This is a genomic window from Micromonospora sp. NPDC006766 (assembly GCF_040636055.1).
Taxonomy (GTDB): domain Bacteria; phylum Actinomycetota; class Actinomycetes; order Mycobacteriales; family Micromonosporaceae; genus Micromonospora.
In genome coordinates this window covers 1-57,671 of sequence record NZ_JBEYIX010000013.1, presented here as the reverse complement: position 1 = coordinate 57,671, position 57,671 = coordinate 1, and the positions used below count along the sequence as shown (strand labels likewise).

Here is a 57,671-nt window from a genome sequence, read left to right as displayed (position 1 = left end):
CACCACCACGCAGTTCGCCGACTCGTCCAGCCCCACCTCGTACGCGGCGCAGAACGCGGCCGTGTCGGCCAGCTCAGCGTCGATCGGGGCGACCAGCACGTCGTCGACGTCGACACGCGCCCCGCCGGGCCACCGCTGCATCGCGGCGGCGACCGGCGGTGCCAGCAGGTCCAGGCGGGTACGGGCAGGTTCGGTCTTCAGCGTCCCCATCACGGGTGCGATCCTCGCACCTCGGCAACCGATCCCGCCCACCCGCCGCGCGTCGACCCTGCGCCGACCGCCCACCGACCCCCGCGTCGACCGTCCGGCCGGACGTCAGCTGCCGGTGAGGAAGGCGTTGTCGCGGGCGAAGGTCCGATCCTCGTAGGTCGCGAGCTGCTCGGCCCGGGCCAGTTGGGCGCGGTGCGCCTCGACGTCCTCAATGCCGTGCCGCACACCGATCCGGATCACGCCGTAGAGGAAGACGAAGCCGAACACGTAGAGAATCACCGTGGTGACGAAAACCAGCATGCGGTCACGGTAAAGCGAATGTGAGTCGCTGAAACCTTCATCTTCGGGCGGTTCCCCCGTACGTGTTCCTCATCGGCCGGACGAAACGGCCGGGCGTACCACCACCCGGCCGGAGAGCAGCACGCCAACCAGCCCGCAGCCGGCCGCCACGGCCAGGGTCACGGCGTAGCTCGCCGGACCGGGTGCCGATCCCGCCGCCAGCACAGCCCCGGTCAGCGCCAGCACGGTGGCGGCGGCGAGCGAGTCGCCCAGTTGCAGCGCCGAACTGTTGCGGCCCTGCTCGGCCGGCGCGGAGAGGGCCAGGGTGAGCACCGACAGCGACGGATAGAGCAACCCCATGCCGAGGCCGGCCACGGCCCACGCGAACACCACCAGGGCCACCGGAACGTCCGGCAGCACGGCCAACGCCACGCCGGCCGTACCGGCGGTGATGCAGATCAGCCCGGCCCGGGGAAGGGTGGCGGCGGAGCGCGGCGCGGCCAGCCGGCCTTGAATCCACGAACCCCCCGACCAGGTGAGCGCGCCGACGGTCAGCACCAGGCCGGCGGCGGTCGGCGAGAGACCGCGTTCCCGGGAGAGCATCAACGGGATCACCACCTCCGCTCCGGCGAACGCCGCCGAGGCGAGGCCGCGCAGGCCGACCACCGTGGGCAGCCCTCGCCCGGCCCGCAGGAAACCGGCCGGCAGCAGGCGCGGCGCGCAGGCCAGCAGCCCGGCCAGCGCCACCGCCACCAGCACGGCGGCGAGCACGCCGCGCTGCTGCCCCCCGTGGTGCAGCAGTGCGGCGCTCGCCCCCGCCCCGCAGGCCCAGCCGACCCGGGCCAACGCACCGGCTGGCGGTCGGGTCGACACCGCCGCGCCCAGCGCCCGCAGCCCGGGCTGGATCAACAGCACCGCCGGCACCGCGACCACCGGCACTGCCAGGAACACCCAGCGCCAACCCAGGTGCTCGACGATCAGACCGGCCAGCGCCGGACCGACCAGCGACGGTACGACCCAGGCCGCCGCGAACGCGGCGAAGACCTTCCGCCGCAACTCCTCGGGGTACGCCTGCCCCACGATCACGTACAGCGCGACGGAGAGCAGACCCGACCCGAAGCCCTGCACCACCCGGCCGGCGACCAGCACGCCCATCGTCGGGGCGGCCCCCGCGACAGCCAGTCCCACCACGAACCAGGCGACCCCGTGCCACATCGACGGACGCGGTCCCCGCGCGTCGCACCAGATGCCGGAGGCGACCATGCCCACCACGCCGGCGGCGAACGGACCGCCGAAGGCGAGCGCATACAGGGTCAGCCCGTCCAGGCTGCGGGCAACCGTGGGCATCGCGGTGCCCACGGCGAGAGCCTCGAACGCCAGCAGCGAGACCAGGGCGACGCTGCCCACGGTCATCGCGCGCAGGCGCGGCGAGTACAGCTTCGCGGATGAAGCCGCCGGCGCGGCGGTGGCGGTCACCGGCGGCCCGGCGTACGTGCGACCAACATGGGCCTTAGCCTGGGACCTGAACCCGTATTGAGGTCAACGGTGAGCTTCGTCTCGTCACGCCGACTGCAGCGCCTCGCCCAAGCCCCGGACCACGCCGGAGAGGTGCTGGTCGGCCAGCAGGTGCCCGGCGGTGATCGCCAGGGCCAGCGGCCACTCGATCACCTGGAACGCGGCGAGCAGGCCCAACCCCGCGTAGTAGGCCAGCTTGTCCGGCGGGGGCACCGCCACCTCGCCCAACACCGGGACCTCCACCCGCCGGCCGTACGTCCTGATCATCTCGTGCGCTCCGCTGAGTTGCCGCGTCAGCGTGCTCATGCCGCCCTCCCCGGGTTTCGGTGATATCCCTCCGAGGCGCGCATTCCACCGCCGACCCCGTCCATGCCGCCGGCGGCGCGGAAACTTCCCCCGCCCGGAGGGCATAACGGACGCGACGCCGGGAAGTCGCCGCCGAGACGAACCGGGGGAGGCGAAATGGCGTACGGCGACTGGGGCACCGGGGAGCGGGGCCGGCGGCTCGGCCGTACCCCTCGATGACCTCGCTGGGCCGGTACGCCGGCCTCCTGCTGGCGCCGGTGGTGGTGCCAACCGCCGTCGCACGGGTAGCCCGTACCGTCGTCACCGCGGTGCCCGGCGCAGCCCGGGCGGGCCTCGGTGACGCCGTGAAGGGCACGGTGCCGCACAGCGTCACCGAAGCCGCCGAGACCGTGGGTACGGCGGCGACCCGGCTGGCCCGGTTCGTCGGGCTGACCCGACGCCGGGTCTGGACCTTGGACGGCCGGCACCACATCGAGGTGCACGGCGTCTGCCAGGACGGCGGGGACCGGCTGGCCCGGCAGGTCGAGGAGGCGCTGGAACGGCTGCCCGGGGTGGCCTGGGCCCGGTCCAACGCACCCTCCGGCCGGGTGGTCGTGGCGGTCGAGGAACCCAGGCCGAAACTGCGCGACCTGATCGCCACCATCGCGCGGGTCGAGCGGGTGTGCCCGTACGAGCCGGATTCGGATATCCCGCCGCCGCACCCGCCCGAGGATGGCCCGCGCACGCCCCGGACCCTGGGCGCGCTGGCCTCCGACGCGCTCGGCCTGACCATCTCGGCAGCCACCCGGGTCCTGCCGTTCGCTCCGGTCCCCGGTGAGGTGTCCGGCTTCCTCGCCGCGATCGACCTGCACCCGAAGCTGCACGCGCTGGCCGACCGGGGAATTCGCGCGGACCCCCGCGCCGACCTGTTCTTCCCGCTCGCCGAGGCGGTCGTGCAGGGCCTGACCGGCGGCTGGGCCGGGATAGTCCTGGACGGCGCACAGCGGGTGGTGCAGTGGGGCGAAGCCCGCGCCCAGCTTTCCGCCTGGACCAAGGCGGAGCCGCGGCTGACCGGGGACCCGGACCGCGCGGTGGCCCGCGTACCGAAGGGGCAACGCCCGTGCCCGGTGCCGGACGGTCCGGCGGAGCGCTACGTGACCCGGGTGCTCGCCGCCGGGGCGGCGGCCGGTGCCGGCGCGCTGCCGGTGGCCGGGGGCAAACGGGCTGCGGCGCTGGCCATCTCCTCGCTGCCGAAGGCACCGGGAAGCGGGCGGGAGGGGTACGCCGCACAGCTCGGCCGGATGCTGGCCCGGCGCGGCGTCATCGCGATGGACCGCAGCGTGCTGCGGCAGTTGGACCGGATCGACACGGTGGTGCTGGACAGCGCCATCCTCGGCTCCGACCGGGGCGTGCTGGCCGACCTGGCACCCCTACCCGGGGCGGACACCGCACAGGTCGCCGCCCGGGCCTTCGCACTCTTCGACCCGGCCGCCCCCAACGCGCTGCACGAGGCGGACGGCTGGCGGCTCGGGCCGCTGGACCGGATCGACGCCGACAATCCCGGAGACACCCCGGACAGCCGCCGCCTCCGGGAAAGCGGAAGTCCGCTGCTCGGCCTCGCGGCCGGCGACGCCCTGGCCGCCGTGCTCCGGGTCGAGCCGGAGCCAGCACCCGGCATGGACCTCCTGCCCACCGCCGCCCGCCAGGCCGGCCTGCGGCTCGTGATCGCGAGCGACGACGACGACGAGCGGCACGGCTTCGCCGACCTCGTGCTGCCCGCCGGTCCCCGCCTCGCCGAGTCGGTACGCGCCCTACAACGCGACGGTGCGGTCGTCATGCTCGTCTCCGGTGACCGCGCCGCGCTCGGCGCCGCCGACTGCGGGCTCGGCGTGGCCGCCCCGGACGACCTTCCGCCCTGGGGCGCGCACCTGCTGGTCGGCGACGATCTGCGGATACCCGCCCTGCTGATCGATGCCACCGGAGTGGCCCGCCGGATGACCCGGCAGAACATCCGGATCGCGATGGCCGGCAGCGGCCTGGGGGCGTTGAACGCGTTCACCGCCGCCCCCGAGCAGCTGCCCGGTCGGACCCTCGCTGCGGTGAACGGCGCCGGTGCGATCGCCTTCGCGCACGGCGTGTGGCGGGCCCGCCGGCTGCCGGACCGGACCCGCTCGCCGGTGCCCGCACTGACCGCCTGGCACCTGATGCCGGTGGCGACCGTGTTGGACCAGCTCGCCACCGACCCGGCCGGGTTGACCAGCGAGGAGGTGCGACGCCGTCGCCGGGCCGTGACCGGCGACGGCGGCGGCCCGGCCGGGCTGCTGCGCGTGTTCGTGGACGAGCTGGCGAACCCGCTGACCCCGGTGCTCGCCGCCGGGGCGGTGCTCTCCGCCGCGTTCGGCTCGCTGGTCGACGCGGCCCTGGTCGGCGGGGTGGTCGGCGGTTCGGCCCTGGTCGGCGCGGTGCACCAGCGCAACACCGAACGGTCCCTGGCCGAGCTGCTGTCCCGCTCGGCGGTGACCGCCCGGGTGCTCCGCGACGGCGCCGAACAGGTGGTGCCCGCCGAGGATCTGGTGCGGGGGGACGTCGTCGCGGTGGGTCCCGGCGACGCGATCCCGGCCGACTGCCGGGTGCTCACCGCCGACGGGTTGGAGGCCGACGAGTCGTCGCTGACCGGCGAGTCCCTGCCGGTGCGCAAGAGCCCCGAACCGGTGGTGGCGGCGGCCGTCGCCGAACGACACTCGATGCTGTACGAGGGCACCACCGTCGCCGCCGGTCACGGCACCGGCGTCGTGGTGGCGACCGGCGAGGAGACCGAGGCGGGACGAAGCCTGGCCATGGCCCGGCAGGCCCCACCGGCCAGCGGCGTGGAGGCGCGGCTCGGGAAGTTGACCAGCTCCGCCGTACCGCTGGCGGCCGGCTCGGCGATCGCGGTGGCCGGGGCGGGCCTGCTCCGGGGCGTACCCCTGGCGGAGACGGCGGCGACCGCCGCGAACCTGGCCGTCGCCTCGGTGCCGGAAGGTCTGCCGTTCCTGGTCAGCGCCGCACAGCTGGCGGCGGCGCGGCGATTGGCCGAGCACGGGGCGCTGGTCCGCAACCCGCGCACCATCGAGGCGCTGGGCCGGGTGGACGTGCTCTGCTTCGACAAGACCGGCACCCTCACCGAGGGCAAGCTGCTGCTGGCCGGGGTAGGCGACGGCGGCGACCATTACGCCCCGCCGGAGCAACTGGACGAGTCACTACGGCTGACCCTGGCTGCGGCGCTGCGCGCCACCCCGGCGGCGGCCGACCCGGAGGAACTGCCCCAGCAGACCGACCGGGCGGTACGCCGGGGTGCGGGGACCGCCGAGGTGACAGAGCAGATCGGCACCGCGGAGTGGGTGGCGGTGGGTGGGCTGCCGTTCGAGCCGTCCCGCGGCTACCACGCCACCGTCGGGCGGACCGCCGACGGGCTGCTACTCAGCGTGAAGGGCGCGCCCGAGTCGGTGCTGCCCCGCTGCACGACCCTCCGGTGCCGGCGTGATGAGCCGCTCGACGAGGCGGGCCGGAACGCCCTGCACGCGATGCTGGCCGAGCGGGCCCGGGCCGGACACCGGATCCTCGCCGTCGCCGAGCGCCGCGTACCCGAGGAGACGGTGACCGACGACCAGGTCAACGGCCTGGTCTTCATCGGCTTCCTGGCCCTCGCCGACGGGGTACGGGAGAGCGCCCGACCCGCCGTGCGCCGGATCCGGCAGGCCGGTGTGCACACCATCATGATCACCGGAGACCACCCGGCCACCGCCGAGGCGATCGCCGCGACGATCAGTCCCGACCACGGGGAGCAGCGGGTAGCCACCGCGACCGACCTGGACCTGCTCGACGACGAGGCGCTGGCCGAGCGGCTCATGACGACCGACGTGGTGGCCCGCTGCACCCCGGCCCACAAGGTCCGCATCATCCAGGCGCTGCAACGGCTCGGACGCACGGTGGCGATGACCGGGGACGGTGCCAACGACGCCCCGGCGATCCGGCTGGCCGACGTGGGCATCGCGCTCGGCCAGCGCGGCACCCCGGCCGCCCGCGCCGCCGCCGACCTGGTGGTCACCGACGACCGGCTGGAGACGATCATCGCCACCCTGGTCGAGGGACGGGCGATGTGGTCGTCGGTCCGCCACGCGCTGAGCATCCTGGTCGGCGGCAACCTCGGCGAGATCGCGTTCAGCGTGCTGACCGCCGCAGCCACCGGCCGGTCCGCGCTGACCGGCCGACAGTTGCTGCTGGTCAACCTGCTCACCGACCTGGCGCCGGCGCTGGCCATCGCGGTCCGCCCGCCCGCCTCCGACCGGGCCGACCACCTGCTGGGCGAAGGGCCGAACACCCTCGGCGGAACGATGACCCGGGAGATCGCCCTGCGGGCGGGCGCCACCACGCTGGGCGCCACCGCCGGCTGGACGATGGCCCGCTGGACCGGTAGGGAACGCCGGGCCGGGACGGTCGCGCTCGCCTCGCTGGTCGGCACCCAGCTCGGCCAGACCGTGCTGGCCGGCGGCACCAGCCCCACCGTGCTCGCCTCCACCGCCGCCTCGATCGGCGTACTGGTCGGCGTGGTGCAGACGCCGGGGCTCAGTCAGTTCTTCGGCTGCACGCCACTCGGCCCGGTGGGCTGGACGATCGCCGCCGGCTCCGCACTCGGCGCGACCTTCGCCAACGGCGCGCTCACCCGACTGGTCGACCGCCTCCCCCACCGCTAGACCCGAACTTCCTGCATCGCGGCCAGCGGGCGTACCTCGGCAAGGGGCTCTGGTCAAAGCGCAGCACCGACCCGGCACTCACCATTCCGGAGCTGCCCGCGCTGGACGCGGTGATCCTGTCCCACCTGCACGGCGACCACTTCGACCGGGTGGCCCGCCGGGGCCTGGGCCGGGAACTGCCGATCGTGACCACGCCGCAGGCGGAACAGAAGCTGTGCCGGTGGGGTTTCCAGGCGGCAGCGGGGCTGCCCACCTGGCGGTCGTACGAGCTGCACCAGGGCGACGAAACGCTGCGGTTGACCGCGCTGCCCGGCCAGCACGGTCCCGGTGTGCTCGACCGGCTGCTACCCGATGTGATGGGCACGCTTGTCGACCTGAAACGCGCCGGCCGCCGCGAGTTCCGTCTCTACATCACCGGGGACACCCTGAGCCGCCCACAGCTGGCGCAGATCCCCCAGCGGTACCCGGACATCGACGCCATGCTGATCCACCTCGGCGGCACCAGGATCGCCGGCATCCTGCTCACCATGGACGCGAGGCAGGGCGCCGATGTGGTCGAACTGATCCGGCCGAAGTTGACCGTGCCGGTCCACTACGACGACTACCCGGTGTTCCGCTCGCCGCTGCGCCACTTCGTCGAGGAAGCCCGACGGCGCGGCTTCCTCCGCCAGGTGCGCACCATCCATCGCGGCGAGACTGTCCCGCTAAGCCCGGTGGCGCCCTGACCGGTAGCGATTCCGCGACATGGACCCTTCCTGAGCTGGAGATCATCCACCGGCAGATGTGATTGGGCGGCGAGCTGAACCTGTGACGATCAATGCCAGGTCGCGGCAGCCCGCCGCAACCGGTCGTTGATCGCTCGCCCCACCCCGACGTCCGGAACCGGCTCGGCGACGATCTCGGTCACCCCGGCCGCGTCGAGCCGGTGCAAGGCGTCGAACAGCCGCGCGGCCGCAGCGGTCAGGTCGCCCTCTGGCGACAGCACCTCCACGGCCGCCCAAGCACCGGCCGCCGGGCACTCCCGGAAGGCCAGGAACCCTCGCCGGCCACCGTCGCCGGGCGCCGACTCCGCCGCCCCCACCCGCAACGGGGTACGCGGGGCGTAGTGCGCGGCCAGCGCGCCGGGCGCCACGGGCTGGCCGGAGCTGCCCGGTCGTACGTCGACCGGCCCGACCGCCTCGACCAGCGCCTCCACCGGCAACGCGCCCAGCCGGAGCACCACCGGCCGTTCGCCCCGCGCGTCCACGATGGTCGACTCGATGCCGCACCGGGTCGGGCCGCCGTCGAGCACCACGTCCACCGCGCCGCCCAGCCCGGCCACCACATGCTCGGCCCGAGTCGGGCTGAGCTGCCCGAACCGGTTGGCGCTGGGGGCGGCCACCGGCACCCCGGCGGCGGCGATCAGCGCCCGGGCAGACGGCTCGTCCGGCACCCGGACCGCCATGGTGTCCAGGCCGGAAGTGACGATCGACGGGATCGCCGCCGGCCGGTCCACGATCAGCGTGAGCGGGCCGGGCCAGAAACGCTCGACCAGCGCGGCGACCGCGGGCGGCACCGCGCCGACCAGGCGGGTCAGGTCGGCGGCGTCGGCGAGGTGGGTGATCAGCGGGTCGAAGCTGGGCCGGGCCTTCGCCTCGAAGATTCGAGCCGCGGCCCGGGCGTCGAGCGCGTTCGCGCCCAGCCCGTAGACCGTCTCGGTGGGGAAGGCGACCAGCCCACCGGTACGCAGGACGGCCGCTGCCTCGGCGATGCCGCTGACCGCCGGCAGGACGCGCGGGGATCCGGAACTCACGCCTCGACGCTAGCCTGCCGCCGTACGACCGGTACGGAGGGGCGACGTTGTAGACGTCGCGGCGAACGATCGGCCGTCCTGGGGACAACCAGTAGTTGTTGATGTTGGCTAGTCTCGATCAGACATCCGTTGATCAACGGTCCTTTGTCTGCAGCAGACGTTGCCTATCGGGGGAAAACGCATGCGCAAAGCTATCCTGGCAGCACTGACGAGCGTCGCGATCGCCGCCACCACCGTCGTCGCGACCGCCACGCCGGCTAACGCCGCCAACGACTACTACCTGGCCATGACCGAACAGTCCAGCAACCGGATCCTGGTATGGAACCGCAACGTCAGCTGGACCGACGCGAACCTGCGCTGGCAGTTCAACCCCGGTGCCAAGACCGGGGCGTGGGCCAACGTGTCCGATGTGAAGTTCCGGGACACCGCCTCGCACGGCACGGTCGCACTGGTCGCCGCCTCCGGCGGCAAGGCCGCGATGGTCCAGGTGAAGAGCGGCTCGAAGAAGGCCACCACCGCCAACATTCTCTGGCAGGCCACGCCCGGCGGGAACCCGCACGCGATCGAACGCATCCCGAACGGGTCCGTCGTGGTTGCCAGCTCCAACGGGTACCTGACCCTGTACTCGCCGAGCAACGCGAACAGCCCGAGCACCCTCGCGAAGGTGCAGACCATCTCCTTCAAGGGCGCACATGGGGTCCTCTACGACCCGACGCACAAGTTCCTGTGGGCGATCGGCGAGGGCAGGCTCACGCCGTTCAGCATCTCCGGCTCGGGCCGCAAGACCCGGCTGTCGGCCAAGGGCGGCTACGTCGACCTCGGCAAGTACAAGAACTCGGCCGGGAAGCTCGTGCCGAACCTCGGCCACGACCTGCAGCCGTCGTACACGCACAAGGACACGCTCTTCATCACCCACACCAGCGGCGTCTACTCGGTCAACACCTGGTCCTTCCGGACGTTGAAGGTATCCGGCACGACGCGGGTGAAGGCGTACGTCAACCAGCGCGGCGGTGAGCGGGCCTGGATCCGCGGCGACAACACCGGCTCGCGCCCCTGGGCGAGCCCCACGGTGCAGTTCTTCAACTCCTCGGGCAAGGCGACCACGAAGAAGAGCCGCTCCGGGGCCCGGTTCTACAAGGTCCGGATCTTTACCACCGCGTTCGAGTAAACGCACCCACAACGAGACAGACTGAACCAGAGACGAAGCGAACGAGGAGGTCGTGGCCTGGCCACGGCCTCCTCGCTTTTTCGGCTAGTGCCTCGTCTTTGAACGTTGATCGTGTAATCCAGCGGTTTCGAGAACCCGTCAGGCAGGCTGTCTCCCGACGTTTATGGGAGGTGGTGGCCGGTGGGCAGGCGCCCGGAGGTGTTCGTCCGGCAGGTGTCGATGGTCGAGGGTCAGCGGTTGCAGCGGATCACCCGCACGGCGAAGGACCCGGTGAAGTTGCGCCGGGCGATCGTGGTGCTGATGTCCGTCCAGGGGCAGCCGACGCCGGACATCGCGCACCTGCTCAAGAGCAGCGAGGACTACGTGCGGGACGTGATCCACGCGTTCAACGAGCGGGGGTTCGACGCGCTGGACACAAAATGGAGCGGGGGCGCACCGAGACGCATCGATGAGCAGACCCGCGATTGGATCTGCGTCATCGCCCGGTGCCATCCTGTCCCCATCCCCTGATGCCTGCCGTCTGACCGAGCAGCGGAGCTGCCGGTTGGAAGAACGAAGATCGTCGCATTGAGATGTCCGGTGTGCACATCAGACAGCAGCCCGAGCAGGAACGACCTTGCCTGCCGCCGCGGGATATCTAGACAGGGCGTTCAAAACTTGGGCTCGACCGGTGAGGGCAGCATGCCTGCCCACTTGCGTAGTACGTCGACGGCCTGGTCCCGGAGGGCTCCTTCGGCGACCTCTTCACGCAGTGACAGCCGTCGGGACCATCGGTAACGTGGTCCCGACGTGGTCCGGACGATCTTGCGAGGTGTTCCGCCACAGGTCAGAGGCGGTATTGGTGGAGCCCAGGGGACTTGAACCCCTAACCCCTGCCTTGCAAAGGCAGTGCTCTGCCAGTTGAGCTAGGGCCCCGAGTCGGGCGGACCCGCCCGGTGCTGGCAGTCGGAGCGACCGCTCAGCGCAGGTCGGGCGCCGTGGTCGCCTCGTGCCAGAGGGCACGCTCGTCGTTCGCGGCCTTCACCTTCCGGGCCACCACAGCGGCCACGCCGACGATGCCGGCTAGGATCAGGAGCTTCTTGAACATGGGGCAACCCCTCACGCTCGACTACCGTCGGACGACGTGCGGTGGGGCTAGCTGGAATCGAACCAGCGACCTCAGAGTTATCAGCTCTGCGCTCTAACCGACTGAGCTATAGCCCCGCGTGGCGACGGCCAAGGTTAACCCATCGCCGCCTCCGCGCCCAAATCGGGGGGCCGGTGGCGGCACTCACCCGCGCCTGAAGAAGAACCTACCCGGATACGCGGCGCCGGGGCGACCGCTTTACGCAGTGCCCCGGCGGCGTCGTCGGGTCAGTCCCGCTCGGCGAGCGTCAGCTCGATCCCGCCGACCAGGTCGGCACAGACGTTGTAGACGAAGGCGCCGAGGGTGGCGAGCGCGGTGAAGAGCACGACGTTGACCAAGCCGATCAGCGCGGAGCTCATGATCACGCCCTTGGCGGTGATCTGGAAGCCGCCACCTGACCCGCTGTTGCTGGCGTTGACCAGGTCGGTCAGGCTCGCGTTGACCTCCTTGAACACGCCCATCGCGTCCAAGGCCAGGTAGAGCACCGAGGTGGCGACGACCACCACGATGAAGAGCACCACCGAGACCGCGAACGCGAACTTCATCACCGACCACGGGTCGATCCGCTTGAGGTTCAGCCGGGCCCGGCGCGGTCCGCGCGAGGCGGCCGAGCTGACCGAGGTACGCGCATTGCGTACCGCCTCACCCACCCGGGCCGCCCCGACGGCCGCCGCCCCGCTGACACCCGCGGGCAGGCCACCACCATTGGCTGGCCGGCCCGTCGTGCCGGCCCGGGCACCGTCCGACCCGGGTGTGCCGGCCGCGCCGGCGCGCGGCTGGACGCCGGTCGCGCCGCTCGACGGCCGGGTCGTACCCGTCGTCTTGATCGGCTGCGTCGCGGCGAGCGGCGGCGCGGCGGCCGTCCGAGCGGAGCCATCGGTGGAGATCGCGGCCTCAACCTTGGTCTCGTCAGACTTCTCGCTCGTCCCCGATTCCTCCGCGGGCTTGTCAGGCGGCGGGGTCATGCCGGGGGCCCGGGTGAACTTCGGGGCAGGCGCGTCGGCGGGGACCGTGGCCCGGCCCACGGCCGCGCGGCCGGTCGCTGGTGTACCGCCCTTTGCGGCCTCCTCGTCGACCGGGTTGGCCGAGGTCCCCTTGTTCCCCGACTTCGCCTGTGTCTCCGTCATCAACTAGTCCTGTTCGTCAGGCTCGTCGGCATTGCGAGCAATCGCCACGATAGTCACGCCGTCCGGGAGGTCCATCAGCTTGACCCCCATTGTGTTCCGGTCACGCGTACGGCGTACAGGCTTCACCGGAGTCCGGATGACACCACCGTTGCTGGTGATCGCGAACAGCTCGTCCTCCGGGCTGATCACCACCGCACCGACCAGGCCACCACGCCGCTCAGTGATCTTCGCAGTCAGCACGCCCTTACCTCCCCGGCCCTGCACCGGGTATTCCTCGATCGGGGTACGTTTCGCGTATCCCCCATTCGTCGCGACCAGCACGTCCATCTCTTCCATGCCCTCGCTACGGATGACCTCCATGGCGAGCAGGACGTCGTCCTCGCTGAACCGCATGCCGATGACGCCGGAGGTGGCCCGGCCCATCGGGCGCAGCGCCTCGTCCGTGGCGTTGAAGCGGATGGCCTGGGCGTTCTTGGAGACGAGCAGAAGATCGTCACCGGGACCGCTGAGGGCAGCACCGACCAGCTCGTCCTCATCGCGCAGGTTGATCGCGATGATGCCGCCGGAACGGTTGGAGTCGAACTCCTCAAGCCGCGTCTTCTTCACCAGGCCGTTCTTCGTGGCCAGTACCAGGTAGGGCGCCACCTGGTAGTTCGGAATCTCGATAATCTGCGCGATCTGCTCGTCCGCTTGGAACGCGAGCAGGTTGGCCACGTGCTGACCCTTGGCCACCCTACTGGCTTCCGGAAGCTCGTACGCCTTCGCTCGGTAGACCCGGCCCTTGTTGGTGAAGAACAGGATCCAGTCGTGCGTAGAGCATACGAAGAAATGGCTGACAATGTCGTCCTGGCGGAGGGTGGCGCCGCTGACGCCCTTTCCGCCCCGCCGCTGCGAACGATAGAGGTCGACCTTGGTGCGCTTGGCGTACCCGGTACGGGTGATGGTGACCACGACGTCCTCGCGGGCGATGAGATCCTCCATCGAGACCTCGCCGTCGAACGGCACGATCTGCGTACGCCGGTCGTCGCCCCACTTCGCGACGATCTCGCCCAGTTCCTCGGAGACGATCTTCCGCTGCCGCTCCGGCTTGGCGAGAATGTCCTTGAGGTCGGCGATCTCCAGCTCGAGCTTGGCCAGGTCGTCGAGGATCCGCTGCCGCTCCAGGGCGGCCAGCCGGCGCAGCTGCATGTCGAGGATCGCGGTCGCCTGAACCTCGTCGATCTCCAGCAACCGGATCAGGCCCTGGCGGGCGTCCTCAACCGTGGGCGAGCGCCGGATCAGGGCGATCACCTCGTCGAGCGCGTCGAGCGCCTTGGCCAGACCGCGCAGGATGTGCGCCCGCTCCTCCGCCTTGCGCAGCCGGAACGCGGTCCGCCGGCGGATGACCTCGATCTGGTGCTCGACGTAGTACCGGATGAACTGGGCCAGGTTGAGCGTGCGCGGCACCCCGTCGACCAGCGCCAGCATGTTGGCGCCGAACGTCTCCTGAAGCTGGGTGTGCTTGTAGAGGTTGTTCAGCACCACCTTGGCGACCGCGTCGCGCTTGAGCACGAGCACGATCCGCATACCCGTACGCCCCGAGGACTCGTCCCGGATGTCGGCGATGCCGGCGAGCTTGCCCTCCTTGATCAGCTCAGCGATCCGCTCGGCGAGGTTGTCCGGGTTGACCTGGTACGGCAGCTCGCTGACCACCAACGCCGGGCGGCCCCGCTTGTCCTCCTCCACCTCGACCACGGCCCGCATCCGGATCGAGCCACGCCCGGTCCGGTACGCGTCCTGAATGCCGGCCTGGCCGACGATCAGGCCATGGGTCGGGAAGTCCGGCCCCTTGACGATCTCCAGCAGCGCCTCGAGCGTGGTGGCCTCGTCGACGTCCGGATTCTCCAGGCACCACTGCACGGCCGCGCCGATTTCGCGCAGGTTGTGCGGCGGGATCTTGGTGGCCATGCCGACCGCGATGCCCTCGGAGCCGTTGACCAGCAGGTTGGGGATCCGGGACGGCAGGATGGTGGGCTCCTTGGCCCGGCCGTCGTAATTGTCCTGCAGGTCGACGGTGTCCTCGTCGATGTCCCGCAGCATCTCCATGGCCAGCGGGTCGAGCTTGCACTCGGTGTTGTGGCTGACGAAGCCGTCGGAGATGAACGAGTGGTCGTCGGTGTCCACCCGGATGCTGTAGACCGGCTGAACGCCCGCGTCGGTGATACCAGCCACCTGGGCGTAGTAGAACCGGCCGTCGACCAGCGGCTCGACCACGTCGAGCACCTCGCGGTTGGTGATCCGCGCGGCGATCTCGTCGCGATCCCGCTCCCACCGCTCGATCCGGTCGACGTTGTGCCGGCGCAGCCAGTCCCGCTCGGTCCACCGCGTCGCGCCGTGCTCACGGATGAAGTCACCGACCAGCGGCACGTGGTCGCTGGAGAGCGCCGTGCTGCTCGCCGGGACGGCCGCCAACTCCGACTCCAGCTTCGCCTGCTTACGGCCGAGGAAACCGACGTGGGCGGCGAAAATGCGGGCGTCGCGACGGTTGGTCACCACGACCTTGATCTCGCCATTGTCGTACCGGCACTGGCGGCTGATCACGCCGAACTCGAGCAGCAGCTGCTGCACCTCGCGGGCCAGCCGTTCACTGCGGGTCGAGTACGAGATCTGGATGGTGTTCCGCGGCAGCAGCGAGGACGACCCGTCGCCCTCGAAGAGCGCCTGAAGGAACGCCCGTTTGATGGCGGCCGGCCCCTGCCAGACAAACTCCGGCACGAACTTGTCAGCGCTGCGCGCCCCGACCATCTCGCCCAACAGGCTCTTCCGCAGCGCCGAAAGGTCCTGAACGTCAAGTTCGTGAAGCAGGCTGCCAGAGGCGATGTTGCGCTGGCTGACATAGCGAGGGCCGCCGACGGCAAGGTCGTAGGCGGCGAGAACGCGGATAAAGAACTCCCGGTCCACGTTGTTGAAGCCGGCCCGCCCTTCGGAGACCCAGCCTTCGGAGACAAACGCGCCCGCGAGGACGGCGGCCTCGACGTGCTCCAGCATCGGGTAGCCGATCTCGTCCGGCACCGACCGCTGAATGACCACCCGGTCGCCTGGGGAGATCTCGGCGAGCAGCTTCCAGAGCAGGGTCGGCACGCCGGCTACGTCCACCAGGCAGAGCACCGGGTGGTTGTGGGTGCCGGTCAGCTCGTACCCCTCCCGGGTGCGCAGCCGCAGCGTGGGGTGCTCGCCGGAGTGGAAGAACTTGCTGGCCCGGACCAGGTCGCCGTTGCGGTCGCGAACCTTCAGCTCAACGTCCGTCTCGCTGCTCGGCGCGGCGTCCGGCACGACCTGGTCGATCCGGATCGAACCACCGACGGTACGAATCCGGGCATCTCCCGTAACGCAGTACCTCATGGCCGCAGCCGGATCGTTTCCGGGCGAACCGAAGTTGCCGTTGCCGTCGACCAGCGGGTAGCGCAGCGACCACGGCTGCGCCATCCGGACCAGCGCGTCATAAATGGCCGAGTCGCCGTGCGGGTGGAACTGACCCATCACGTCGCCGACGACCCGGGAACACTTCACGTAGCCGCGGTCCGGCCGGTAGCCGGAGTCGAACATGGCGTACAGGATCTTGCGGTGGACCGGCTTGAGCCCGTCCCGGACGTCCGGCAGGGCCCGCCCGACGATGACGCTCATCGCGTAGTCGAGGTACGAGCGCTGCATCTCGACCTCGAGGCCGACCGGCTCGATGCGGTCGTGCTGCACGACTGCGGCCGGGGTCTCCGGGGTCTCTGGTTCGTGTGGGGTGGGCTCGGGAGTATCGGTCACTGTCAACCCTTATCAGACTCAAAGTCGCATTCGCGCTGTGGATAACCGCTGTGGATACCGGCCGGACTGTGGATAACTCTGTGGATTGCCGGGCCGACCGGTGGATCTCCGCTCGGCCCGGCGCGATCCGTCAGATGTCGAGGAACCGCACGTCCTTGGCGTTGCGCTGGATGAACGAACGGCGCGCCTCGACGTCCTCGCCCATCAGCACGCTGAACAGCTCGTCGGCGGTTGCGGCATCGTCGAGCGTCACCTGGCGCAGCGTACGGGTGGCCGGGTTCATCGTGGTCTCCCACAGCTCGGGGTAGTTCATCTCGCCCAGACCCTTGAACCGCTGGATGTCGTCCGGCTTGGCGTTGGGCTTCTTCTGCTGGCGCAGCGCGATCAGCCCGTCCCGCTCCCGGTCGGAGTACGCGTACTGGGCGTCGTCGCCCTTCTTGTTCCACTTGATCTTGTAAAGCGGCGGGGCGGCCAGGTAGACGTGCCCCAGCTCGACCAGCGGACGCATGAACCGGAACAGCAGGGTGAGCAGCAGCGTCTGGATGTGCTGGCCGTCGACGTCCGCGTCGGCCATCAGCACGATCTTGTGGTAGCGCAGCTTCTCGATGTCGAAGTCGTCGTGGATTCCGGTGCCCAGCGCGGTGATCAGCGCCTGGACCTCGTTGTTCTTCAGGACCCGGTCGATCCGGGCCTTCTCCACGTTCAAGATCTTGCCGCGGATCGGCAGGATCGCCTGCGTACGCGGGTCACGGCCCTGCTTTGCCGAGCCGCCCGCCGAGTCACCCTCGACGATGAACACCTCGGACTCGCGCGGGTCGGTGGACTGGCAGTCGGCCAGCTTGCCCGGCATCGAGCCGGACTCCAGCAGCGACTTGCGCCGAGCCAGCTTGCGGGCCTGCTGGGCGGCGATCCGGGCTCGGGCCGCCTGCGACGCCTTCTGGATGATGATCTTCGCCTCGGCCGGGTTCCGGTCGAACCAGTCGACCAGCGACTCGTTGCAGACCCGCTGCACGAAGCTCTTCACCGGGGTATTGCCGAGCTTGGTCTTGGTCTGGCCCTCGAACTGCGGGTTGGTCAGCTTGACCGAGATGATCGCGGCCAGGCCCTCGCGGATGTCCTCGCCGGAGAGCCTCTCGTCGCCCTTGAGCAGCTTCTTCTCCGCGCCGTACCGGTTGACGACGGTGGTCAACGCGGCCCGGAAGCCCTCCTCGTGGGTGCCGCCCTCGTGCGTGTTGATGTTGTTGGCGAAGGTGTAGACCGACTCGCCGTACGACTCGTTCCACTGCATGGCGATCTCGACTGACATGCCCTCCTCCTCGGTGCCGAACTCGACCACCGTCTTGTGGATCGGGTTCTTCGAGGCGTTGAGGTGCCGGACGAAGTCGGCGATGCCGCCCTCATAGCGGAAGGTGACCTCGCGCGGCTTGCCCTCCTCGGTCTCCGCGACCCGCTCGTCGAGCAGGTGGATGGTGAGGCCACGGGTGAGGAAGGCCATCTCCTGCAGGCGCCGGTAGATGGTCTGGAAGTCGAAGTCGACGGTCTCGAAGACGTCCGGGTCGGGCCAGAAGGAGACCGCCGAGCCGGTCCGCTCGGTCGGCTCGCCCTTCTCCAGCGGGGTCGGCTTGGAGTGGTGGTACTGCTGCCGCCAGACGAAGCCGTCCTTGTGGATCTCCACCGCCATCTTGGTGGAGAGGGCGTTCACGACGGAGACGCCGACTCCGTGCAGACCGCCGGAGACGGCGTAGGCCTTGCCGTCGAACTTGCCACCGGCGTGCAGCACGGTGAGCGCAACCTCGACACCCGGCTTCTTCAGCTTCGGGTGCAGATCGACCGGGAAGCCACGCCCGTTGTCGGTGACCCGTACGCCGCCGTCGGCCAGCAACACCACGTCGATGGTGTCGCAGAAGCCCGCGAGGGCCTCGTCCACCGCGTTGTCGACAACCTCCCACACGAGGTGGTGCAGACCGCGTTCGCCGGTGGACCCGATGTACATACCGGGCCGCTTCCGGACCGCCTCCAGCCCCTCGAGAACGGTGATCGACTCGGCGCCGTACTTCTTGTTGTCCTCCGCTGCCACCCTCGGCCACTTTCTCGCACCGGCCGCGCCAGGGCGCGGGGCGCGGGTTCGGCGGGACAGCACACGACGTCGGCGCGCACGGACCGGTCCCCGGATGTCCAGGCCACGGATCGCGTACGCCGGGCGCCGCGGTCGCCCGCGGATCGCGATCGGCTCGACCCGATGCGGGACAATGATCAAGGGCCCTGCGGCCCCTGTCCGTCGCTCCGTGTCGGGTCTTTCGTCTCGCCGTCAATCTTACTCCGCGCAGCCGACCAAACCGCCACTCGGCACCCCTGCGCGGCGGCTGAGACCTCCGTAGCCGGCCGAATCGTGCTGTCCGCGACTCCCCCTACACGCTTGGCCAAAATTGAGGCACTTCCGCCGGTGCCTGACGCCACGCCGCCGACCCCGAGCAGTCGCCGCCACCGCATCGGTATCGGCACGTGACCGACCGGGGGTCGCGGAGGGATTCGCCGTGCCGTACCTTTGCGGCGGCGCCGGCAGTGGTCTTGATCTTTCCGGGCGAAAACCGGGACGATCGACCCGATCGGACCGACAACGCGCTGACAAGAGGTGACGCCAGATGGGGCTGGACAATGTCGCGGTGCACTGGCCGCGGACCGGCCGCTTCTACGACCCGGTCGCACCGGCCGAGTTCGTCGACTTCGGGGAGATCGTGGACATGCCGCGCATCTCCGCCCCCACCTCGGCGCTGGCCGAGCTGATCGCCAAGACCGGCACGGTACGCGCGACCGTGTACACCGAGCTGGTCGACCTGATCCTCGGCCTGGAAAATGTGCTCTACGCCACGGAGAACGCGGCCGAGGACGAGGACCCGGTGATCGACCCCGACGGGTGTTCCTGGATCGCCGACGGGCTGGAGAAGTTCGTCGCCCGGCACCGGCCGATCGGCGAGGCGGTGACCTTCGAGTCGGTGAGCGAGGTGCTGCGGTCTCTGCTGGGCGACGGCCGGCTGGCCGAGCAGCAGCTGCGCTGGCTGGGCAGCCGGCTCGACAAGCTGCGCGACGAGAACGGCGACCCGCCGCAGTGGACCTTCACCTGCGCTGAGCTGAGCGTGTTGGCCGCCTTCTACCGGCGCTGCTCCGATCGGGGTTTCGCCGTCTACGCCGACGCCTGAACTTGATCAACGCGGTGTGCGGCATGTTGGGGTCAAAACCGATGACGAGACCATAATTCGCCGCACACCGCGTTGATCAGCGAAAGGCGGGACCCGGTCAGCCGTAGGTGTCGCGGGGGCCACGGCCGCGTACCCGGCGTGGGCCGCGTGACCAGGACGGCGCGGCCGGGCCATGGATGTGCAGCTTGCGCACCACGTTGTGGCCCACCTCACGGCCGATCTGCTGGAGCAGCGAGCCGGCGAGCAGCCGAAGCTGGGTCGCCCACGCCGTCGACCGCGCCTCCACGGTCAGCTCCCCGTTCTCCAGCTTGACCGGGCGGCTGTGCTGCGCCACCTCCGGCCCGACGACCCGTTCCCACGCGCCGAAGACCGTCGCCTCGGCCGCCGGCTGCTGCCAGCCGCGCGCCTTGACCAGCTTCGCCAGCACCGCGCCGAGCGGCTGCGGGTCGCGTGGATCCGGCCCGGGACCGGAGTAGCCGCGCAGCCGTGGCTCGCCGTCGCCGCGTACCGCGCTGCGTCTCCGGGTGGTGGCCGCCGTCTGCCGGCGGGCCTTCGCCGCGTCCAGCACCGCCCGAGCCAGCTCCGGTCCGGACGCCCCGGCGGGCAGCTCGCCGGCCGTGCCCCGGCTGCCCTCCGGGGTACGCCCACCGGGTGCCGGCCCCAGTCGGGCCGGGGGCAACTGAACCTCATCCGACACGGCGTACCGTCCCCTCGCCTACCGCATACCGGGTACCGCGCAGGGTCGCCGGCACGTCGTCGTCGACCGCGCAGGTCACCAGAAGCTGGCTGGCACCGCCGACCAGCTCGGCCAGCCGCTCCCGCCGGCCGGCGTCCAACTCGGCGAAGACGTCGTCGAGGACCAGCACCGGCTCGATGCCGTCGGCGCGCAGCAGGTCGTACCCGGCCAGCCGCAGGGCCAGCGCGAACGACCAGGACTCGCCGTGACTGGCGTATCCCTTGGCGGGGAGCGGGCCGAGGGTGAGGGTGAGATCGTCACGGTGCGGGCCGACCAGGGTGGTGCCGCGTTCGATCTCCGCCGACCGGTGCTCCGTCAGCGCGGCGAGCAGCGTCTCGGCCAGCACCGCCCGGTCGGTGGTCGGCTCGGCCAGCTCCACCGACGGCCGGTACGCGATCCCCGCCGCGCCCCGGCCCGCCGCCACCGCGTCGTACGCCTTGGCGACGTGCGGGGCGAGCGCGGCCACCAGCTCCAGCCGGCCGGCGAGCAGCTCGGCACCGTGGTGCGCCAGGTGGGTGTCCCAGACCGCCAGGGTGGACAGGTCCCCGCCGCGCGTCCCGCCCGTCTTGCGGGCCAGGTACGCCGTGCGCAGCAGGGCGTTGCGCTGCTTGATCACCCGCTCGTAGTCGGTGCGCACCCCGGCGTACCGGGGCTGGCGGGTGACCAGCAGGTCGTCGAGGTAGCGGCGCCGCTCGGCCGGGTCCCCGCGGACCAGTTCCAGGTCCTCCGGGGCGAACAGCACCAGCCGCAGCGCGCCGAGCACGTCCCGGGCGCGGCGGGCCGGGGATCGGCCCAGCCGGGCCCGGTTGGCCTTGCCGGGGATGATCTCCAGCTCGACGAGAAGCTCCCGGCCCTCGTGTACCACGGCGCAGCGGATCACCGCCGAGGAGGCGCCCATCCGGACCAGCGGGGCGTCCGTGGCGACCCGGTGCGAGTCCAGGGTCGCCACGTAGCCCAGCGCCTCGACCAGATTGGTCTTGCCGACGCCGTTGGCGCCGGTCAGAACGTTCGGGCCCGGCTCCAGGTCGACGCCGACCCGCTCGTATGAGCGGAAGTCGACCAGTTCGAGCCGGCGGACGTACACAGGTGCGTGGCGCCGGTCAGCGCTTGCGGACCGCGTGACCGCCGAACTGCTGGCGCAGCGCGGCGACGGCCTTCATCGCGGGCGAGTCGTCCTGCCGGGAGGCGAACCGGGCGAACAACGAGGCGGTGATGACGTTCAGCGGCACGGCGAGCCGGACCGCCTCGTCGACGGTCCAGCGTCCCTCGCCGGTGTCCTCGGTGTAGCCGCTCAGCTCGGCCAGCTCCGGGTCCTCGTCCAGCGCGCGGTCGAGCAGGTCGAGCAGCCAGGACCGGACCACCGTCCCCTCGCGCCAGGACTTGAACACGCCCGGCACGTTGGTCACCAGCTCCGACTTGGCCAGCAGCTCGTAGCCCTCGGCGTACGCGTGCATCAGGCCGTACTCGATGCCGTTGTGGACCATCTTGGCATAGTGGCCGGCGCCGACCGGGCCGGCGTGCACGAAGCCGAACTCGCCCGCCGGCTTGAGCGCCTCGAAGATCGGCATGAGCCGGTCGACGTGTTCCTGGGCGCCGCCGACCATCAGGGCGTACCCGTTCTGCTTGCCCCAGACGCCGCCGGAGACGCCGACGTCGAGGTAGCCGATGCCCTGCTCGTTAAGGCGCTCGGCGCGCGGGGCGTCGTCGCTGAACCGGGAGTTGCCGCCGTCGATGATGAGGTCACCCTCGCCGAGCACGCCGGCGAGTTCGTCGATGGTGGCGTCGGTGACCCCGGCCGGAACCATCACCCAGACCGCGCGAGGCGACTCCAGCTTCTCGGCCAGCTCCGCGAGGCTCGCGACGTCGCTCAGCTCCGCGTCCCGGTCGTAGCCGACCACCTCGTGCCCGGCGGCGCGCAACCGCTCGCGCATGTTGCCGCCCATCCGGCCGAGTCCTACCAGGCCGAGCTGCATCTGCTCCTACCTCCGTACGTGCGGGTGTTGCTACGCGATCAGCGGGACACGCGGATCGGCATGATGAGGTACCGGTACCCCGGGACGACCTCGCCGTCCTCGCCTGCGGGCGACATCACCGCGGGCTTGAAGGCGTCGACGAACCTCAGCACGGCGTGCTGCGTGCCCAGGTTGGCCAGGCCGTCGATCAGGTACTGCGGGTTGAAGCCGATGGTCAGCGGGTCGCCGGTGAAGGTGGCGTCCATGGCCTCGCTGGCCCGGGCCTCCTCGGTGCCGCCGGCCTCGACGACCAGGCCGTCCGCGCTGAAGCTCAGCAGCACCGGGGTGGTCCGCTCGGCGACCAGGGCGACGCGTTTGACCACCTCGATCAGGGTGCCGACCGGGATCTGGGCCTCGGCGTTGTGGCTGGCGGGGAAGAGCGAGCGGACCGGCGGGTAGTTGGCCCCGTCGAGGAGCCGGCTGGTGGTCCGCCGGGTGCCGCCAGAGAAGCCGATCATGCCTTCACCGGCGCCGCCCTGAGAGAGTGCCATGGTCACCTGGCCGCCGAGCGGGCCGAGGGCCTTGGCGGTGTCGTGCAGCGTCCGGGCCGGCACCAGCGCGTTGAGGCTGATCTCGGGGTCTTCCGGGTTCCACTCCATCTCGCGCAGCGCGAGCCGGTAGCGGTCGGTGGCGAGCATCGCCAGCGTACGACCGGACAGCTCAAGGCGTACGCCGGTCATCATCGGCAGCGTCTCGTCCCGGCCGGCGGCGACGGCCACCTGGGCCACGGCGGCCGCGAAGGCGGCGGCGTCGACGGTGCCGGCGCTCTCCGGCATCTCCGGCAGCGACGGGTAGTCCTCCACCGGCATGGTCGGCAGGGTGAAGCGGGCGCTGCCGCAGACCAGTTCCAGGTGGGCGCCGACGGCGGCGATGTCCACCGGCTTGGCCGGGAGCGCCTTGGTGATCTCGGCGAGCAGGCGGCCGGAGACCAGGGCTGCGCCGTCGGCGTCACCCTGCACTTCAACGGTGACCTGGCTGGAGACCTCGTAGTCGAAGCCGGAGACCTGAAGGTTGCTGTCGGTCACCCGGAGCATCACCCCGGCCAGCACCGGCACGGAGGGTCGGTTGGGCAGGCTCTTGGCGGTCCAGGCGACCGCCTCGGCGAGCGCATCGCGCTCCACTCGGAACTTCATCAATGCCTCCGCGTCGACGTCAGCGACAACTCTCTCATGCCGACCGCTGCCACCCGTCCCGCCCGACCGTGCGGGTACCCATCGCACCTTAGGGCGCGCGGGCATCGGCTGTGCGCCCGACCCCGTGGATCCAGGTGCCGGGGCGACCGCCGACGGCGGTGCTTCGGCCCGATCCACAGGAAGTCCAACGGTGATGATTGGTTTTTGTTGTTTAGAAGAGATAACTCATCGTCTTCATCGCACCTGTGCAAACTGTGGAAAACCGGCGTCTGCGCAGGTCGGACAGGTTATCCACCGGTGGGTTAGCTGTGGAGAACCAGGGGTATAACTCGTGTCTTGGTCCACAGGCACGGTCGCGCCCCGGGTTGTCCACCGCTGTCCCCAGGTTGTCCACCGCTAATCCACCGGTTTTCTCCCCAGGGCTGTGGACAGGCCGATCCCGCTCGATCGACGTTGTCCCCAGAACCTTCAACAGGCAACCCACAGGTCGACCGTCGTCGGTGGACAACCGCCCCGTCATCCCCAGGTATCCACAGCTCTGTCCCCAGGAGTTGTCCACAATCTGTGGGTAGCTGGGCCGGGACCACACGTAGTTATCCACCGCCTGTGACACAGGGGGTGTGGACAAGCGGGAAGACCTGTGGACGAACACGACACCGATCGTGCGCCCTCAACCGGGTTGAGGGTCAAGCTCCGGGCGTCCACAGGTACGAAAAGGCCCGGCCGGATGATCCCGGCCGGGCGCTGCACCACCGTCGCTCAGGTGGTCTGCTTGATCCGGTTGGTCAGCTCGGCGATCTGGTTGTAGAGCGAGCGCCGTTCCGCCATCTGCTGGCGGATCTTCCGGTCGGCGTGCATGACGGTGGTGTGGTCCCGGCCCCCGAAGGCCTGCCCGATCCGGGGCAGCGACAGGTCGGTCAGCTCGCGGCACAGATACATGGCCACCTGCCGAGCGTTGACCAGCACCCGGGACCGGGAGTGGCCGCGCAGATCCTCCAGGCTCACCCCGAAATAGTCGGCGGTGGAGACCATGATCTGGTCGGCGGTGATCTCTGGACCGGCGCCATCGGGGATGAAGTCCCGCAGCACCTCCTCGGCCAGCGACAGCTCTACCGACGAGCGGGTGAGGCTGGCGAAGGCGGTGACCCGGATCAGCGCGCCCTCCAGTTCCCGGATCGAGTTCGACACCCGGGAGGCGATGAACTCGAGCACGTCCGGCGGGGCGTAGAGGCGCTCCTGCGCCGCCTTCTTCTGCAGGATCGCGATCCGGGTCTCCAGGTCCGGCGGCTGGATGTCGGCGAGCAGGCCCCACTCGAACCGGGTACGCAGCCGGTCCTCCAGCGTGGCCAGCTGCTTGGGCGACCGGTCGGAGGTGATCACGATCTGCTTGTTGGCGTTGTGCAGGGTGTTGAAGGTGTGGAAGAACTCCTCCTGGGTCCGCTCCCGGTTCTCCAGGAACTGGATGTCGTCGATCAGGAGGATGTCCACGTCCCGGTAACGGCGCTGGAACGCGCTGGTCTTGTCGTCGCGCAGCGAGTTGATGAAGTCGTTGGTGAACTCCTCGGTCGAGACGTACCGGACCGAGCGGGCGTTGCCCAGCGTGGTGGCGTAGTGGCCGATGGCGTGCAGCAGGTGGGTCTTGCCCAGCCCGGAGCTGCCGTAGATGAACAGCGGGTTGTACGCCTTCGCCGGCGACTCGGCCACCGCGACGCTCGCCGCGTGCGCGAAGCGGTTCGAGGAGCCGATGACGAACGTCTCGAACATGTACTTCGGGTTGAGCCGGTTGCCACCGGCTTCCGTCCCGCCCGGGAGTCGCCGGTCGACCGGGCCGCCGGGGCGGTGATCCGGCCCACCACGGCCGGGGCCGCTGTCCGTGGCGTCGCCGCGCGGCAGGCCACGCAGTGATGCGTCGGGGGTGTCGCGGTATCGGGGCTCGTAGCCACCGGCGTCCGGGAGCGGCTGGTCGAAGGCCCGGCGCTCGTCGGCGGGGTGCAGCCGCTCGGCGAAGGCGGCGCTGAACAGCGTGTCCTGGCCGTCGCGGCTGGCCGGGATGAGCGGCGGCGGGCCACCGTCGGGGATGCGCTGCCGTGGGGCTGGCTCCTCCGGCGGCTGCGGGCGATCGTCGACGTACGCCGGGGGCTCAGGTCGGGTCGGATAACCGAGCTCCGGGAAACCGGGCACCTCGGCCGGCGAATCGGGCTGGGCCAGGCCGGCGAGCAGATCCGGCGACGAATCCCGCGCCGCCGGCTCCAGCCCGCTGCGGTAGACAGCACCGGCCGGGCGGGCCCCGCCGTCCTCGGCGACGCGTACGGTGACGGCGACCTGGATCGGCCGGCCGAGTCGCCGGCTCAGTGCCTCGGTGATGGCCGGGCGGAGTCGCGACTCGATCACGTCGCGGGTGAAGGCGTCCGGCACCGAGAGCAGGGCGGTGTCCTCGACGATCGCGCGCAGCCGGGTGAGTCGGAGGTATGCCCGCTGCTGCGCGGAGATGATCTCGTCGGCGAGCTCGTCCGTCGCCGCCGACCACACCGCGGCCAGGTCCGTCGTTCCGGTCACCGTCGTGGCACCCCCTCGCCTCTGCTCACGCCCGCCCGGACGGCTGACCGGTCGTCATCCACAAGTTATCCACAGCCTGTGTGTACCGACCGATTGTGACCGCCCACTGGACGCGGGTCGGATCTACCCCCTGGTTCCGGAGGCGTTGGAAGCGGGTTCACCGTGCCGAACGATTACCTACCTTGTCCGGTCTTGCCGGTCACGACAACCCGGACCTCCGACGCTGACCGCAATCGCGCACGCTAACAGTGCGGACCCTCCGCCATCAACCGTCGACACCGTGGCAGCCTTCTCAACATCAGTGAAAACCGCCTCTTTGGCGGGTTTCCCGGCAAGGGCCGGGCAGCCGAGTGTGATGTTTGACGGTCATTGCCCCCCTGCGTAGGCTGGATCGGCTGCGCTGTCGCCCTCTGCTAGGGTGATGGGTGCTTGCTGTCCGCGGTCGCTGCCCCGCATCGCCGAGGTGCCGCGTCGTCGGGCAGCACCGATCGGAGGCCACCGGCGAGGGTGGCCTGGACCACCACACGACCCCGGGCGATCCGCCGCGCGGGGCGTACGACAACGGAGAGCCTGACGTGAGCAAGCGCACCTACCAGCCGAACAACCGCCGGCGCGCGAAGACCCACGGCTTCCGGCTGCGCATGCGCACCCGTGCCGGCCGCGCCATCCTTTCGACCCGTCGCGCCAAGGGCCGCGCCCGCCTGTCGGCCTGAGCCGACCGGTCCGGTCCGGGGGACGGGTGCAGTCGTGCTGGCCGCCGCGCAGCGACTGCGGCGCAGTAGCGACTTCGCCGCAGCGGTCCGGGGTGGCCGACGCGTCGGCCGAGGCGCGGTCGTGGTGCACCTGACCCTTCCCGAGCAGACCGGACACCCCGCGACAGACCTGCCGGAGCCGGTGCGGACCACCGGTGCGGAGACCTCCGCACCGAGCCGCGCCGGCTTCGTCGTGTCCAAGGCGGTCGGCAACGCTGTGGTCCGGAACAAAGTCCGCCGGCGGCTCCGGCACCTGGTTCGCGAGCGCCTCGGGGGGCTGCCCGCCGGCAGCACCCTGGTGGTCCGAGCGCTGCCACCGGCCGCCGAGGCGTCGTACGCTCGACTGGGGGCCGACCTGGACGCAGCCGTCGCCGCTGCGCGGGCCCCTCGGGGGCGGCGACCTCGGTGAGCGGGGTCACCGCCGCGGAGCGGCGCACAACCGGTGCCCGCATGCTGCTGGCACCCATCATCGCGTACCGTCGGTGGATAAGTCCGGCACTGCCGGCCCGCTGCCGCTTCTACCCGTCGTGCAGTGCCTACGCCGTGGAGGCGATCTCCCGGCACGGCGCGCTGCGGGGAGCCTGGCTGACGGTCCGACGGTTGTCGCGCTGCCACCCCTTTCACCCAGGTGGACACGACCCGGTGCCAGAGCCGGGCGAGGGCCGCCGCGCCGACGTGACTGGAGCCTGAGAAATTGAGTCTTGACTGGGTCTACTACGCGATCTCGTGGATCCTGCTGACCTGGCACTCGGCTTGGGACGCCATCGTGTCGGGCGGAGCCTTTATCGGGACGAACTGGTCGTGGATCCTCGCCATCGTCTTCCTGGTGGTGACGATCCGGGTCATCCTCTTCCCGGTCTTCGTCAAGCAGATCAAGTCGCAGCGGGCCATGCAGGCGCTCCAGCCCAAGGTCAAGGAGCTCCAGGAGAAGCACAAGGGTGACCGGGAGACGCTCCAGAAGGAGATGATGGAGCTCTACCGGAAGGAAAAGGCCAACCCGCTGATGGGCTGCCTTCCGATGCTTCTCCAGATCCCCGTCTTCCTCGGCCTGTTCCACACCCTGAAGCGGCTCAAGCCGACCAACGATCTGAAGACCCTGTACGGCTGGAACGTCGACCAGTTCGACAGCGCCTCGCACGCGAAGCTCTTCACCGCCCCGATCTCCGGCCGGTTCGGCTCGACGGCCGACGAGTTGGCCAGCCTCGGCGCGAACGGCACGACGGTCAAGGTGGTCGCCGGTGTACTGGTGCTCATCATGATCGCCACGACGTACCTGACCAGCCGTCAGATGATCCTCAAGACCGGCTGGGCGGAGGACCCGCAGCAGCGCATGGTCCAGCGGCTGATGCTCTACGGCATCCCGGTCTCCCTGCTGGTCTCCGGCTCGATCTTCCCGATTGGCGTGATCATCTACTGGGTCACCAACAACCTGTTCACCCTCGGCCAGCAGCAGTGGGTGCTGCGGAAGTTCCCGCCGCTGGTGCCGGTCAAGACGGGCGCTCCGGCGCGGACCACCGCCCAGCCGGCCAAGAGCGGTGGCCTGCTCGGTCGTAAGGCCGCCCCGCCGGCCGCGAAGGCCCCGGCGACCGCCCCGAAGGTGGCCGGCCCGAAGCCCGGTGCCAAGCCGGTCAACCCGAAGAAGGGCCCCGCCAAGCGGCAGGGCTGAGTGTCCGGGCCGCCGCCGGAAACCTGGCGGCGGCCCGTCCGGCCCCTGAGCTGCCACCGTACGGTCGGCGCCGGGCCGGAACCGCCGCGCGGGAGCGCGGTCACGGGCGAAACTGCCCGTACAGACGTGACCGAGGCAACGGCGATACCTCCCGCCGGCCTCCGGAAGACCAACGGACCCGACGGTCCGGCCGAGCGAGTACGGAGATGAGCCCGTGACCGACACCAGCATCCCCAGCGCCGACCAGTCCCTGGACGACGAGACCTCGTCGGCCGTCGCCGTCGAGGAGGCGGAGGAGACCGAGGCCGAGCCGGAGGCACGGGAGAAGAAGGCGCCGGCCGACAGCGACCTGTTCCGGCAGAGCGAGATCGCCGCCGACTACATCGAGGGCCTGCTCGACATCCTCGACTACGACGGCGACATCGACGAGCTGGTCTCCGGCGGCCGTCCGGTCGTCGAGGTGGTCGGTGGCCGGCTGCAGAGCCTGGTCGGCCAGCGCGGTGCCACCCTGGAGGCGATCCAGGAGCTGGCCCGGCTGGCGGTGTTCCGCCAGACCGGCTCGCCGAGTCGCCTGCTGCTCGACATCGGCGGCTACCGGGCCACCCGGCGCAAGGAGCTGTCCGCCGTCGCCAGGAACGCGGTGGAGAAGGTCAAGGAGCACGGCGAGCCGGTCCGCCTGGAGCCGATGTCCGCGTTCGAGCGCAAGTGCGTGCATGACGTGGTGAACGCGATGAGCGGCGTGGAGAGCGAGTCCGAGGGCGTCGAGCCGAACCGCCGTATCGTCGTCCGGCCGGTGGACTGACCGGGTGACCCAGGACGAGACGACGGCGGGTGCCGTGCCGGGCCCGGGTGGCGTGCCACCCGGGCCGTCGCCTGTCCGGCACGACCCGACCGTTGACCCGGTGTTCTCCGACGCGGATGCGGCCGGCGCGGCCGAACCGCCCCTTCCCGGCCCGCCGGCGGTTGCGGTCGACCCGAACTTCTCCGGGGCCGCTCATCCGGAAACGGCGCAGCCGGTGGACTCCTCGGGCGAGGTGACCCCGACCTTCTCCACTGAACGGGTGGCGTCGACCGAGCTGGCGGCTGTGCCCGAGCCGGCCGAGGTCGCGCCGGTGGCGTTCGCGCAGCCGTCGGCGCCCGTGGCCGAGCCCGCCCAGGCCGCTCCGGTCGGTGCCGTGGCCCCGGTGTTCGCCGAGCCGGACGTCGGTGCGGGTGGGCCGCCCAGTCCGTCTCTCGTGGACAGTGCCGGAGGTCCGACCGAGCCGGGCACGTCCGTGGACCAGCCGGCTTCGACGCAGGCGACGCTGCCGCCCGAGCTTGCGCAGGCCGCCCACACGCTGTTCGGTGACCGCCTCGACCTGGCCGCCGCGTACGCCGAACTGCTGGCGACGGACGGCGTGGTCCGCGGCCTGATCGGCCCCCGTGAGGCTCCCCGCATCTGGGAGCGGCACCTGCTCAACTGCGCGGCGATGGCCGAGCGGATCCCCGACGGCGCGAGCGTGCTCGACGTCGGCTCCGGCGCCGGGCTGCCCGGCCTGGTCCTGGCGATCGCCCGGCCCGACCTCACGGTCACCCTTGTCGAACCGCTCGCCCGGCGGACCGCCTTCCTCGTCGAAGCGGTGCAGCAGCTCGGGCTCACCAAGGCGGTCCGGGTGTTCCGGGGGCGGGCGGAGGAGGCGGCGGCCGGTACGCGCGACAGCGCGCCACTCAGCGCCGACATCGTGACGGCGCGGGCGGTCGCCGCGCTGGACCGGCTCGCCGCCTGGTGTCTGCCCCTCGCGGTGCCCGGCGGGCGGCTGGTGGCTCTCAAGGGCGCCTCGGCCGCCGAGGAGATTGCCGAGCACACCGAGGCGGTGTCCCGACTGGGTGGGGGCGAGCCGGAACTGCACCAGTGCGGAGTTGGGGTCATCGATCCGCCGGCCACCGTGGTCGAGGTGGTCCGGGAGCGGGTGGTCGGCCCGGTGCGGAAGAAGAGCCCGAAGCGGTCGCGCGGTGGTCGCCACCGAGGCGGACAGGGCCGGGGTCGCTGACGCCGCAAGGATTCCCGCGATGCCGGTTCGGCCGGAACTCGGTGCGATCCAGCCCATCGGTCAGAACCCGACGTGGACCCGCTGCGCCTGTGCGCCGTAGGCTGGCCGCGCGTCGATAGTGTGGAGCGGCGGTGCCGGGTGGCACTCGAACCCGACCGCTGTCCGCCGGGCCGTACGCCGCGCCGGGAGCGCGGGGTCTGATCGACGGAGTGCGGGCCGACCATCCGGAGCGGGCGGGGATGACAGGTGCATGACGACGGCAGGTACGACGACCCACGGGTGACGAGGCCAGGAGCCGACCCCGTTTCACGTGAAACCGACTACCAGGGCTGGCCAGCGGGGGATGACCCCCGCGACCCAGCCGCGACTCCGCCGGCTGTTCACCCGGAGGCGCCCGTTGCGGGTGCCGTGCGGTCGGCTTCATCCGGGCCGGCGAACGTACCGCCGGCACGCGAGCCACACGAACCGACCGGCCGGCCGGCGAATGCGCCCAGCCCGCGCCCGGTCCCGGTGCGTGGCAACGCGGCGGTCCCCGGGCGTTACGAGCCGCAGCCGCCGGGGTCGGTCCTGCCGCAGCAGGCTGCCCCGGACGTGGCGACTGAGGCGGGGATGCCGTCCGACACGCCACCGGCTGGCAGCTTCGGTGTCGAAGCCGCCCCCAGCACGTACGTTTCACGTGAAACCGAAACCCCGACGCGCGAAGAGGATGACCCACCGTTGGCTATGGAGGCGATGCGCGCCGTGCAGATCCTGAATCCCAGTGGCGAGGTGAGCATGCCTCGGCCCGCCCGGACCCGGGTGATGTGCGTCGCGAACCAGAAGGGCGGCGTGGGTAAGACCACGACCACGGTGAACCTGGCGGTGGCACTCGCCCTGCACGGCAACCGGGTCCTGGTGGTCGATCTGGACCCGCAGGGCAACGCCTCTACCGGGCTGAACGTCCCGCACCACACCGGCGTACCCGACGTGTACGACTGTCTGATCGACAGCGTCCCCTTGGAAGAGGTGGCGCAGGCGGTCGAGGGCATCCCGAACCTGTGGTGCGTGCCGGCCACCATCGATCTTGCCGGCGCCGAGATCGAGCTCGTGTCGGTGGTCGCCCGGGAGTCCCGGCTGGCCCGCGCCATCGCCGCCTACCCCGGGCATTTCGACTACGTCTTCATCGACTGCCCACCCTCGCTCGGCCTGCTGACCGTCAACGCGTTGGTCGCTGCGCAGGAGGTGCTCATCCCCATCCAGTGCGAGTACTACGCGCTGGAGGGCCTCAACCAGCTGATCAACAACATCAACCTGGTTCGCCAGCATCTCAACCCGAAGCTGGAGGTCTCTACCATCCTGCTCACCATGTACGACCGGCGTACCCGGCTGGCTGACGCCGTGGAGCAGGATGTGCGGAATCACTTCGGGGACAAGGTGCTCCAGGCCGTGATCCCCCGGAACGTGCGGGTTTCCGAGGCACCGAGCTACGGACAGTCGGTGGTGACCTACGATCCCGGTTCGCGGGGGGCGACGAGCTACTTCGAGGCCGCCCAGGAGATCGCCGAGCGAGGGGTCAAGGAGCCGGTGAGCCGGAATGCGTAGTGCGGAGAAGTCGCTGGGAGGCATCGCATGAAGAACCGTCCTCGTGGCGGTCTGGGCCGAGGGCTCGGTGCCCTCATTCCGACCGGGCCGGTGCCGGGCGGTACCCCGGCGGGTGCCGAGCCGGACAGCGGTGCGGCAGCCGTTTCGAGCCCACCCGTAGCCGGCGCGGCCGCCGTGCTCGGGGCGAGGGCGGGCCTCGTCCCGGCGGTGGAGCCTGAGCCAGAGCCTGAGCCACAGCTGAGCCCGGTGCCGGGAGCTCGTTTCGCCGAAATATCGGTCGACGCCATCGTGCCGAATCCGAAGCAGCCCCGGCAGGTCTTCGACGAGGAAGCGCTGGAGGAGCTGAAGGTCTCGATCCAGGAGGTCGGCTTCCTCCAACCGATTGTCGTGCGGCAGCTCGACGGCGAGAAGTACGAGCTCGTGATGGGCGAGCGGCGCTGGCGGGCGGCCCAGGCGGTTGGCCGGGAGAACATCCCCGCGATCGTGCGGGACACCAAGGACGACGCGATGCTCCGGGACGCCCTGCTGGAGAACATCCACCGGGCCAACCTGAACCCGCTGGAGGAGGCGGCCGCCTATCAGCAGCTCCTGGAGGAGTTCGGAGCCACCCATGAGGAGCTGGCTCGCCGGATCGGGCGCAGCCGGCCGCAGATTTCGAACACGATCCGTCTGATGAACCTACCCGCTCAGGTCCAGCGCCGAGTGGCCGCCGGGGTGCTTTCCGCCGGCCACGCCCGGGCGCTCCTCAGCTTGGAGGACGGCGAGGCTCAGGAGCAGCTCGCCAAGCGGATCGTTGCCGAGGGCATCTCCGTACGCGCCACCGAGGAGTTGGTGGCGCTGGCACTCGCCGACGGGCCGGCGAAGACCCCGGCGGCCAAGCGACGGTCGAAGCCGCACGCGCCAGCGCTGTCGGATCTGGCCAACCGGCTCTCCGACCGGTTCGACACCCGGGTGAAGGTCGACATCGGCCGCAGCAAGGGCAAGATCACCATCGAGTTCGCTACGGTCGACGACCTGGAGCGAATCGTCGGCATCATCGGCGTGGGCCAGGAGGACCAGCCCGAGGAGTGAGCCGGCTCGTCGGATCGACCGCGTGGTCCCTGTCGGACTGCGCGGTCGAGTCGTCTTCCGGGCGGGCTGCGCAAGCCCGTCCACAGTCTGCGGGTTGATTGGACGCGGGCCTGCCCCGTTTCACGTGAAACAGGCGATGCGCTGGTTTCACGTGAAACGGGGCAGGCCACGCGGTGCGATGGGTGCCTGAGCCGACCTGCGAGCGAGCGATCGGATCGGCCGGCCGAAGGGCGAGAAGACCGGCCGGAGGCCGGTGCCGATCACCGGTTCGATCGTTGGGAGAGATGGGTCCGGGGCCGGTGGAAAACTACCCCCGGTTATCCACAGCCCCTATCCACAGGCTGCCTTCGTTTCACGTGAAACAACGAGGCGAAACCCTTACTGAGCTGTGGATGGCGCGGTGTGGCGATGCTCTCAGCGGCCTGTGGACAACGCGGTGGATAACCTTGGCGCCGGCCGGGCGAAGCCGCTTTGTCGGCAGCGGAATCAGGGTAGGGACAGCGGCCGTCAACTGGACTAGGGTCAGCCTCGTGCAGGACACCCCTCCTTCAGTTCCGGACTTCACCCAGTGGCCATCCTTCCCGTTCGAGGGCGGCCTCCGTGTCAAGCAGCTCGACGATCCGGTGCCGGTCGAACCGCCCCGCCGGGGCGAGGGCAGCCGGGAATGCACCGCCTGCATCGCCCCGGACGAGGCGTACATCTGGGTCGGTGAGCGGTGGCGGGTACGGGCGATGGATCGGCCCACCGGCCTTCCGATGGTGCTGATCCTGGAGTCCCGCTCCCATCTCGATCTCGGCGATCTGCCGAACCTGCTCGCGGCCGAGCTGGGTGTGATGACCGTCCGTCTGGAACGGGCCATCCGCTCCCTGGACGGCGTTGCCCGAGTGCACGTCAATCGCTGGGGGGACGGCTCCGCGCACCTGCACATGTGGTTCCTGGCGCGGCCGTACGGGCAGCTGCAGCTACGGGGTACGTTCCTGTCCCTGTGGGACTCGATCCTGCCCCCGATCTCCGAAACGCAGTGGCGGGAGAACCTGGCTCTGGTCGCCGCGTGGCTGGCCGAGTTCGGCGGCCGTCCGCTCGCCGAGCCGCCCCGAATTCAGTGGCAGGCGCCGTCGAGCCTCACCGCCTCGGTCGACCCGGACGTGGACGAGGTCGACGAGGAGACGGTCTCGGTGATCGAAGCCGCCGAGGAGATCCCGGAGCCGGCGGGCGACGCGAAGATCGAGCCGCAGCTGAGGTCAGAAACCCAGCCGGAGGAAGGTCGCTAGGACCGGCGGGCGGCGGCTCGGCTGACCAGTGAGCCGAGCAGCCGCCCGAAGTCCAGCCCGGCCGCCTGGACGGCCAGCGGCAGCAGCGAGGTCTCGGTCATCCCCGGGGAGACGTTGACCTCCAGTACGTGCGGTTCTCCGGCCGCGTTGACGATCAGATCGACTCGGGAGAGATCACGTAGGCCGAGCGCGCGGTGCGCGGCGAGCGCCACCTGGGCCACCCGCTCGGTGGTCTCCAGATCGAGGCGGGCGGGCGCGTGCCAGGTGGTGCGGCCGGCGGTGTACCGGGCGGCGTAGTCGTAGACGCCGTTGCGGGGCACGATCTCGACCGGGGGCAGGGCCTGCGGTCCCTCGCCCAGGTCGATCACCGACACCGCCACATCCATGCCCGGCACGTAACGTTCCACGAGCGCCGTCTGGTCGTACGCGAAACAACCGACCATCGCGGCCGGCAGCGACCCGGCCTCCCGGACCACCGCGGCGCCCAGTCCGGAGCCGCCCTGCGCCGGCTTGACCATCAACGGCAGACCGAGCCGGTCGACGATCCGGTCCAGCACGGCCACCGCGCCCAGCTCGGAGAAGCGGTCGTGCGGCAGGGCCACCCAGTCGGGGGTGGGAATGCCCGCCTCGCGCAGCACCGCCTTGGCGGACGGCTTGTCCCAGGCGAGTCGGGAGGCACGGGCGTCGCAGCCGACGTAGGGCACGCCGCAGAGGTCGAGCACCCCGCGCAGCGAGCCGTCCTCGCCGGTGGCACCGTGCAGAGCGACCACCACGGCATCCGGCGGGTCGGCGGCCAACGCGGGCAACAGGGCCACGTCGGCGTCCCGCAGCTCGGCCTGCACACCGACCGCTCGCAGCGCGTCGAGCACCCGCCGGCCGGACCGGAGCGAGACATCCCGCTCGTAGGAGAGCCCGCCGGCGAGCACCAGCACGTGCAAATCGTCGATGTCGGAGAGATCGGTCACGGAGGTGTGGGTGGCGGAGCTGGCGACCATGCGGGGCATCATGCCAAGTCGGGACCGGGCGCGTCCGAGCCACCCTGCCGGCGCCGTGGCCTTGAGCCGCCGACCGCGCCGAAGACCTTGCGCATGGCGATCTCCTGCTCCATCACGCCAGCCAGCCGGCGGACGCCCTCCCGGATCCGCTCAGGGGGCGGGAAGGAGAAGTTGAGCCGCATGTTGCCGGCCCCGGTGCCGTCGGCGTAGAAGCCGGTGCCGGGGACGTAGGCGACCCGGGCGGTGATGGCGCGGGGCATCATCGCCTTGGCGTCCAGGCCGTCGGGCAGGGTCGCCCAGACGAACAGACCGCCGCTCGGGGTGGTCCAGGTCGTGCCGGCCGGCATCAGGTCCGCCAGCGCGTCGAGCATGGCGTCCCGGCGCTCGAGGTATACCTCCCGGTAGACCTTGAGCTGCTCGCGCCACGGCATGGTGCCGAGGTACGTCGAGACGGCGGCCTGCGCGTACCCGCTGGGGCAGAGAATCTGCGCCTCGCTGGCGATGACCAGCTTGTCGCGTACGGCGTGCGGGGCGAGGATCCAGCCCACCCGCAGGCCGGGCGCGAAGGTCTTGGAGAAGGTGCTCAGGTAGAAGACGCCGTCGCGCCGGCGGGCCCGCAGCGGCGCGGGCGCCTCCCCCTCGAAGCCGAGCTGGCCGTACGGGTCGTCCTCGACCACCAGCAGGCCGGCGCGCTCGCAGATGTCGAGCACCCGCTCACGCCGTTCCTCGCTGAGCGTCACGCCGGTCGGGTTCTGGTAGGTGGGGATGGTGTAGAGAAACTTGACCCGGCGGCCGGTTCGGGCCAGGTCAGCGATCGCCGCCTCCAGCGCCTCAGGGATCAGCCCGTCGGCGTCCATCGGCACGTGCGCGACCTGGGCCTGGGCGGCCTGGAACACCCCGAGCGCGCCGACGTACGTCGGGCCTTCGGCGAGCACCACGTCGCCCGGGTCCAGGAAGAGCCGGGCCACCAGGTCGAGCGCCTGCTGACCGCCGACCGTGACCACCACGTCCTCCGGCGAGGCGCCGCACGACGCGTCGATCCCGGAGAGGGCCATCACCTCGCAGATCCGCTCGCGCAGCTCCAGGGTGCCCTGCCCGATGCCGTACTGAAGGGTGGTGACGCCGTGCTCGCCGCCGAGCCGGCCGAGCATCTCGCCGACCGCGTCGAGCGGCAGCGCCGCGATGTAGGGGGCGCCACCGGCGAGCGAGACCACCTCCGGCCGGCTGGCCACCGCGAAGAGCGCCCGGATCTCGGAGGCCGTCATCCCCCGGACCCGGCGGGCGTACCGGTCGGTGTAGTCGTCGAGCGTTGTGCCGGTCATGACATCACCTCGATCGGATCTCGGCGGGGGCTGCCGCCCGGTGTGGTACCCGCATTGCCGGCAACCATGGCGGCGCGGGACGCCGTTCGGTCGATCGTAGTCCGCACTGGCCAAGGCTGGCCCCGCCCGGCGATGTTACGTCCACATCCCGGACCCGCTCGGGTGGGCGTTCGCGCGTCCTCTCCCGTACGGTCGGCTGGGGGCGTACGATCGCTCGTCGGGGGCAGGGAAGGTGGCGGCGTGAGCACCGCGCTGGTTTCAGCTTTCGAGCCATTGGTGGGGATGCGCTGATGTCGCGACGTCTGGTCAGTCTGACCCTCGACACCCTCGAGGATCTGCCTCGCCGTTGCCGGCGCTGCGTCTACTGGGAGCTGGATCCGGTTTCGGCCGACCGGGCGTGCGCCGCAGGTGACCCCGGGCTGGAAAAGGAGGCCTGGGTTTCCCAGACCCTGCTGGAGTGGGGCTCCTGCGGCAAACTCGCGTACGTCGACGGCATGCCCGCCGGTTTCGTCATGTACGCCCCGCCGGCGTACGTTCCGCGCTCGATGGCCTTTCCCACCTCGCCGGTCTCCGCGGACGCCGCGCTGCTGATGACCGCCAGCGTGGTGCCCGCCTTCGCCGGCGGCGGCCTGGGCCGGATGCTGGTCCAGGGGGTGGCCCGAGACCTCACCAAGCGGGGCATCAAGGCGATCGAGGCGTTCGGGGACGCGAAGTTCGGTGACGACGGCGCGGACGACCCGGTCCGGGCCTGTCTGGCCCCGGCCGACTTCTTCCTCTCGGTGGGATTCAAGACGGTGCGTCCGCACCCCCGCTACCCGCGTCTGCGGCTGGAGTTGCGCACCGCGCTGAGCTGGAAGTCCGACGTCGAGTACGCGTTGGAGAAGCTGCTCGGCTCGATGAGCCCGGAGACGCTGCTGCGCCCGGTACGCCCGGCCCCGGCCACTCGCGCCCTGGGCTGAGCGGCGCGGCCCGCCTCAGTCCGCCACCGTGCCGGCGGCGACGATCGCCCGCAGCTCGCTGACGTCGATCGAGCCGGTGGGAACGTCTCGCTCGATCGGGAAGTACATCCGTTGCACCGCGGCCACGATCGCCTCGACGATCCTGTCCCGAAACCCGGGGTCGACCAGTCGACCCCGGTCCTCGGGCGAGGTCAGGTAGCCCACCTCGACCCGGACCGCCGGCATCCTCGTCAGCCGCAGCAGGTCCCACGCCTTGGCGTGGGTACGGCAGTCCCGCAGCCCGGTTCGGGCGACGATCTCCCGTTGCACCAGGCCGGCCAGCCGCTCGCCAGTGGCCGAGGTGACGCCGTTGTCGGTGCCGTAGTGGTAGGTGGCCACCCCGTTGGCCGCCGGGTTGGCATGCCCGTCGGTGTGCAGCGAGATGAAGACGTCCGCGCCGAGCGCGTTGGCGAGTTGGGCGCGGTCGGCGTCCGGCAGGCAGGTCTCCGGCGACGGGCCGCGGGTGAGCTGGACCCGTACGCCGGCGGCGGCCAGCCGCCCCTCCAGCCGGCTGGCCAGGTCGTGCACGATGTCCGCCTCGGTCCAGCGCAGCGGGCCGTCGGGCACCACCTCGCCGGGGTCGGTGCCGCCGTGCCCCGGGTCGATCACCACGGTCCGCCCGACCAGGGTCGGCCCGGCCTGGCGGATGGCGTCGGACTCGCGGAGCCACTGCGGCCGCCCACCGACCACCTTCCGGCCGAGGCGGCGCAGCGTGTTCATGGTGTGCGGCCCGCAGGCGCCGTCCGGCGTCAGCGCCATCTCCCGCTGGAACTGCGCGACGGCCCGCGCGGTGCGGATGCCGTAGATGGCGTCGGCGCGGCCCACGTCGTACCCCATCTCGAGCAGGCGTTCCTGGAGCGACCGGACGTCCTCGCCGATCAGCGGCTCCGGCACGGCGTGGTACAAGGTGCGGGCGCCGAGCCGCCAGCGGGCCGCATCGAGCGCCCGCCAGGTCTCCGCGCCGACCCGCCCGTCCACGCTGAGCCCGCGGGACTGCTGGAACGCTCGGACCGCACGTTCGGTCTCGGCGTCGAACTCGTCCCGCCGGTCGTCGGACGGGAGCAGCTCGAGGCCGGTCAGCACGGTACGGATCTCGGCCACCGCAGGTCCCCGGTCACCGGGTCGGATGGGACGCACGACGACCCCCTCTGCACGGACGCTGGCCGGGTATTCCGACGGAGGTGCTGCCCCTCGCTGGGGACGCCTACGGAGCGTACCGTGCCGATCACCAGCCGGTTCCCGGGTTCGTCCAGGTCAGGGGCCGTCGAGGCGGGGAATGCGGAAACCCCCGTGCCCGGGGTACCGGCAACGGGGGTTTCGGCGGGTGGAACGTCGACTCAGAGCGCGGACTCGATGAGCTTGACCAGCTCACCCTTGGGCTTGGCGCCGGCGATGGACTGCACCGGCTCGCCGTTCTTGAAGACGGTGAGGGTCGGCACCGACATCACCCGGTAGGTGCGAGCGGTCTCGGGGTTCTCGTCGATGTTGAGCTTGACGATGCTGACCTGGTCACCCATCTCGCCTGCGATCTCCTCGAGCAGCGGCGAGACCTTGCGGCACGGCCCGCACCACTCTGCCCAGAAGTCGACCAGGACCGGCTTGTCGGACTTCAGCACGTCGCTCGCGAAGCTCGCGTCGGTGACCGCCTTGGTTGCTCCCACTATGACCCCTCCTCCGGGACGTTTTGGTAAATTCGTCAGTCTTGCAGGGTGGCGACGAACCGCTCGGCGTCCAGCGCGGCGGCACAGCCCGTACCGGCCGCCGTGATCGCCTGCCGGTAGGTGTGGTCGACCACGTCGCCAGCGGCGAAGACACCCGGGATGTTCGTCCGGGTGCTCGGTGCCTGCACCTTCACGTACCCCTCGCCGTCGAGTTCCACCTGACCGCGGAAGAGCTCGCTGCGCGGGTCGTGGCCGATCGCCACGAAGACGCCGGTGACGTCGAGCGTCTTGGCCTCACCGGTGTGCACGTTGCGGACCCGGACGCCGCTGACCTTGCCGTCGTCGCCGAGGATCTCCTCGACCACGGTGTTCCACTCGACCTTGATCTTGTCGTTGGCGAGGGCGCGCTCGGCCATGATCTTGCTGGCGCGGAACGAGTCCCGACGGTGGATGATTGTCACCGACTCAGCGAATCGGGTGAGGAAGCTTGCCTCCTCCATCGCCGAGTCGCCGCCGCCTACCACCACGATGTGCTGGTTGCGGAAGAAGAAGCCGTCGCAGGTGGCGCAGGACGACACACCGTGGCCCAGGTATTCCTGCTCGCCTGGCACGCCGAGCGGGCGCCACGCGGAGCCGGTCGCGAGGATGACGGCCTTGGCCCGGTAGGCGGTATCGCCCACCCACACCGTGCTGACCGCGTTCGAGCCGACCTCGCCGGTGTCCGTGAGCTCGACCCGGGTCACGTCGTCGGTCAGAAACTCTGCACCGAACCGCTCCGCCTGCTTGCGCATGTTGTCCATCAGCTCGGGGCCGAGGATGCCGTCCGCGAAACCGGGGAAGTTTTCCACCTCGGTCGTGGTCATCAGCGCGCCACCGGACTGCACGCCCTCGATGACGAGCGGCTTGAGGTTGGCGCGCGCGGCGTAGACCGCCGCGGTGTAGCCGGCCGGACCGGAGCCGATGATGATCAGGTTGCGGACCTCGTCCACTGCCGTCTCCCGATGTGTGTATTCGTCATCTACTCCGGCTGATCTTCCGCCGGGGACGATGCCGATCCCGAGTGCCGACGGCTCGGTGGCGTCGGCGCCTGACTTGCAGAACGTCATCGTACGAAGCGGCGATTCCCGAGCCGGTCATCCGGTGGGTCACGTCACGCGGCGGGACACGGCCGGCGACCGCGACCTCACCCTACCCGCGTACGGAAGCGGGTGTCCGCGCCGGACCCGGGCACCCCGCATTCCGGCCCGCTCGCCCACGCCCAGCGCTCGCCGCCCGCATCGAGGAAGGTGACTACCAGCGCCGGACGCCCCTCGAACGACGCGTAGTCGATCAGCTCGAGGGTGAGTGAGCCGGCCGCGTGCTCGGCCCCGATCGCGCGGAGGCAGGACTCCAGCGCCTCGGGCCGGGCGAGCCGGTCCAGGCCGTCGGCCGACGTAAGCCGCTCTGGTGCCTCTCCGCTCGTCTGCCAGCCCTCGCCGGCGGCGGCGAACGGGCGCCGGGTGCCGGAGAGTTGCTCCGGGCCGTAGTCGGTGCCGCTGTGCAGGGCCGGGCCGGTGGTCCGGAAGGGTGCGGTGGCAAGCGGGACGGCCCCGCCCGCCGAGGCCGAGCCGGCGACCGTGCCCCGGTCGGCCGTCACGGCCGTGTCGCCGCGGCCCGCGTCGATCACGTTGCTGAGTGCGAAGCCGACCGCGGTGACCGAGGCGGCAGCCAGGGCGACCGGCCCGGCGATCCGGGCCCAGCGTCGAGTACGTCGGCCCGGGCCCGTGTTGCGGCCCGAACCCTCGGCCGGCCGGGTCGCCCCACTCGCCCGCTGCGCCGGCACGGCACCAGCGAGCGCCGCCGAGATCCGGTCCGTCACGGCCGGCGGCATCTGCGGCGCGGGCGCGGCGGCCCAATCGGCCAGGTCGGCGTGGACCAGGTCCACCGCCCGGGCCAGCCCGGCGTACGCGGCGCCCCAGGCCGGATCCTCCCCGACCAGCCGGGCGACGGACGCCTGCTCCGGGGTGCCGTCCAGCGCCCCGCCGACGTAGTCGGCGAGCAGCTCGTGGTCGACTCCGCTGAACTCCCCGGAAGTCACGACTCCTCCTGGCTGGCGTCCCGCCGGGACCGCCCCGACGTCGATCCGACGCCCTCGGGCGGCCGGCGGTTCCCTCCGGTGACGCGGGGCACGTCCGTCGTCGCATCGGAACCGGTACGCAGGTGCCCGAGGAGCACGGCCAGCCGGGCCCGCCCACGGGCGCAGCGACTCTTGACCGTCCCCTCGGCCACGCCGAGGATTCGCGCCACCTCGGCCACCGGGTAGCCCTGCACGTCCACCAGGACCAGCGCGGTGCGCTGCTCGGCCGGCAGCTCGGCGAGGGCCTGCCGGACCACCAGCGCCGTTTCATGATCGCGAGCCGGCGCGGCCGGCTCCACCCCGCCGGTGTGCCAGCCGGGCTCCCCGTCGGTGTGCACCCCGTCCGGCAGCGGCACCGTGGCGTGCGTCTGACGCCGCCGGATCCGGTCCAGGCAGGCGTTCACCACGATCCGGTGCAGCCAGGTGGTCACCGCCGAGTCGCCGCGGAACCGGGCCGCCGCCCGGTGCGCCGAGAGCAGGGCGTCCTGGAGCGCGTCGGCGGCCTCCTCACGGTCGCCGAGGGTACGCAGGGCCACCGCCCAGAGCCGATCCCGGTGTCGGTGGAACAGCTCGGTGAAGGCATTCCGGTCGCCGTCGACGTGGGCCCGGAGCAGCTCGAGGTCGGACGCCCCGGCCGGCCAGCTCACGAGCCCGTGACCGTGATCTCCTGGACCCCCACCTTCCAGCCGTCGCCGCTGTCCTTCTTCGGCAGCTCGGTGATCCAGAAAAGCAGGTAGCGGTACTGCTGCTCCGGGTCGAACCCGTCGAAAATCATCTTCGTGCCGTTGTGCTCCAGGAACGGCTGCCCGATCTGGGTCTTGTAGCTGGCGAAGAGCTGCTTGTCACCCGACGAGCTGGACGGGAAGTCGCCCTTGCTGCCCGCGAGCAGCTGGGCCGAGGCGCCGGTGGACGACAGGACGGCCTGCAGCGACTTGACGGTGTGCGGGGAGCCCAGGTCGATCCAGATCCCCATGCCCCTCTTCAAACCGCCGAACTTGCCGTTGTTCCGATAGGTGTCGGTCTGCCAGCCCGTGTCGTCGTCGCCGTCGATCACCTTCTCGGCGTCGCGTACCTCGGCGCGGTCCCCGCTGTCCGGGTCGATGATCCGGACAGCCTGGATGTTGAGCTGGTGAACCGGCGCGGCGGCTGGAGTCGTGGCGGGCGCGGTGGTGGGCGAGTTGGGCAGATGCTCGGCCGCCGTGCCCTTCTTGTCGTCGCCACCGAGCACGCTGATCCCGACGAGCAGCCCGACCAGGGCTACCGCCAGCAGCCCGGCGATGCCCAACGCGACCTTGCGACCACCGGTGGTGGCCAGCGGGGTGGGCTCCTCGCCGGTGTCGGCGGCGAAGCGCAGCGGACCGGCCGGCTCCAGGAACTGCTCCTCGGCGGGGACGTCGAGGCGGTTCAGCTCGGCCGCCAGCACGTCCGACGACGGCGGGGCGATCTCTAGGTCGAGCAGGTCCATCGTGAGGTCGTCGAGGTATGCCGGCACCCCGGCGCGTACCTGGCGGGGTGCCGCGATCGCTCCACCGGCGTCACGTACCGCGTCAGGGATCGCGGCGCGGCCGTGCCCCGCGGTGGCGCCGCGCAGCGGGGCCTCGCCGTGCGGCCAGTGGCCGGTCAGGGCGAAGTAGAGAAGCCCACCGACCGCCCGGACGTCGTTCTCCCGGCTGTCCTCACCGTCGGTGCGCGCGTCGGCCAGCACCACCCGGCCGTCGTCACTGATCATCACCGTGCCGGGGTGGACGTTGCCGTGCACCATGCCGGTGGCGTGCACCGCGGCCAGAGCGCTCGCGACGGCGCTGCCGATGGCGGTCGACCGGGCCGGATCGAGCGGCCCATCGGTGGTGACCAGCTCGCGCAGGGATCGGCCGTCCACCCACTCGCGGACGACGTACGCCCGGTCGGCCTCGTCGATCGCGTCGTAGACGCCGACCAGGTTGGGATGGATCACCCGGCTCGCCGCGACGGCCGCCTGGAGCATCTCGGTGGCGGAGTCGCCACCCGGGTAGCGGAGGACCACCGCGACGGGACGGCGCAGCACGACGTCGACCCCGCGCCAGACCAGCCGGCCCGCGCTGTCGTTGTTGATGTGCTCGACCAGCTCGTACCGATCGGCGAGGAGTTCACCGGCCGTGGGAGCACCGAAGGTCATGACCGGAGGGGTGGTCTCCTCCGCCTCCTGACCCTCGCCGACCTGGGTCACCAGTCCTCCCTCGGTGATCGTGTCGATCGATGGACCCGTGCTGCTGGGCATGTGGCTGTCCGCTCTGCCTTCGAAGGAACCGGCACGCCCGCGTCGGCACCTGCCGTACCCGTCGAAAGCGACCTTACCCGGGATGCCCGGTTCTCCGACATGTCATCTTCCTGGCCGGCGCACGCACTAGCCAATCTAGAGGTTGACGGCAAGTAGTCGACGCAGGGGCGTAGCCGGTGTGGCGGGCCTCGGGGTCCGTCGCCGCATTCCCCCGGTCAGGCCAGCCATCCTCGTCCTTACGGCTGGTTATCCACAGGCCGAGAGGCCCATCCAGCCGCGAAACTCCGAGTTATCCACAGCCGTATCCCCAGGCTGGTGATCCTCGTTCACCGTCCGTCACGCAGCTGGGTCAGCGGCCGAGCCGGCGCCGCACCATGCCGACCACCTCGGTGATCTCGCCGATCCGCAGCACCGTGGCCAGCCCGAGGTACGCCGCGCCGATCACGGCACCGCCGACCACCAGTTGGATCACGGCGGTCAGCCAGCCCAGGTGCGCCGGCTCGCCGGGCAGCAGCTTCACCACCAGCAGGCCGACCAGGGCCGCGCCCAGCGCGGCGACGAGCACCCGTCCCATGGTCTGCATGATCTCGCCGAGCCCGATCCGACCCACCCGAGGACGCAGCAGGATCGCCGAGATCACCGCCGCCGCCACGTACGAGATGGCGTTGCCGAGCATCATGCCGGCCGCCGCGAAGGTGGTGGAGAAGGCGAGGAAGAGGCCGATCTGGAGGAGCACCCGCAGCGCCACCACCGGGATGTTGACCAGGGCCGGGGTCTTGGTGTCCGGCAGCGCGTAGAAGGCGAAGGTGAAGAGCTGGCTGATCGCGAAGGGCACCAGGCCAACCGCCGCCACCAGCAGCACGGTCGAGGTGGCCATCGCGTCGTTGCCCGTGAACGCGCCGTGCCGGAAGAGCACGACCGAGATCGGGCCGGCCAGCACCGCGTAGCAGACCGCGACCGGGGCGAGGACGGCGGTGACCATCCGGGTACCCCGGGACAGGTCGGCCGTGACGTCGCGGAATCGGCCCTCGCCGGCGGCGGCGCTCATCCGCGGCATCAGCGCCGTGATGATCGAGACGGCGATGATGCCGTGCGCCATCATCAGCAGCAGGAAGACGTTGTTGTAGATCAGCAGGCCGGCCTCTGTCTTGTCCTTGTCCTCGCCGGCGGCCCGGGTGAGCAGGTTGACCACCACGAAGAGGCCGAGCTGGTTGACCCCGACGTAGCAGAACATCCAGGCACCGAGCCGGCCCAGCTCGCGCAGCCCCAGTGCGCGGAAGTCGAACCGCCACTTCCACCGGAAGCCCACCTTGCGCAACGCCGGCAGCAGGCCAGCGCTCTGCACCGCGACGCCGAGCAGGGTGCCGCCGCCGACCAGCAGGATCCGACCGGGGGTCATCTCCCCCGGCTTCAGCGCCTTGGCCCCGTAGACGCCGATGTACAGGCCGAGGACGCCGATCACCACCAGGTTGTTCAGGATCGGTGCCCACATGGGTGCGGCGAAGTGCCCCCGGGTGTTCAAGACGGCCGCGATCAGCGCGCTCACACCGGTGAAGAAGAGCATCGGCAGCATCAGGTAGGACAGGTCGTTGACCAGCCCCTTGTACGTGGCGTCCTTGCCGGCGGCGTAGATCGCGGTGAGCAACGGCGCCGAGACCATCGCCAGCAGCGCGGCGGCGGCCAGCGTGAGCACCGCCAGGGTGAGCAGCCGCTGCGCGTACGCCTCGCCCCGGTCCGGGTCGACCTTTCGACGACGGACCAGCACCGGGATCAGCACGCTGGTGAGCACGCCGCCGAGCAGGAACTCGTACACCTGGTTCGGCAGGAACTGGGCCGTGGTGTACACGTTGCCGACCGCGTTGCCGAGGGCAGCACCGATCATCAGGGTGCGGATGAAGCCAGTACCCCGGCTCACCAGGCTGCCGACGGCCATCACCATGCTGTTCGCCGCGGCGCTGGTCTCCGCGACCACCTCCTGCGGCGGCGCGGTGGCCTCGACGCCCGGCATGTTCAGCGGCTCGGCGGAGATGTAGATGGCTCCGTCGTTCGGCGGCGGCTCGCCGCCGTGCGCGTTCGCGCTGCGGTAGAGCCCGCCGCTCATCTCCAGCCTCCAGGGGGTACGTCGAAGCCGGACCTCCGGGCCCGCACGGTCAAAACCTTAGTCACCCGCGACCGCATACCCGCGCCCGGCGCAATAGATCGCACCTCGGCCCGATAGGCTGGCGATCCCATGTCCGAAGCTTCCGCCTCCCACGCCGCCGACCGTCGCGAGCTGACCGCAGCGCAGCGCAACGCCGTCGCCGAACTGCTCCGCGTCTCGCCGGTCGCCGACGAGCTGGGCCAGCGCTTCGCCCGGGCCGGCCACGAACTGCACCTGGTGGGCGGCTCGGTGCGCGACGCGCTGCTCGGCCGCCTCGGTGAGGACCTCGACTTCTGCACCGACGCCCACCCAGACCAGACCATCAAGATCGTCCGGGGCTGGGCGGAGTCGATCTGGGAGACCGGGCGCGAGTTCGGCACCATCGGCTGCCAACGCGACGGGCTCCGCCTGGAGATCACCACCTTCCGTGCCGAGGCGTACGACCAGGTCAGCCGGAACCCGATCGTCGAATACGGGACCAACCTCATCGACGATCTCAAGCGCCGGGACTTCACCGTCAACGCGATGGCGGTCAGCGTCCCCGACCACCGGTTCACCGACCCGTACGGTGGCCTCGCCGACCTGGCCGCCAAGGTCATCCGTACCCCGGGGACGCCCCGGGAGTCGTTCGGCGACGACCCGCTGCGGATGCTGCGCGCGGCCCGGTTCGCCGCCCAACTGCGGTTCACGGTGCACCCAGAGGTGCGCGCGGCGATGATCCGAATGGCCGCCGACCTGGATCGGATCACCGCGGAGCGGATCCGGGACGAGTTCACCAAGCTGCTCTGCGGCGCGGACCCGATCACCGGGCTGCGGCTGCTGGTCGACACCGGGCTGGCGGAGCGCTTCCTCCCCGAGCTGACCGGGCTCAAGCTGGAGATCGACGAGCACGCCCAGCACAAGGACGTCTACGAGCACACCCTGACCGTGGTCAGCAACGCGATGTCCCTGGAAGAGGACGGCTGCGACTTCGTGCTCCGGATGGCCGCGCTGATGCACGACGTCGGCAAGCCAGCCACCAAGGCGGTCGGCTCGGACGGTCGGGTCAGCTTCCACCACCACGAGGTGGTCGGCGCCCGGCTCACCAAGGCCCGGATGAAGGCCCTGCGTTACCCCAAGGACGTCACCGCTGAGGTGGTCAAGCTGGTCGGCCTGCACCTGCGCTTCTACGGGTACGGCCGGGGCGAGTGGACCGACTCCGCGGTGCGCCGATACGTCACCGACGCCGGTGACCTGCTGTCCCGCCTGCACAAGCTCACCCGCTCCGACTGCACCACCCGCAACCGACGCAAGGCGGCCCAGCTCGCGGCCGACTACGACGCGCTGGAGGAGCGGATCGCCCGGATCGCCGCCGAGGAGGATCTGGCCCGGGTCCGGCCCGACCTGGACGGCAATGCGATCATGGAGCTGCTCGGCGTGCCGCCGGGGCCGATGGTGGGGAAGGCGTGGCAGCACCTCAAGGAGCTGCGGCTGGAGCGCGGCCCCCTGGAGCGGGAAGAGGCCGAGGCGGAGCTGCTGCGCTGGGCCCGGGAGCAGGGCGTCCTGGACTGATTCCGGCGTCTGCGTGACGACGGTACGCCAGTGTGTCGACCAAACGGTGGACGCGATCGACGGTGACCATCATGGATGATGGTACGACCGCTACGAGTCTCCGGCCGCCTGCCGTGAGACTGCGACGAGCGGTCATCCATCCGTCCGATCCGGACGGTTCGCCGGCACACGGGGAGTTTTTAGTGACACGTCCTGGCGCACTGCGCCGCTCCGCGCTGGCGGGGATCGCCCTCGCCTCCGTGACCTCCGTCGTCTTTGCCACCACCGGTGGCACCGCGATGGCCGCCCCCTCGGATCCACACCGGGCACCGGCCCGGGGTGCCGACACCGCCAAGGCCGTGCCCGACCGGTACATCGTCGTGCTGAAGGACGGCAAGGCCAGCCCGGCCAAGGCGCGGGCCTCGGCGCTGACCAAGAGGCACGGTGGATCCGTTCGCAAGGTGTTCACCAAGGCAATCAACGGCTACTCCGCCACGATGAACCGTCGACAGGCGGCACAGTTGGCGGCCGATCCCGACGTGGCCTACGTCCAGCAGGTCCAGCGCTACACGGCCACCGGCACCCAGGCCAACCCGCCGTGGGGCCTGGACCGGATCGACCAGACCGCACCCAAGCTCAACGGCAAGTACGCCTACCCGAACACCGGCGCCGGGGTCACCGCGTACATCGTGGACACCGGCATCGACATCAACCACCCGGACTTCGGCGGCCGGGCCAGCTACGGCTACGACTTCGTCGAAGACGACGAGGAGGCCCAGGACTGCGACGGCCACGGCACCCACGTGGCCGGCACCGTCGGCGGCACGAAGTACGGCGTGGCCAAGGGCGTCAAGCTCGTCGCGGTGCGGGTGCTGGACTGCGAAGGCAGCGGCACCACCGAGGGGGTCCTCGCCGGCATCGACTGGGTGACCGCGAACGCGGTCAAGCCGGCCGTGGCGAACATGAGCCTCGGCGGCGGCCTCGACAAGGCCCTCAACAACGCGGTCGCCAACTCGATCGCCTCCGGCGTCACGTACGCCGTCTCGGCAGGCAACGAGAGCAGGGACGCGTGCAAGGTCTCGCCGGCTGCCGTGCCGACGGCCATCACCGTCGGCGCGACGGACCGGGTGGACTTCCGGGCCTGGTTCTCCAACTACGGCCGCTGCGTGGACACCTTCGCTCCCGGCGTCAACATCATCTCCGCCGCGCCGGGTAACAAGACCGACGTGATGGACGGCACCTCGATGGCCGCTCCGCACGTGGCCGGCGCTGCGGCCCTGCTGCTTCAGACGAACCCGAAGTGGACTCCGAAGCAGGTGCGGGACCGCATCGTCACCACCGGCATCGCCGGTGCCGTGCACGACCCCATGGGATCGACCAACCGGCTCCTGCACGTCGGCGCGGTCAACTTCGCCCGCAGCTCGTACGGGCTGAAGGCGCGCGCCACCGGCAGGTTCGTGACCGCGGACAAGAAGGGCGTCAAGCCGCTTCTCGCCAACGCCAAGTCGCTCGGCAGCCTGGAGAAGTACGACGTCGTCAACGCCGGCAAGGGCTTCGTCGGCCTGCGGGCGAAGGCCAACGGCAAGTACGTGACCGTGGACAAGAAGACCGCCAAGCTGATCGCGAAGAGCAAGAAGATCGGCGCCCGGGAGAAGTTCCGGATCATCGACAACATCGACGGCACGGTGAGCCTGAGGGCGAACGCCAACGGCAGGTACGTCACCGCGCCCAAGACCACCTCTCCGGTGACCGCCAAGAAGACGACGATCGGCACCGCCGAGAAGTTCGACTTCGCCGCGCCGGATCCGGTGGTCGGCATCAGGTCGAAGGTCAATGGCAGGTACGTGACCGCGGACAAGAAGGGCACCAAGCCGCTCATCGCCAAGAGCAAGTCGATCGGTGGCTGGGAGAAGTTCGAGATCGTCACCGTCAAGGACGGCATGTTCGGCCTGCGTGCCAAGGGCAACGGCAAGTACGTGACCGCGGACAAGAAGGGCACCAAGCCGCTCATCGCCAAGAGCAAGTCGATCGGTGGCTGGGAGCGGTTCGGCTTCCTGGACTACAACATCGACGGCTCGGTCTACCTGTTCTCGTTCGGCAACTTCAAGGCGGTGACCGCCGGCAGCAAGGGCACCAGTCAGCTGAAGGCCAGCCGTAACATCAACGTCTACAGCCCCACCTGGGGTCTCGGTAACGGCGAGAAGTTCATCCTCGTCGTCCTGTAAGCCCGATCACGACGGCGCCCGCCGGAGTTCCCCGAGAGGGGAGACCCGGCGGGCGCCGTCGTTGTGGCCGGTGGTGCTCAGTTCTCGACCGCGCTGCCGTCCACCGTCGTCTTGCCGTTGATCTGCGCGCCGCCCAGCTTGGCGAGCAGCCCGGCCAGGTCGATGCCGGTGAGGTCGCTGCCGAGCTGCAGACCCTGGGCCACGTTGTCGGCCACCGACTTGGTCAGCGACGACGCGCCGTCGGTGGAGATGACGGTCATCTTGTCGATCGCGCCGATCGGCGCGCTGGCCGCCCCGACCACCTGCGGTAGCACCTTGACCAGCAGGTCAAGCACTGCGGCCTCGCCGTACGCGGCGAACGCCTCGGCCTTGCGGGCCATCGCGTCGGCCTCGGCCTGCCCCTTGGCCAGGATGGCCGCGGCCTCGGCCTGGCCCTCGCGCTCGACCGCCTCGGCGATCGCGGACCGCCGACGCTGCTCGGCCTCACCCTCCTTGGCGCCCTCGATCGCGTTCGCCTCGGCCAGCGCGGCCCGGCGGGCCCGCTCGCCCTCACCGATCAGCCGGGCCTGCTCGGCGGCGGCCTGGGCGGCCGCGATGGTGGCCTGCCGCTCGGCATCGGCCTGCAGCACCGCCGCGTTGCGGGCGGCCTCGGCCTCCTGCTCGACCTTGTACCGGGCCGCGTCGGCCGGCTTGCGCACCTCGGTGTCGAGCTGGCGCTGCTTCAGCTCGGCGTTCCGCTCGGCCACCTTCTGCTGCTCGGAGAGGATGGCCTGGTCCCGCTCGGCCTGGGCGAGCGGACCGGACGCCGCCGACTTGGCCTTGGCCGCGTCGATCTCCGCCTGGATGGCCGCCTGCTTGAGGGACAGGTTCCGATTCGCCTCGGCGATTGCCTCCTCGGCGAGCAACCGCTCCTGCTCGGCGGCCTGCCGGGCGCGGGCCTCGGCGATGGAGGCGTCCTTGAGCACCCGGGCGGCCTCCGGCCGGCCCAGGTCGGCCAGGTATGACCCCTCGGCCAGGATGTCCTGGAGCTGGAAGGTGTCCAGCACCAGGCCCTGGTTGGTCATCGAGTGCTCGGCTTCCTCGGCCACCGCGCTGGCGAAGGCGGCCCGGTCCCGGATGATCTCCTCGATGGTGAGCCGGCCGACGATCGAGCGCAGTGCGCCGGCCAGCACCTCGCGGGTGAACTCCTCGATCTCGTCCTGCTGGTGCAGGAAGCGCTGGGCGGCGGCGCGGATAGCGTCTTCAGTGCCGCCGACCTTGACGATCGCGACACCCTGCAGGTTGGCGCGGATGCCCTGCTTGCTCACCGCGCCCTGGATCTCGACGTGGATCCGCCGACTGGACAGGTCCAGCGACTGCAGCTTCTGCACGACCGGCAGGACGAAGACCGACGCCCCCATGACGACCTTCTGGCCGGACATGTCGGTGGAGCGCCCACCGTCGGCGGTCTGGGTGGTCCGGCCCTTACGGCCGGTGACGATGAACGCCTCGTTCGGGCCGGCCACCTTGATCCGGGAGAGCACGAAGAGGATGAGTAGGACGACGAGGAGAACCGCGCCGCCGATGGCGACGAGCAGGGAATCCATGGCAGTTCCGTCTCTGCTAAGGGGTCAGTAGGTTTCGACGTGCACGCTGGTCTCACTGAGCGCCTCGATCACGAAGATCTGGGCGCCGACCGGGATCGGATGGTCGGCGCGGGCGTTGAGCTTGACCGGCTGGCCGGCGAGGCGTACCCGGACCTCGCCGTAGCCATCGGCGGGGACCGGGGTCACCACCAGACCGACCGCGCCGACCAGGTGGTCGCGGGTCGGCGTGGGGTCCGTACGCATGTTTCGCGCCGCCCGGCTGAGCCGGGCCGCCAGCCAGCCGGTGGGCACGGCGGCGAGCACGCCGCCGGCCACCGCCGCCGCGATCATCCCGGGGGTACCCCCGCCGAGCAGCTCGTTGACGATGGCGGCGCCGAAGCCGAACGCCCCGATGAACCCGGCGACCGTCTCCAGTGAAACCGGACCGTCGACGTCCGGGTGACCGAAGCTGAACAGGTCGGCACCGAGCAGGGCGAGCGCCAGCACGCCGGCCCCGACCCCGCCAATGATCAGAAAGATGAGCGTCCCGGTGGCCACGACCTGCACCATATCGACACCGGGCAAGTCGCTGGCTGTGCGACCACTCAGCACAATCCTGGCCGGGATGCGGATGGCGCGGTGGGCGCGGGCAGAATGGCCGCATGCGTTGGACCGTGCTCGACTCGCCGATCGGGGAGTTCTGCGTCGCCACCGACGGCGAGGCCATCCGGGGGGCGCACTTCGGCCGGGTGGAGTCGGCGACCGACCAGCCCGGCGACGAGGTGACCGCACGCGCGGTGGCCGAGCTGCGCGCGTACTTTGCCGGTGAGCTGACCGAGTTCACGGTGCCGGTGGTGGTGAGCCGGGGGTCGGAGTTCGAGCGGGCGGTGTGGCGCGAGATGACCCGCATCCCGTACGGGGAGACGAAGACTTACGGCGAGGTGGCGAGGGAGGTCGGCGACCCGGGTGCGGCCCGCGCGGTCGGGGTGGCCTGCAACCGGAACCCGGTCCCGGTGATCGTGCCCTGCCACCGGATCGTCGGGGCCGGCGGCAAGTTGGTCGGCTTCGGCGGCGGCCTGCCGCGCAAGGTGACCTTGCTGGAGCTGGAGGCCCGGGTGGCCCTGGAACGGGCCTGGTCGCCCGGCTGTTGAGCGCTCCTGGGACAGGTTAGCCGGATAACCGAAGATCTTGGTGGATTTCGGCCCCTATAGGGGCCACTCTCGACCAAGATCTCGCCCGAAGAAGTGGGCTAATTCCCTGAAATGGCGTCGAGGGCCGATCCGTGTGGACCCGGCCCTCGACGGTGCTGTGCGTCAGCGCGTCAGCGCTCGATCTCGCCCTTGATGAACGCCTCGACGGCGGCGTGCGCGTCGTGGTCGGCGTACTGCACGGGCGGGGACTTCATGAAGTACGAGGAGGCGGAGAGGATCGGGCCACCGACCTTCCGGTCCAGCGCGATCTTCGCGGCCCGGACGGCGTCGATGATGACACCGGCCGAGTTCGGCGAGTCCCACACCTCGAGCTTGAGCTCGGCGTTGAGCGGGGCGTCGCCGAAGGAGCGGCCCTCCAGGCGGATGTAGGCCCACTTGCGGTCGTCGAGCCACGGCACGTGGTCCGACGGGCCGATGTGCACGTCGCTCTTCTGCATTTCGTGCGGGATCTGAGAGGTCACCGACTGGGTCTTCGAGATCTTCTTCGAGACCAGGCGGTTGCGCTCCAGCATGTTCATGAAGTCCATGTTGCCGCCGAAGTTGAGCTGGTACGTGCGCAGCAGCTCGACCCCGCGGTCCTCGAAGAGCTTGGCGAGGGCGCGGTGCACGATGGTGGCACCCACCTGGCTCTTGATGTCGTCGCCGACGATCGGCAGGCCGGCGTCCTCGAACTTCTTCGCCCAGACCGGGTCGGAGGCGATGAAGACCGGCAGGGCGTTCACGAACGCGCAGCCCGCGTCGATGGCGGCCTGGGCGTAGAACTTGTCGGCCTGCTCGGAGCCTACCGGCAGGTAGGAGACGACCACGTCGACCTGGGCGTCGCGCAGCGCCTGGGCCACGTCGACCGGCTCGACGTCCGACTCCTCGATGATCTCGCGGTAGTACTGGCCGAGACCGTCGAACGTCGGGCCGCGCTGCACGGTCACGCCGGTCGGCGGCACGTCACAGAGCTTGATGGTGTTGTTCTCGCTGGCGACGATCGCCTCGGCGAGGTCCATGCCCACCTTCTTGGCGTCCACGTCGAACGCCGCGACGAACTTTACGTCGGAGACGTGGTAGTCGCCGAAGGTGACGTGCATGAGACCCGGGACGCGGTCGGTCGGATCGGCGTTCCGGTAGTACTCCACACCCTGTACGAGGGACGAGGCGCAGTTACCCACACCGACGATGGCGACGCGGACGGAGCCCATAGCGTCTGCCTCCTTCTTCTTTCATCACGGCCGCTCTGTCCTGGACTCTCCAGGCGGAGGCGGGCTTTCGTTTTCTCGTCGACCGCCGGCTGTCCCGGGTTCCGGGACCGTCGGGGCTCGGCCGGAGCGCTCGTTGGCGATGAGCTCCTCCAGCCAGCGGACCTCGCGCTCACAGGCATCAAGGCCGTGGCGCTGCAGTTCCAGGGTGTACGCGTCGAGTCGCTCGGCGGCCCGGCCGAGTACGTCGCGAAGGCCTTCGCGACGTTCCTCGATCCTGCGGCGGCGACCTTCCAGGATCCGGAGCCGGGTGGCCTGGTCGGTCCGGGCGAAGAACGCGAAGTGCACGCCAAAGCCCGTGTCGTCGTACGTCTCGGGCCCAGCCTGCGCTATCAGCTGGGCGAACCGTTCCTTGCCCTCCGCGGTAATGGTGTAGACCACCCGACCGCGGCGGCTGGTCAGCGCGGGAACCTCCTCGGCGGTCGCGGGTGTCTCGGCGGCTTCGGTGATCCATCCCGCCGCCTGCAGCCGGCGCAGGGTCGGGTAGAGCGAGCCGTAGCTGATCGCCGCCCGGATGGCACCGAGCTTGGCGGCCAACTCCTTGCGCAGCTCGTAGCCGTGCATCGGAGCCTCCTGCAGGAGGCCAAGGATGGCGAGCTCGAGCACGGGCCACCCCTTCTTACCCCCGGCGTGGAGGCGTAACCGCCGCGATGTATCGGACCGATACATCGCACGTTAGCGGAGACCCGTGATCAGGGCAAACTATTCGACACGCGCTTGTGCGATCACGGATCGTGACGGTGGTCGCCTCACCCGGCGGGACCGCGTACCCTTTGCCGCATGCGTACGCAGCGCCAGGTCGTCGACTACTCGCTCCGGAAGCGAGCGGTGCTGCGCGATCTGCTCGCCGCCCGAATCGGCAGGTACGACGTCTGCGACGCCTCCCCGTACCTGAAGAACGCGGCCCGGTTCCATGGTGAACCCACCGAGGAGCGCTGCCCGATCTGCCGCAGCGAGAACCTCGTGCACGTCCACTACATTTACGGCGACGAACTCAAGCAGTCCGCCGGGCAGGCGCGTACCCGGGCCGAGTTGTCGGTCCTGGCGATGACGCTGCGTGAGTTCCAGGTCTTCGTGGTGGAGGTGTGCCCCGGCTGTGCGTGGAACCATCTCGTCGAGCAGTACCTGCTCGGCCGGGACGGGCTGGCCGAGGGCGCGGAGGACGGGTCGGAGCAGCAGGCGGTGAGCGGCTCGTCCGCTCCGGCTGGCTCCACCCCTCGTCGGAGGCGAGAGGCGCAACGGTGAATGTGGCTGTGCCGGTCAACCCCGGCCCGACGTACGGGCGGGGCGACCGACAGCATCCAATTCTGATTGGTCCGAATAGGTCGGATTCGACCGCTGCGCCTCGGTGCGTACGAGGGGCAGCGGCTCGTGTTCCAGCTCACGGCAACCCGGTGGCGGCGCCCCTGCGCCCCATCGCGACCGGCAGGGTGTGAGGAATGAACTACGGCGATCCCAGTTCTTCGCGTGGGCGGGCCCAGATCCCGGGCCCGTACGGCGACCACGATCAAGGCGGAAGCCCACGCGGGAACAACTGGTCATCCGGGCCGGAAGGCGGTGCCTCGGCGCGCGCCTCCGTGCCGTCCCAGGGCTCCGCGTCCGGTGGGCGCGCCTCGGTCGGCGGGGTGGCCCCGGCACCGCGCGGTGCTTCCGGCTCGGCCTCGGTGGGCCGGGCCGGCGCCGGCCGCGCCTCGGTGCCGGTGTCCCCGGCCGGGCCGGCCGGCCGCGCCTCGGTCGGTGCGGCCAGCGTGGGCACGGCCGGGCGGGCCGCCGTCGGTGCGGCCAGCGTGGGTACGGCGGGGCGGGCGAGCGTCGGCTCGGCGGGCGGCCGGGCTGGTGTGCCCGGCACGGCGGCCGGCGGCTCCGGCGGGCCGGGCGGCCCGAACGGTCCCGGCCGCGGTGGACGCGGTGGCCGCAGTGACGACCCGGCCGCGCGGGCCCGGACGAAGAAGCGCCGGCGGTTCAACATCCTGATCGCCGGCTTCGCCGTCTTCATCATGCTCGCGGGCATCGGTGTCGTCGGCTTCACCTACTACTCGACGAACGTGGTCCTGCCCGACCAGTTGCCGATGCCGCTGTCCACCACCGTGTACGCGAAGGACAACAAGACGGTGCTGGCCAAGCTCGGCGACCAGAACCGTCAGCTCGTCAAGATCGATGCCATTCCGAAGCACGTGCAGCACGCGGTGGCCGCGGCGGAGGACCGGAACTTCTATCGGCACTCCGGCGTGGACTACAAGGGCATCGCCCGGGCCGCCTGGAACAACCTCACTCGCTCCGACAAGCAGGGCGCCTCCACCATCACCCAGCAGTACGCCCGCAACGCCTACGCGAGCCTGAATGACGACACGTACGCCCGGAAGGTGAAGGAGGCGATCGTCGCCTCGAAGCTGAACGACACGTACTCCAAAGACCAGATCATGGAGCACTACCTCAACGTGATCTATTTCGGGCGGGGCGCGTGGGGCATCGAGGCGGCGTCGCAGACCTACTTCGGCAAGCCCGCGAAGAAGCTGGACGTGGCCGAAGGCGCGGTGCTGGCCGGCCTGATCAAGCAGCCGGAGGCCACTGACACGCACCGGGGCTACGATCCGTCCGTCAACCCGGAAGACGCCCAGGCGCGGTGGACGTACGTGCTCGACGGCATGGTCGCCGAGGGTTGGCTCAACGCGCCGAACATGCCGGCGCGGCCGACCGAGTATCCGAAGACCGTCCTCAAGCCGAAGCCGGTCGCGGACACCGGCTTCGGCGTGAAGAGCCCTCGCGGCAACGTGATCAACTATGTCCGGCAGGAGATGGACCAGTGGGGCCTCTGCTCCGACACCCCGGGGGCAACCGACAAGGTCAGCTGTGTCGACGCGCTGCGGGACGGCGGATATCGGATCCAGACCACGATCGATCCGAAGCTCCAGAAGCTGGCGGAAGACGCCGCGATGCGGGCCAGGAAGAACTCCGAGATGGCCGGCCAGCCCAAGAACCTGATGGCCGCGCTGGTCTCGATCGACCCGAGGAACGGACGGGTGCTCGCCTACTACGGCGGGGACAGCGGCGTTGACTTCGACTACGCCGGCAAGAATGTCGACAAGAACGGTGACGTGACCGGCGGGCACCCGCCGGGCTCGTCGTTCAAGATCTACAGCCTGGCGGCGGCCGTCAACGCCGGCATCTCGGTGAAGTCGCACTGGGACGCCAGCCCGTTCACGCCCACGGGCTTTGCCGATCCAATTCAGAACGCCAACCGGGACGTGAAGCGGACCTGCGGCAAGTGGTGCACGCTCGAATACTCGACCATCGAGTCGTACAACGTGCCGTTCTTCCACCTCGCCGAGGACATCAAGACGTCGACCGTGCTGGACATGGTGAAGCAGGCCGGCGTGTCCACGGTCTGGACCGTCGACCCGCCCCAGGCGTACGACCTGGCCAAATACAAGTCGGAAGAGCTCGCCCCGGAGAAGTTCGACCGGGTGTTGAGCTACGGCCAGTACCCGGTCACGGTGCTGGACCACGCCAATGGCGTGGCCACACTCGCGAACGACGGCACCTACAACAAGGCCCACTTCGTGATCAAGGTCGAGAAGCAGAACGTGGACACCGGCAAGTGGGAGCTGGTCAAGAGCGAGCAGCTCAATCCACAGCGGCGGATCCGCCCCGCCGTCGCCAAGGAGGTTACCGGCGTCCTCAAGCAGATTCCCAAGCCGAACGGCCGGGCCCTGCAGAACGGCCGGGAGTCCGCCGGCAAGACCGGCACCTGGGAGTCGGGACGTAACCACGACCTCAACGCCCACGCCTGGATGGTCGGCTACACCCCGCAGTACGCCACCGCCGTCTGGGTGGGTAGTCGGGACCCGAAGAAGCCGGAGATCGTCGACAAGAACGGCCGGAACATCTTCGGATCCATGCTGCCGGGCGCCATCTGGCAGCGGTTCATGAACGCCGCGTTGGAGGGCAAGAAGGCGGAGCCCCTGCCGTCGGTGACCGGCATGGGCGACGAGAACGCCGGCAACGGCACCAAGCCGGTCGAAAAGCCGGCCGAGGAGCAGTCGGATTGCCCAATCCCCGGGTTCTGCCAGAACCCCGGCAACCCAGGCAACCCCGGTAATCCAGGCAACCCAGGTAATCCGGGTAACCCCGGTAACCCCGGTAATCCGGGTAATCCGGGTAATCCGGGTAACGGTCGTCGCGGTGGTGGTGGTGGTGGTCTGCTGCCCAGCACGCCACCACGCCAGACATACTGACGGGTATGGCCTGGCGGCGGCGGCCGGACCACTGGTCCGGCTTGGACAGCAAGAAGAAGATCGACGAGGACATCGGCGACGACCTGGACCTGCTGGTGCAGGCGGTGGAGCTGGTGGTCACCTCGCAGTTCGGC

47 protein-coding genes, 2 tRNA genes and 1 pseudogene (1 of these 50 running past the window's edge) are annotated in these 57,671 nt (G+C 70.6%); 20 read left to right on the top strand and 30 right to left on the bottom strand.

What is annotated here, in order from left to right; genetic code table 11:
- From ABZ671_RS14755 to ABZ671_RS14740, 4 genes are all read right to left on the bottom strand, one after another.
- Window positions 1-210: the beginning of a YbaK/EbsC family protein gene (locus ABZ671_RS14755; RefSeq protein ID WP_357857156.1), read on the bottom strand. It extends 339 nt beyond the left edge of the window; only the first 210 of its 549 coding nucleotides appear in the window; the start codon lies at window positions 208-210; the stop codon falls past the left edge of the window.
- 105 nt (window positions 211-315) lie between these two features.
- Window positions 316-510: a hypothetical protein gene (locus ABZ671_RS14750; protein WP_357856934.1), complete on the bottom strand. Its 195-nt coding sequence runs from the start codon at window positions 508-510 to the stop codon at window positions 316-318.
- Between the two features lie 69 nt (window positions 511-579).
- On the bottom strand, window positions 580-1,965 hold the full coding sequence (locus tag ABZ671_RS14745; RefSeq protein WP_357856931.1) for an MFS transporter: 1,386 nt from the start codon (window positions 1,963-1,965) through the stop codon (window positions 580-582).
- Window positions 1,966-2,049: 84 nt separating this feature from the next.
- A complete protein-coding gene (locus ABZ671_RS14740) occupies window positions 2,050-2,310 on the bottom strand; it encodes a hypothetical protein (protein ID WP_357856928.1) in 261 nt (86 codons plus the stop codon).
- A 215-nt stretch (window positions 2,311-2,525) separates the two neighbouring features.
- Here ABZ671_RS14740 and ABZ671_RS14735 point away from each other — a divergent pair, with 215 nt between their 5' ends.
- Complete coding sequence (locus ABZ671_RS14735) at window positions 2,526-7,022, top strand: HAD-IC family P-type ATPase (RefSeq protein ID WP_357856925.1); 4,497 nt, start codon at window positions 2,526-2,528, stop codon at window positions 7,020-7,022.
- Window positions 6,911-7,747 carry an MBL fold metallo-hydrolase gene (locus tag ABZ671_RS14730; RefSeq protein ID WP_357857154.1) on the top strand — a complete coding sequence of 279 codons (837 nt, stop codon included), beginning with the start codon at window positions 6,911-6,913 and terminating at the stop codon, window positions 7,745-7,747. The genes ABZ671_RS14735 and ABZ671_RS14730 overlap by 112 nt, the downstream gene beginning before the upstream one ends.
- Window positions 7,748-7,836: 89 nt before the next feature.
- Here ABZ671_RS14730 and ABZ671_RS14725 read toward each other — a convergent pair whose 3' ends face one another.
- Window positions 7,837-8,790 (bottom strand): L-threonylcarbamoyladenylate synthase, encoded by a 954-nt coding sequence (locus ABZ671_RS14725; protein WP_357857150.1) that lies wholly within the window; start codon window positions 8,788-8,790, stop codon window positions 7,837-7,839.
- Window positions 8,791-8,995: 205 nt separating this feature from the next.
- Between ABZ671_RS14725 and ABZ671_RS14720 the strand changes: the two genes are divergently transcribed.
- Together ABZ671_RS14720 and ABZ671_RS14715 are read left to right on the top strand one after the other, a co-directional pair.
- Window positions 8,996-9,982 (top strand): DUF6528 family protein, encoded by a 987-nt coding sequence (locus ABZ671_RS14720; RefSeq protein WP_357856922.1) that lies wholly within the window; start codon window positions 8,996-8,998, stop codon window positions 9,980-9,982.
- 180 nt (window positions 9,983-10,162) lie between these two features.
- Complete coding sequence (locus ABZ671_RS14715; protein ID WP_357856919.1) at window positions 10,163-10,492, top strand: helix-turn-helix domain-containing protein; 330 nt, start codon at window positions 10,163-10,165, stop codon at window positions 10,490-10,492.
- A 329-nt stretch (window positions 10,493-10,821) separates the two neighbouring features.
- On the opposite strand, the gene ABZ671_RS14710 is transcribed toward ABZ671_RS14715, so the two are convergent.
- The 6 genes from ABZ671_RS14710 to gyrB form a co-directional block, all read right to left on the bottom strand.
- Window positions 10,822-10,897, bottom strand: a tRNA-Ala gene (locus tag ABZ671_RS14710).
- 43 nt (window positions 10,898-10,940) lie between these two features.
- Complete coding sequence (locus tag ABZ671_RS14705; RefSeq protein WP_357540624.1) at window positions 10,941-11,069, bottom strand: DLW-39 family protein; 129 nt, start codon at window positions 11,067-11,069, stop codon at window positions 10,941-10,943.
- A 42-nt stretch (window positions 11,070-11,111) separates the two neighbouring features.
- A tRNA-Ile gene (locus ABZ671_RS14700) sits at window positions 11,112-11,185 on the bottom strand.
- Window positions 11,186-11,335: 150 nt separating this feature from the next.
- Window positions 11,336-12,235 (bottom strand): DUF3566 domain-containing protein, encoded by a 900-nt coding sequence (locus tag ABZ671_RS14695; protein WP_357856914.1) that lies wholly within the window; start codon window positions 12,233-12,235, stop codon window positions 11,336-11,338.
- Window positions 12,236-12,238: 3 nt separating this feature from the next.
- A complete protein-coding gene (gyrA, locus tag ABZ671_RS14690; RefSeq protein WP_357857147.1) occupies window positions 12,239-15,967 on the bottom strand; it encodes an intein-containing DNA gyrase subunit A in 3,729 nt (1,242 codons plus the stop codon).
- Window positions 15,968-16,160: 193 nt separating this feature from the next.
- On the bottom strand, window positions 16,161-18,107 hold the full coding sequence (gene gyrB / locus ABZ671_RS14685) for a DNA topoisomerase (ATP-hydrolyzing) subunit B (protein ID WP_357856911.1): 1,947 nt from the start codon (window positions 18,105-18,107) through the stop codon (window positions 16,161-16,163).
- Between the two features lie 565 nt (window positions 18,108-18,672).
- On the opposite strand from gyrB, the gene ABZ671_RS14680 reads away from it, so the two are divergent.
- Entirely contained in the window at window positions 18,673-19,227 is a 555-nt protein-coding gene (locus ABZ671_RS14680) for a hypothetical protein (protein ID WP_357856908.1), read from the top strand.
- A gap of 97 nt (window positions 19,228-19,324) precedes the next feature.
- Here the strand turns inward: ABZ671_RS14680 and ABZ671_RS14675 are convergent, their stop codons facing one another.
- The 5 genes from ABZ671_RS14675 to dnaA form a co-directional block, all read right to left on the bottom strand.
- On the bottom strand, window positions 19,325-19,834 hold the full coding sequence (locus ABZ671_RS14675) for a DciA family protein (protein ID WP_357857144.1): 510 nt from the start codon (window positions 19,832-19,834) through the stop codon (window positions 19,325-19,327).
- A gap of 79 nt (window positions 19,835-19,913) precedes the next feature.
- Window positions 19,914-21,047, bottom strand: a complete 1,134-nt coding sequence (recF, locus tag ABZ671_RS14670) for a DNA replication/repair protein RecF (protein WP_357856905.1) — start codon at window positions 21,045-21,047, stop codon at window positions 19,914-19,916.
- Between the two features lie 16 nt (window positions 21,048-21,063).
- Complete coding sequence (gene gnd, locus ABZ671_RS14665; RefSeq protein ID WP_357856903.1) at window positions 21,064-21,936, bottom strand: phosphogluconate dehydrogenase (NAD(+)-dependent, decarboxylating); 873 nt, start codon at window positions 21,934-21,936, stop codon at window positions 21,064-21,066.
- A gap of 38 nt (window positions 21,937-21,974) precedes the next feature.
- Window positions 21,975-23,108, bottom strand: coding sequence for a DNA polymerase III subunit beta (gene dnaN, locus ABZ671_RS14660; RefSeq protein WP_357856900.1), 1,134 nt, complete (start codon window positions 23,106-23,108; stop codon window positions 21,975-21,977).
- A gap of 759 nt (window positions 23,109-23,867) precedes the next feature.
- A complete protein-coding gene (gene dnaA / locus ABZ671_RS14655; protein ID WP_357856897.1) occupies window positions 23,868-25,664 on the bottom strand; it encodes a chromosomal replication initiator protein DnaA in 1,797 nt (598 codons plus the stop codon).
- A gap of 575 nt (window positions 25,665-26,239) precedes the next feature.
- Between dnaA and rpmH the strand changes: the two genes are divergently transcribed.
- The 9 genes and pseudogenes from rpmH to ABZ671_RS14610 form a co-directional block, all read left to right on the top strand.
- The gene (gene rpmH / locus ABZ671_RS14650) at window positions 26,240-26,377 is read left to right on the top strand and encodes a 50S ribosomal protein L34 (protein ID WP_007073824.1); all 138 of its coding nucleotides are present in this window, start codon (window positions 26,240-26,242) and stop codon (window positions 26,375-26,377) included.
- Between the two features lie 34 nt (window positions 26,378-26,411).
- Window positions 26,412-26,825, top strand: coding sequence for a ribonuclease P protein component (gene rnpA, locus ABZ671_RS14645; protein WP_357856894.1), 414 nt, complete (start codon window positions 26,412-26,414; stop codon window positions 26,823-26,825).
- A gap of 41 nt (window positions 26,826-26,866) precedes the next feature.
- The gene (gene yidD, locus ABZ671_RS14640) at window positions 26,867-27,106 is read left to right on the top strand and encodes a membrane protein insertion efficiency factor YidD (RefSeq protein WP_357856891.1); all 240 of its coding nucleotides are present in this window, start codon (window positions 26,867-26,869) and stop codon (window positions 27,104-27,106) included.
- 4 nt (window positions 27,107-27,110) lie between these two features.
- The gene (yidC, locus tag ABZ671_RS14635; protein WP_357856888.1) at window positions 27,111-28,082 is read left to right on the top strand and encodes a membrane protein insertase YidC; all 972 of its coding nucleotides are present in this window, start codon (window positions 27,111-27,113) and stop codon (window positions 28,080-28,082) included.
- A gap of 214 nt (window positions 28,083-28,296) precedes the next feature.
- Window positions 28,297-28,884 (top strand): R3H domain-containing nucleic acid-binding protein, encoded by a 588-nt coding sequence (locus tag ABZ671_RS14630; protein WP_357856886.1) that lies wholly within the window; start codon window positions 28,297-28,299, stop codon window positions 28,882-28,884.
- Window positions 28,885-29,356: 472 nt separating this feature from the next.
- Window positions 29,357-30,112 carry a 16S rRNA (guanine(527)-N(7))-methyltransferase RsmG gene (gene rsmG / locus ABZ671_RS14625; protein ID WP_357857141.1) on the top strand — a complete coding sequence of 252 codons (756 nt, stop codon included), beginning with the start codon at window positions 29,357-29,359 and terminating at the stop codon, window positions 30,110-30,112.
- 246 nt (window positions 30,113-30,358) lie between these two features.
- On the top strand, window positions 30,359-31,693 hold the full coding sequence (locus ABZ671_RS14620) for an AAA family ATPase (protein WP_357856882.1): 1,335 nt from the start codon (window positions 30,359-30,361) through the stop codon (window positions 31,691-31,693).
- A 27-nt stretch (window positions 31,694-31,720) separates the two neighbouring features.
- Window positions 31,721-32,764 carry a ParB/RepB/Spo0J family partition protein gene (locus ABZ671_RS14615; protein WP_357856879.1) on the top strand — a complete coding sequence of 348 codons (1,044 nt, stop codon included), beginning with the start codon at window positions 31,721-31,723 and terminating at the stop codon, window positions 32,762-32,764.
- 530 nt (window positions 32,765-33,294) lie between these two features.
- Window positions 33,295-33,885: pseudogene (locus ABZ671_RS14610) on the top strand (hypothetical protein); the annotation flags it as partial.
- A gap of 146 nt (window positions 33,886-34,031) precedes the next feature.
- On the opposite strand, the gene ABZ671_RS14605 reads toward ABZ671_RS14610, so the two are convergent.
- Window positions 34,032-35,030 carry a D-alanine--D-alanine ligase gene (locus ABZ671_RS14605; RefSeq protein ID WP_357856876.1) on the bottom strand — a complete coding sequence of 333 codons (999 nt, stop codon included), beginning with the start codon at window positions 35,028-35,030 and terminating at the stop codon, window positions 34,032-34,034.
- 8 nt (window positions 35,031-35,038) lie between these two features.
- Complete coding sequence (locus ABZ671_RS14600; protein ID WP_357856873.1) at window positions 35,039-36,352, bottom strand: PLP-dependent aminotransferase family protein; 1,314 nt, start codon at window positions 36,350-36,352, stop codon at window positions 35,039-35,041.
- A gap of 290 nt (window positions 36,353-36,642) precedes the next feature.
- On the opposite strand from ABZ671_RS14600, the gene ABZ671_RS14595 reads away from it, so the two are divergent.
- Window positions 36,643-37,311, top strand: a complete 669-nt coding sequence (locus tag ABZ671_RS14595) for a GNAT family N-acetyltransferase (RefSeq protein ID WP_357856870.1) — start codon at window positions 36,643-36,645, stop codon at window positions 37,309-37,311.
- A gap of 15 nt (window positions 37,312-37,326) precedes the next feature.
- Here ABZ671_RS14595 and ABZ671_RS14590 read toward each other — a convergent pair whose 3' ends face one another.
- The 7 genes from ABZ671_RS14590 to murJ form a co-directional block, all read right to left on the bottom strand.
- Window positions 37,327-38,487 (bottom strand): N-acetylmuramoyl-L-alanine amidase, encoded by a 1,161-nt coding sequence (locus ABZ671_RS14590; RefSeq protein ID WP_357856866.1) that lies wholly within the window; start codon window positions 38,485-38,487, stop codon window positions 37,327-37,329.
- 200 nt (window positions 38,488-38,687) lie between these two features.
- Window positions 38,688-39,011, bottom strand: coding sequence for a thioredoxin (gene trxA, locus ABZ671_RS14585; protein WP_350932183.1), 324 nt, complete (start codon window positions 39,009-39,011; stop codon window positions 38,688-38,690).
- A 35-nt stretch (window positions 39,012-39,046) separates the two neighbouring features.
- Window positions 39,047-40,000 carry a thioredoxin-disulfide reductase gene (trxB, locus tag ABZ671_RS14580; protein WP_357857138.1) on the bottom strand — a complete coding sequence of 318 codons (954 nt, stop codon included), beginning with the start codon at window positions 39,998-40,000 and terminating at the stop codon, window positions 39,047-39,049.
- 194 nt (window positions 40,001-40,194) lie between these two features.
- The gene (locus ABZ671_RS14575) at window positions 40,195-41,088 is read right to left on the bottom strand and encodes a hypothetical protein (RefSeq protein ID WP_357856863.1); all 894 of its coding nucleotides are present in this window, start codon (window positions 41,086-41,088) and stop codon (window positions 40,195-40,197) included.
- Entirely contained in the window at window positions 41,085-41,774 is a 690-nt protein-coding gene (gene sigM / locus ABZ671_RS14570; RefSeq protein ID WP_357856860.1) for an RNA polymerase sigma factor SigM, read from the bottom strand. Before sigM ends, ABZ671_RS14575 begins: the two co-directional genes overlap by 4 nt.
- On the bottom strand, window positions 41,771-43,384 hold the full coding sequence (locus ABZ671_RS14565; RefSeq protein WP_357856857.1) for a protein kinase family protein: 1,614 nt from the start codon (window positions 43,382-43,384) through the stop codon (window positions 41,771-41,773). Before ABZ671_RS14565 ends, sigM begins: the two co-directional genes overlap by 4 nt.
- Before the next feature lie 349 nt (window positions 43,385-43,733).
- Entirely contained in the window at window positions 43,734-45,485 is a 1,752-nt protein-coding gene (gene murJ / locus ABZ671_RS14560) for a murein biosynthesis integral membrane protein MurJ (protein ID WP_357856854.1), read from the bottom strand.
- Between the two features lie 129 nt (window positions 45,486-45,614).
- Here murJ and ABZ671_RS14555 point away from each other — a divergent pair, with 129 nt between their 5' ends.
- Together ABZ671_RS14555 and ABZ671_RS14550 are read left to right on the top strand one after the other, a co-directional pair.
- Window positions 45,615-47,075, top strand: a complete 1,461-nt coding sequence (locus ABZ671_RS14555) for a CCA tRNA nucleotidyltransferase (RefSeq protein WP_357856851.1) — start codon at window positions 45,615-45,617, stop codon at window positions 47,073-47,075.
- Window positions 47,076-47,257: 182 nt separating this feature from the next.
- Complete coding sequence (locus ABZ671_RS14550) at window positions 47,258-49,279, top strand: S8 family serine peptidase (protein ID WP_357856847.1); 2,022 nt, start codon at window positions 47,258-47,260, stop codon at window positions 49,277-49,279.
- A gap of 77 nt (window positions 49,280-49,356) precedes the next feature.
- Here ABZ671_RS14550 and ABZ671_RS14545 read toward each other — a convergent pair whose 3' ends face one another.
- Window positions 49,357-50,865 carry an SPFH domain-containing protein gene (locus tag ABZ671_RS14545; protein WP_357856844.1) on the bottom strand — a complete coding sequence of 503 codons (1,509 nt, stop codon included), beginning with the start codon at window positions 50,863-50,865 and terminating at the stop codon, window positions 49,357-49,359.
- A gap of 24 nt (window positions 50,866-50,889) precedes the next feature.
- On the bottom strand, window positions 50,890-51,414 hold the full coding sequence (locus ABZ671_RS14540) for a hypothetical protein (protein ID WP_357856841.1): 525 nt from the start codon (window positions 51,412-51,414) through the stop codon (window positions 50,890-50,892).
- 92 nt (window positions 51,415-51,506) lie between these two features.
- Between ABZ671_RS14540 and ABZ671_RS14535 the strand changes: the two genes are divergently transcribed.
- Window positions 51,507-51,995 (top strand): methylated-DNA--[protein]-cysteine S-methyltransferase, encoded by a 489-nt coding sequence (locus tag ABZ671_RS14535; protein WP_357856838.1) that lies wholly within the window; start codon window positions 51,507-51,509, stop codon window positions 51,993-51,995.
- Window positions 51,996-52,165: 170 nt separating this feature from the next.
- Here the strand turns inward: ABZ671_RS14535 and ABZ671_RS14530 are convergent, their stop codons facing one another.
- The gene (locus ABZ671_RS14530; protein ID WP_357856835.1) at window positions 52,166-53,245 is read right to left on the bottom strand and encodes an inositol-3-phosphate synthase; all 1,080 of its coding nucleotides are present in this window, start codon (window positions 53,243-53,245) and stop codon (window positions 52,166-52,168) included.
- Window positions 53,246-53,269: 24 nt separating this feature from the next.
- The gene (locus ABZ671_RS14525) at window positions 53,270-53,908 is read right to left on the bottom strand and encodes a PadR family transcriptional regulator (RefSeq protein ID WP_357856832.1); all 639 of its coding nucleotides are present in this window, start codon (window positions 53,906-53,908) and stop codon (window positions 53,270-53,272) included.
- Between the two features lie 174 nt (window positions 53,909-54,082).
- On the opposite strand from ABZ671_RS14525, the gene ABZ671_RS14520 reads away from it, so the two are divergent.
- Window positions 54,083-54,547, top strand: coding sequence for a DUF5318 domain-containing protein (locus ABZ671_RS14520; RefSeq protein ID WP_357856828.1), 465 nt, complete (start codon window positions 54,083-54,085; stop codon window positions 54,545-54,547).
- Window positions 54,548-54,809: 262 nt separating this feature from the next.
- On the opposite strand, the gene ABZ671_RS14515 is transcribed toward ABZ671_RS14520, so the two are convergent.
- Window positions 54,810-55,151, bottom strand: coding sequence for a hypothetical protein (locus tag ABZ671_RS14515; protein ID WP_357856825.1), 342 nt, complete (start codon window positions 55,149-55,151; stop codon window positions 54,810-54,812).
- Between ABZ671_RS14515 and ABZ671_RS14510 the strand changes: the two genes are divergently transcribed.
- Complete coding sequence (locus ABZ671_RS14510; RefSeq protein ID WP_357856822.1) at window positions 55,141-57,537, top strand: transglycosylase domain-containing protein; 2,397 nt, start codon at window positions 55,141-55,143, stop codon at window positions 57,535-57,537. The genes ABZ671_RS14515 and ABZ671_RS14510 overlap by 11 nt on opposite strands.
- Window positions 57,538-57,671: the final 134 nt, after the last annotated feature.

What these genes read in the sequence shown, in the direction of transcription:
- ABZ671_RS14695 (WP_357856914.1), bottom strand. Translation starts at nt 12,235, where the DNA reads ATGACGGAGACACAGGCGAAGTCGGGGAACAAGGGGACCTCGGCCAAC.
- ABZ671_RS14535 (WP_357856838.1), top strand. Translation starts at nt 51,507, where the DNA reads ATGCGTTGGACCGTGCTCGACTCGCCGATCGGGGAGTTCTGCGTCGCC.
- gnd (WP_357856903.1), bottom strand. Translation starts at nt 21,936, where the DNA reads ATGCAGCTCGGCCTGGTAGGACTCGGCCGGATGGGCGGCAACATGCGC.
- ABZ671_RS14595 (WP_357856870.1), top strand. Translation starts at nt 36,643, where the DNA reads ATGTCGCGACGTCTGGTCAGTCTGACCCTCGACACCCTCGAGGATCTG.
- ABZ671_RS14565 (WP_357856857.1), bottom strand. Translation starts at nt 43,384, where the DNA reads ATGCCCAGCAGCACGGGTCCATCGATCGACACGATCACCGAGGGAGGA.
- ABZ671_RS14680 (WP_357856908.1), top strand. Translation starts at nt 18,673, where the DNA reads ATGGGGCTGGACAATGTCGCGGTGCACTGGCCGCGGACCGGCCGCTTC.
- ABZ671_RS14705 (WP_357540624.1), bottom strand. Translation starts at nt 11,069, where the DNA reads ATGTTCAAGAAGCTCCTGATCCTAGCCGGCATCGTCGGCGTGGCCGCT.
- ABZ671_RS14530 (WP_357856835.1), bottom strand. Translation starts at nt 53,245, where the DNA reads ATGGGCTCCGTCCGCGTCGCCATCGTCGGTGTGGGTAACTGCGCCTCG.
- ABZ671_RS14605 (WP_357856876.1), bottom strand. Translation starts at nt 35,030, where the DNA reads ATGGTCGCCAGCTCCGCCACCCACACCTCCGTGACCGATCTCTCCGAC.
- ABZ671_RS14615 (WP_357856879.1), top strand. Translation starts at nt 31,721, where the DNA reads ATGAAGAACCGTCCTCGTGGCGGTCTGGGCCGAGGGCTCGGTGCCCTC.
- murJ (WP_357856854.1), bottom strand. Translation starts at nt 45,485, where the DNA reads ATGAGCGGCGGGCTCTACCGCAGCGCGAACGCGCACGGCGGCGAGCCG.
- ABZ671_RS14520 (WP_357856828.1), top strand. Translation starts at nt 54,083, where the DNA reads ATGCGTACGCAGCGCCAGGTCGTCGACTACTCGCTCCGGAAGCGAGCG.
- ABZ671_RS14600 (WP_357856873.1), bottom strand. Translation starts at nt 36,352, where the DNA reads ATGACCGGCACAACGCTCGACGACTACACCGACCGGTACGCCCGCCGG.
- yidD (WP_357856891.1), top strand. Translation starts at nt 26,867, where the DNA reads ATGCTGCTGGCACCCATCATCGCGTACCGTCGGTGGATAAGTCCGGCA.
- ABZ671_RS14540 (WP_357856841.1), bottom strand. Translation starts at nt 51,414, where the DNA reads ATGGTGCAGGTCGTGGCCACCGGGACGCTCATCTTTCTGATCATTGGC.
- ABZ671_RS14740 (WP_357856928.1), bottom strand. Translation starts at nt 2,310, where the DNA reads ATGAGCACGCTGACGCGGCAACTCAGCGGAGCGCACGAGATGATCAGG.
- ABZ671_RS14555 (WP_357856851.1), top strand. Translation starts at nt 45,615, where the DNA reads ATGTCCGAAGCTTCCGCCTCCCACGCCGCCGACCGTCGCGAGCTGACC.
- ABZ671_RS14750 (WP_357856934.1), bottom strand. Translation starts at nt 510, where the DNA reads ATGCTGGTTTTCGTCACCACGGTGATTCTCTACGTGTTCGGCTTCGTC.
- ABZ671_RS14545 (WP_357856844.1), bottom strand. Translation starts at nt 50,865, where the DNA reads ATGGATTCCCTGCTCGTCGCCATCGGCGGCGCGGTTCTCCTCGTCGTC.
- ABZ671_RS14735 (WP_357856925.1), top strand. Translation starts at nt 2,526, where the DNA reads ATGACCTCGCTGGGCCGGTACGCCGGCCTCCTGCTGGCGCCGGTGGTG.
- ABZ671_RS14720 (WP_357856922.1), top strand. Translation starts at nt 8,996, where the DNA reads ATGCGCAAAGCTATCCTGGCAGCACTGACGAGCGTCGCGATCGCCGCC.
- dnaN (WP_357856900.1), bottom strand. Translation starts at nt 23,108, where the DNA reads ATGAAGTTCCGAGTGGAGCGCGATGCGCTCGCCGAGGCGGTCGCCTGG.